This window comes from Isoptericola haloaureus (genome assembly GCF_036689775.1).
Classification (GTDB): Bacteria; Actinomycetota; Actinomycetes; order Actinomycetales; family Cellulomonadaceae; genus Isoptericola; species Isoptericola haloaureus.
In genome coordinates this window covers 56116-112500 of the sequence record NZ_JBAGLP010000117.1, presented here as the reverse complement: position 1 = coordinate 112500, position 56385 = coordinate 56116, and the positions used below count along the sequence as shown (strand labels likewise).

Below are 56385 nucleotides of genomic sequence, written 5' to 3'. Positions count from 1 at the left end.
CCAGGGCCGTCACGCCGTCGGGCAGCGGGGGCAGGCCACCCGCCGTCGACATCAGGTCCGCCCACACCTCCAGGTGGGCGCCCAGGTCGGTGTCCGTCGGCGTCCAGGAGGCCCGGATCTCCAGGTCCACCGCGTCCGGGGTGGAGGCCAGGGCCCCGTAGCTCTGCGACAGCACCCGCGTCACCGTGCCGCCGGTCGCGATCGCCCCCACCTGGGCCGACTCGAGGTTCTCGGTCACCCACGTCCACGCGACGTCGCCCAGCATCTCGTCGGCGGCCAGCTCGGCCTCGAGCTCGGCGCGCACCAGGGTCACGACACGGAAGTCGCCGTGCCACTGCTCCTGGCCCGCCGGGTCGTGCAGGACGACGAAACGCCCCGTGGCGATCTCGACACCCTCGCTGATGACCTCGCCCTCGAGCGCCAGGCTGAAGGGCGCGACCCGTCGCGGCCCCGGGATCTCGGACAGGCGGACCTCCGGCCGGGTGCGACGGCCGCGCAGCGACGCCAGCGCGGCGGCGAACCGCTCCGGCACGTCGGGCGGGGAAGCAGTCACCCTGTCACCGTACGCCGGGCGGAGGCCCGCGCCGCGGCGACGTGCCGGTCGTCCGCCGGTCCGTCCTGGTCCGTCACGCACCGGCCGGGACGTCGTCGGGGTCCTCGGCGTCCTCGGACACCCTGTCCGGATCCCGGCACGTCGGCGTGCCGGTCCGGCCGTCCGACTAGGCTGTTCTCGGCCTGGCGGGCGACCGACGTCGTGTGCGCCCGGGAACGACCTCCACGAGGAAGCAGGAAGCAATGACAGCACGTGCTCAGATCGGCGTCACCGGACTCGCGGTGATGGGCCGGAACCTGGCGCGGAACTTCGCGCGCCACGGATACACGGTGGCGGTGCACAACCGCAGCTACGGCAAGACCCAGTCCCTCATGGACGAGGCCGGCGACGAGGGCGACTTCGTCCCGTCGGAGTCCATGGCCGACTTCGTCGCCTCCCTCGAGCGCCCCCGCAAGGTCGTCATCATGGTCAAGGCCGGTGCCGCCACCGACGCCGTGATCGACGAGCTGCTGCCGCTGCTGGAGGAGGGCGACATCGTCGTCGACGCCGGCAACGCGCACTTCCCCGACACGATGCGCCGCGAGGAGGCCCTGCGGGCCCGCGGTCTGCACTTCGTCGGCACCGGCGTCTCCGGCGGCGAGGAGGGCGCGCTGCTCGGCCCGTCGATCATGCCGGGCGGGACGCGCGAGTCCTACGAGTCGCTCGGCCCGATCCTGGAGGCCATCTCGGCCAAGGTCGACGGCACGCCGTGCTGCACCTACGTGGGCCCGGGCGGCGCCGGACACTTCGTCAAGATGGTGCACAACGGCATCGAGTACGCCGACATGCAGCTCATCGCCGAGGCCTACGACCTCCTGCGGTCCGGGCTCGGGGCGTCCGCCGCCGAGATCGGCGAGATCTTCGCCGCCTGGAACGAGGGCGACCTCGAGTCGTTCCTCATCGAGATCACCGCGGACGTGCTCGGGCACGTCGACGCCGAGACCGGCCAGGCGTTCGTGGACATCGTCCTGGACCAGGCCGAGCAGAAGGGCACCGGCCGCTGGACCGTGCAGAACGGTCTCGACCTGGGCGTGCCGATCACGGGCATCGCCGAGGCCACCTTCGCGCGGGCCCTGTCCGGCGGCGTGCCGCAGCGCGAGGCCGGTCGCCGCGCCCTGCCGGCCCACGCCGAGACGCTGCAGGTCGCCGACCGGGAGGCGTTCATCGAGGACGTCCGCCAGGCCCTGTACGCCTCCAAGGTCGTGGCCTACTCCCAGGGCTTCGACCAGATCGCGGCGGCCTCGGCCGAGAACGGCTGGGACATCGACCGCGGTGCCATGGCGCGCATCTGGCGCGGCGGCTGCATCATCCGCGCGCGGTTCCTCAACCGCATCACCGAGGCCTACGAGCGCGACCCGCAGCTCCCGCTGCTGCTGTCCGACGAGTACTTCACCGACGCCGTCGGCAACGGTCTGGCCGCGTGGCGCCGCGTGGTGGCGCAGGCCGCCACCGCCGGTATCCCGGCGCCGGCGTTCTCCTCGTCGCTGGCCTACTACGACGGCGTGCGGGCCGAGCGGCTGCCCGCCGCGCTGATCCAGGCGCAGCGTGACTTCTTCGGTGCGCACACCTATCGTCGCACCGACCGCGAGGGCTCGTTCCACACCCTCTGGTCCGGTGACCGCAGCGAGCAGGAGGCCTGACGCACCCGTGACCACCCCCCAGTCGGGTCCCGGGGCCGCCACGAGCGGCCCCGGGTTCCACCCCGTGATCGTCGGTTCCGACATCGGCGTGTACGCGCTGACACGGTCCTTCCACGAGGCCTACGGGCTGCGCACCACGGTGGTCGCCTTCGCCGAGCCGGGGCCCATCGCGCACTCGCAGCTCATCGACACGGTGCTGTCCGGCACGGGCGCCGAGGAGATCGTCGCCACCCTGGAGCAGGTGGCCCGTGACCGCCGGGCCGCCGGGCACCGCGAGCCGCTGCTGCTGCAGTCGAACATGGACTGGGTGGTGCGCATCCTCGCGCGGCACCGGTCGGTGCTGCAGACGGCCGGGTACGTGCTGCCGTACGCCGACGAGGCGCTGATCGACCGCATCTGCGACAAGGCGGAGTTCTCCGCGGTCTGCGCCGAGCTGGGCATCCCCACGCCGGCCACGGTGATCCAGGACTTCGCCGGAGCGGACGCACCCGGGTGGAAGCCGGAGCCGGTCGGCTTCGACTACCCGGTGATCGCCAAGCCGGCCTCCAGCGCCGACTACCACGACGTGCACTTCGCCGGGAAGAAGAAGATCTACGAGATCGCCTCCCGCGCCGAGCTGGACAGCCTGTGGGGGAACCTGCGGCGCGCCGGGTTCCGCGGACGGTTCCTCGTCCAGGAGATGATCCCGGGCGACGACACCCAGATGCGGTCGGTGACGACCTACTCCGACACCTCGGGACGGGTGACGCTGCGCTGCTCGGCCCGGGTGCTCCTCGAGGAGCGCACGCCCGCGGCCCGGGGCAACCCCTCGGCGATGATCGTCGAGCCGATCGAGGAGATCCTCGACGCGGCCCAGCGGCTGTGCGAGCACGTCGGCTGGCAGGGTTTCGCGAACTTCGACGTCAAGCTCGACCCGCGCGACGGCGTCTACAAGTTCTTCGAGCAGAACCCTCGCATCGGTCGGAACAACTACTACCTGACCGCCGGCGGCCAGAACCCGACCGAGGTGCTCGTCGACGACGTGATCCACGGTGAGCAGCGCGAGCCGACGACCGCCCGGTGCGAGGTGCTCTACTGCGTCGTGCCGCACCGTCTGCTGCGCCGCTACGTGCTCGACGACGGGCTGCGCGCCCGGGTCGTGGGCCTGATGCGCACCGGCCGCACCGTGCACCCGCTGCGGTACTCCGCCGACGCCTCGCCGCGTCGCCGGCTGTACGTGCTCACCGCCCTGGTCAACCACGTGCGCAAGTACCGCCGCTTCTACCCGGCCAGCGCGCTGCGGGCCAACTTCGAGGCCGCCCGGGCGGCCTCCGCCTCGCGGCGCACCGCCGCAGGACAGGAGACCCGATGAGCCGCCGGCTGCAGCCCGTCGTCCTCGGCGGCGACATCGGCGCCTACTCCCTGGCCCGGACGTTCCACGAGGCCTACGGCGTGCGGCCCGTGGTGGTCTCGGGGATGTCGACCGGTCTCGTGCGGCACTCGCGCATCCTGCAGCACGTCGTCGAGCCCGGCATCGACGACCCCGACGCGGTCGTGGCCCGGCTGCGGGCGATCGCCGACGAGCACGCCGACGCCGACCTGATCGCGGTCGGGTCGGCCGACTGGCTGGTGCGGCTCCTCGTCGAGCAGCGGAGCCGGCTCGAGGACCGCTACGAGATCCCCTACGTCGACGAGAAGCTGCTGCACCGGCTCACCGACAAGGAAGGGTTCGGCGAGCTGTGCGCCGAGCTCGGGATCGCCCACCCGACCACGGTCGTGCACGACGTGGCCACCGGGGGAGAGCCGGACACCTCCGGGCTGACCTTCCCGGTCATCGCCAAGGCGGCCAGCACGGCCGCCTACCACGACGTCGAGTTCGCCGGGAAGAAGAAGGTCTTCCTCGTCGACACCCGGGACGAGCTGGTCGACCTGCTCGCGCGGGTCCGCGCCGCGGGCTACCAGGGCGCGTTCGTGATCCAGGACTACATCCCCGGCGACGACTCCGGCATGCGTATCCTCACGTGCTACTCCGACGCCTCGGGGAAGGTGCGTTTCTCCGCGTACGGCCACGTGCTGCTCGAGGAGCACACGCCGGGGGCCCTGGGGAACCCGGCCGGGATCATCACCCAGGTCAACCACGAGGTCGTCGAGCAGGCCACGCGGCTGCTCGAGCACGTCGGCTGGACCGGCTTCGCGAACTTCGACCTCAAGTACGACCCGCGGGACGGCCGGTACGTGTTCTTCGAGCTCAACCCCCGCCTGGGTCGCTCGAACTTCTACATCACGGCCGCCGGGGCCAACGCGGTCACGTTCTACGTGCACGAGCACCTGGCCGGTCTCGACCCCGACCCCCGGGACGTCCTCGGCCCGGACGTGCCGCTGAGCGCCTCCGGCGAGCTCGAGGCGGAGCACCTGTACACGGTGCTGCCCGGTCCGTTGCTGCGGCGGTACGTGCTCGACGACGACGTGCGGGCGCAGGCACGCCGGCTCGCTCGTCGCGGGCGGTCCACCAACCCGCTGTGGTACCGCGCCGAGACGAACCCGCGGCGGCTGGCCTACCTCGCCGTCGCCCAGCTCAACCAGTGGCGCAAGTACGCGCGCCACTACCCGGTGGCCGAGGCGCGGCGCCTGGCCTGGCGGGGGACGGCGTGACGACGCCCGGACCGGACGCCGAGGGTCCGACGCCGCCGGTCGGGGTGATCGGCGGCGTCGGACCCCTGGCCACGGCCTACTTCCTGCAGCGCGTCGTGCAGCTCACCCACGCCGAGCGGGACCAGGACCACGTCGACCTCGTCGTGCTCAACCACGCCACGATTCCCGACCGCACCGACTTCGTGCTCGGGCGCTCGGCGGACGACCCCGGCCCGGTGCTCGCGCGCGACGCGCAGCGCCTGGAGGCCTTCGGGGTGCGGTTCCTGGTCATGCCCTGCAACACGGCCCACTACTTCACCCAGCAGGTCCTCGACGTGGTGACGGTCCCGTTCGTCTCGATCGTGGACGTCACGGTGGCGGCCGCCCGTGCCCGGGTGCCGGGTCTGACGCGGGTCGGGCTGCTGGCCACCGCCGGCACCGTGGCCTCGGGCGTGTACGACGACGCCTTCGCGGCGCACGGCATCGACGTCGTGGTACCGGAGGCGGACGACCAGGACCGCGTCAACGCCGTGATCTACGACCAGGTCAAGGCGGGCCGGCCCGCCGACCCCGACGCGCTGCGTCAGGTCGCCGGACGGCTCGTCGAGCGCGGCGCCGGCGTCGTCGTGCTCGGGTGCACCGAGCTGTCGGTGGCGGCCGTCGACCACGGCCTGCTCGACGAACCGCCGTTCCTCGACTCGATGGACGAGCTGGTGCGCGCCACCATCACCCACGCCGGGCACCGGGTGCGCTGAGCCCGGTGCCGGCCGGTGCCGGTGCCGGGTCGGTGCCCGTCGGCGCCGCGACCCACCTGGCCGGCGTCGTGACCCCTTTCCGGTTGTGGGCATGATTTCTGCAGCTCCCGACCCCTACGGGGCTGCAGAAATCATGCCCACAACGGGGGCGGCGGCGGAGGGTCAGCCGAGCTCGCTGGTGCCGGCGTACAGGTGCAGCACGGGCACCTGGAGCACGTCGCGGGCCCGCGAGGCCCAGTCGGTGTGGAACGTGTCCTCGACGGCGTGCGGGTAGGTCACCACGACCACCTCGTTGCCGCCGTCGGCCACCGCGTGCTGCAGCGTGGGCAGCGGGTCGTCCTCGGTCACCTCGCCGGAGGCGGTCACCCCGCGGTCGCGGAGCAGCTCGACGGACTCGGTGACCTGCTCGGCGGCGGTCGCCGTCGCCTGCTCGGGGGTGGGCTCGCGGCCGACGATGTCGTCCCACGCCTCGCGCAGCTCGAGCATGCCGAGGTGGTCCAGGACGGAGGACACCACCTTGTGCTCGGTGTCGGCGGGGACCAGCACCCGGTAGGCGACGTCGACGTCCGGGTCGGTGTGCAGGGCGGTGATGTGGTCGACGTCGGCGGAGGTCAGCGCGTCCTCGGTGAGGACGACGACGGTCCAGGCATCTGCAGACATGGCAGCAACCTACGGCACCGTCGCCGCGGGTGCCCGGGCGGCGCCCCGCGCGTCGGTCACACCAGCTCCCACCGGGCCAGCAGCGTGCCCGCCGGGCCGGCGAGCAGGTGGCCCAGGCGCAGGTCGTGCCCGCTCCCGAGCTCGTGCCCGGCCAGGCCGGCGACGATCCGGCCCGCCCCGGGACCGGCCAGCCGAGGCGACGTCGTCACGCACAGCTCGTCGACCAGACCCGCGGCGAGCACGTCGCCGAGCAGCCCCGGACCGCCCTCGCACAGCACCTGGCCCAGGCCCCGGGCGGCGAGGGCGTCGCGCGCCGCGCGCAGGTCGACGCCGTCGGCGGTGCCGTCGGGGCAGACGAGCACGCGGTCGTCGCCGACGGCGGCACCGGCCTCGAGCGCGCCCGCGGACCCGGTCACCACGAGCGGCGGGTGGGGGCCGTCGAGCGTCGACCACGGCACGCGGCCGGACCGCGTGACGATCGCGAGCTCCAGCGGGGCCCCGGTCAGGTGCTCCAGGCCGTGCGGCCGCGTCAGGTGCGAGTAGCCCTCCTGGCGCGCGGTCCCGGCGCCCACCAGGACGACGTCGGCCAGCGCACGCAGGACGCGGAAGACACGCCAGTCCGCGGCGTCGTTGATCGAGGCCGACTGCCCGTCGGGGCCCCAGGCCGCCCCGTCGACGGTGGAGATCATGTTCACCCGGACCCACGGGTCCTCCGGCAGCGCGTAGAGCCCCGCGAGGGTGCGCTCGGCGGGGTCCGGGGGGATCTCGTCGGAGTGGGGGAGCAGCCGGGAGAGCGTCGGCGTGTCGGAACTCACAGCGTTCAGGGTACGGGCGCCGCATAGGCTGGTGGGTCGTGACAGCCGTGCAGTCCTCGGACGCGACCACCACCGGATCGCTGGTGGCGGTGCGTCCCGCCTTCTCCGTCGACCGCCTGCTCGCCGACCTGGTCCCGCCGCGGCACTTCGCCGACGCGCGGTTCGCCACCTACCGCGCGAACCCCGACCACCCCAGCCAGGCCACCACGCTCGCGCGCCTGCAGGAGGTGGCCGAGGAGATCGCCCGCCCGGCCCCCGGCGGCCTGCGCGCCTGGTTCGGCCGGCGTCGTCCCGCACCCGCGGTCTACATGGACGGCGGGTTCGGCGTCGGCAAGACCCACCTGCTGACGTCGTTGGCCCACGCGGTGCGGGAGGAGCTCGGTGCGGACGCGGTCGCCTACGGCACGTTCGTGGAGTACACGAACCTGGTCGGCGCGCTCGGGTTCCTGCCGACGGTGGACGCCCTGTCGACCAAGAAGCTCGTCTGCATCGACGAGTTCGAGCTCGACGACCCCGGTGACACGGTGCTGATGTCGCGCCTGCTGCGCGAGCTCGCCGACCGCGGCGTCGCCCTGGCCGCCACGTCCAACACGCTGCCGGACGCGCTCGGCGAGGGACGGTTCGCCGCGGAGGACTTCCTGCGCGAGATCCAGGCGCTGTCCGAACGGTTCGAGGTGCTGCGGGTCGACGGCGAGGACTACCGGCACCGCACCGTGCTCACCGACGCCCCGCCCCTGGCGCCCCGGGCCGTCCGCACCGCGGCCACGGAGCGGCCCGGTGCCGTGCTCGACGACTTCGAGGACCTGCTGGCCCACCTGGCGACCGTGCACCCGAGCCGGTACGGCGCGCTGCTCGACGGCGTCGAGCTCGTCGGGCTGACCGGCGTGCGACCGGTGACCCGTCAGGAGGTCGCGCTGCGGCTGGTCGTGCTGGTCGACCGGCTCTACGACCGCGACGTGCCGGTCCTGCTCGCCGGCGCGGACCCGCGGGCGCTGTTCGGCGACGAGATGCTGCGCGGCGGCTACCGCAAGAAGTACTACCGGGCGTTGTCCCGGCTGGGCGCGCTGGCCGAGGACGGCCGGGCGCTCCTGGACGCCTGACCGGGCCCCGGGGGGACCGTCAGCGGCCGGTGAGCAGCCGACGCTGGCGCTGCACGTCGAAGTCGGCCGCCGGCCAGCCGAGGTCGAGACCGCGCAGTTCGTGCCGCAGCAGCTCGCCCACCGCGAGTCGGGAGAACCACTTGCGGTCCGCGGGCACGACGTACCACGGGGCGACGTCGGTGCTCGTGCGGTCCAGCATGTCCTGGTAGGCCGCCTGGTACTCGTCCCACTGCTCGCGGGCGCGCAGGTCGGACGGGTCGTACTTCCAGTGCTTGTCCGGCCGGTCCAGGCGGGACACCAGCCGCTCGAGCTGTTCCTCGGGGGAGATGGCCAGGACCACCTTGACGATCGCCGTGCCGGCGTCGGCGATCTCCGCCTCGAAGTCGTTGATCTCGTCGTAGTGCGCCTGCCAGGTGGCGGGTGGCTCGAGCGCGTCGACGCGCACGACCAGCACCTGCTCGTAGTGCGACCGGTCGAAGACCCCGAGCAGCCCGGCGTCGGGCAGGGCGTTGCGGATCCGCCACAGGTACCCGCGGGCCTGCTCCTCGGGGGTGGGGCGTCCGAACCCGCGGCACCGCACGCCCTGCGGGTCGACCATGCCGACCACGTGGCGCACGATCCCGCCCTTGCCGGAGGTGTCCATCCCCTGCAGGACCAGCAGGACGTTGCGCACGCCGCCGGTCCGGCCGTGGGCGAAGAGGCGTTCCTGCAGGTCGGACAGCTCCGCGCCGTGCTCGGCGAGCAGCCTCTTCCCGGCGCGCTTGCCCCCGTGGTAGCCCGGCGTGGCGCGCGGGTCGACCGCGTCGAGGCGGTCGCCGGGACGCCAGCGCAGGGTCCGGGTCGGGTGCTCGGTCCAGGGGCTCTTCGTCATGAGGGCTCCGTGCTCGGGGTGCGCAGGTCGGCGGCGACCGGGCGTGCGTCGGCGCGGAGCACGACGACGGAGCGTCGGGGTGCCCGCAGCGCGCCGGCCACCAGGTGGGTGTCGTCCTCGTCCCAGGCGGCCGCCACGCGCCAGTCGCCGATCGGGGGCAGGAGCCGGCCGGACAGGTCGACGTGGTGCACGGCGGGGTCGGCGAGCAGGACGACGGCGGTGCCGCCGCGGCGTACCGTGAGCACGCCGTCGTAGGCGGTGACGTCCAGGGGCCGGGCGAAGTCGGCCAGGGCGGCCGGGCGCAGCTCGAGCAGCCGGCGGGTCCATCCGGTCAGGCGACGCGCCTCGGGGGTGTCCCGGTGGACCGGGACCCGTTCGGTGTCCAGCACCGCGGGGCTGCCGGCCAGGAGGACGAAGGCGAGCAGTGCGGCGTGGTCCCCGGCGGACATGGTCTGCGGTGTGCCGTCGGTCCGCGACCAGGGTGCCGCCCGGGTCGCGGCGGGCAGCCGTGCCAGGTCGCCGACGAACCCGCCGCTGCGCTGCGTGGCCCGCAGCGCCCGTCGCAGTCCGACCGGGAGCCGGGCGGGCGTCCCGGTCTCCTCGGCGAGGCGCTGCAGGTCACCGGCCCGTCCGTCGACGCCGTCGGTCAGGAGCCGGTGCACGATGGTGGTGAGCCGGTCGCTGAGCCCGGGACCGTCGGTGAGCAGGGTGCGCGGACGTCCGGTCCGGACGGCGACGTCCTGCACCGCCTCGCCCAGCTCGCCGAGGAACGGCACGCTGGACCGGTCCACCAGCACCTCGACGTCCAGCAGCAGCCCGTCGACGTGGAAGTCGCGCAGCCAGCGTCGGGCGTCGGCGATGAACAGGTCGCGGGGTCCACGGCTGCCGGAGCCGTCGAGGTTGATCCGCGGGGCGTCGGCACCACCGTCGGCGACGCCCCGCGCCCTGATGCGAGCCCCTGCCGAGTACGGGCCGAAGTGGTGCAGGCGCAGCGGGTCGGCCACGGCCCAGCGGTGGGGGAGCGTGAGCACGACGGCGAGGCCGGCGCGGTGGGCCGTGTCCACGAAGCGCTGCAGCGCGCGGGAGCCGCCGTACGGCTCGTGGACGGCGAAGAGGCGCACCCCGGCCTGGGGCCCCGCGGCCGGGTCGAAGGCCGCCACCGGGGACAGCTCGACCCCGTCGACACCGAGCGCGGCGACGGCGGGCAGCAGCCGGGCGGCCGCGTCGAGGGTCCCCTCGGCGGTCACGGTGGGGATCTCGAGGTGCAGCAGGGCGCCCTGGGCGAGGTCGGTGCCGGCCCAGTGGTCGTCGTGCCAGCCGAAGGTCTCGTCGAGGATCCGCCCCGGGCCGTGCACGCCCGCGGGCAGCGACGCGGCGGCCGGGTCGGTCAGCGCGGGGCCGCCGTCGACGGAGAAGGAGTACGCGGTCCCGTGGGGGAACCGGTCGTCGGCCCGCCAGTAGCCGGGCTCGTGCGCGCCGACGAGACGCATCGGGCGCCGAGCGGTCGCGCCGTCGTCGTCGGGCAGGACGACCTCGACCGTGTGGGCGCGGGGCGCCCAGACCAGCGGGCGGGGGCCTGGCCAGGGTTCGTGGAAGCGCTCGCTCGGCGCCGGTGTGGCGCGGGAGCGCTCGGCGTCGAGTCGATCTCCGGCGGTCACGTCCTCACCCTACGTGCGGGTCGCCCGGACGGCGGTCGCCCGGGGCACCGGGAGCCCTGGCGTGTCGCGGTGCGGCGCGGTGTCGTGCGGCGCGGTGTGACGTGGGGGTGTCGACCTCGTGTCGGGTCGGTTCCTGGTCAAGAAATAGTGTGCCACGCGCGGGCGAAGACACCGTCCGGCTGGTACATCTGGATTATGAGCAAGGACACACGGGAGGCCGACTCCGACCGAGTTCGGGTCCTCCTCGACGAGTCGATCGCCTCCCAGGCGCGGATCGCGCCCCGACAGCGGTCGGCCACGGACGAGCACGGAGATCCCCGCATCGGCGGTGACGCCACCAAGGCGCCGCTGTCGCTGTCGCAGAGCGAGCGGCGCCCGATGGAGGGCGCCTCGAGCGGTCACAGCTGGGACGACCCCGACGAGCTCTGAGCCCCGCCGCCGGCCGCGGGCCGGTCAGCGGGGGAGACGGTCGGTGCCCACGGCGATGAGGCGGGGCATGCCGGCCGGCGCGACCTCGCTCAGCGCGAGGTACCGGGCCTCGGCCCGGTGCAGACGGATGTGCTCGTCGAGCGACCACTGCGGGCCGTTGCGCAGCACCATGCCGCACGAGCAGTCGATCTCGACGGTGCCGTCGTCCCCCAGCCGCGCGCGCCCCACGGTGACGTGAGACGCCCGTGCCCGGGTCTTGGCCCGGTGCATCGTCGCGGAGACGGCGGGCGGGCTGTCGGCGCTGGGGTCGTTCACGGCAGCGAGCCTACCGGGCGCCGCCCGCGTGCCGGCAGGTCGGTCCCGACGGTGCGCCAGGACGTCGGCACGGGCAACATCGCGGTCCACCTCGAGGAGCAGGGGAGGCCGCGTGAGACGACGAACGGCCCCTGTGCTGCTGAGGCAGTACAGGGGCCGTTCGTGGTGGTGGGCGATACTGGGATCGAACCAGTGACCTCTTCCGTGTCAGGGAAGCGCGCTCCCGCTGCGCCAATCGCCCGTGGAGCGAACGACGAGACTCGAACTCGCGACATCCACCTTGGCAAGGTGGTGCTCTACCAACTGAGCTACGTTCGCACGGCCGGAGATCCAGGGGCGCTGCCCCCGTGTCCCGGTGCCTGAGGAACATTACTGGACCGCGGGTCCCAGGTCCAATTCGTCGGGTGTGACCTGGACCTCTGCCGGGGACGGCGGGTCCGGCGTCATCGGTACTCCGGGTTCGGGTGGTCGAACCGGGCGCCGGCGTCCCAGGCGCTGCGCTGGTTGCCGTACGCGGGGAACCCGCCGGCGGCCCGGAGCATCGCGGCCAGGTGCATCAGGTTCCACGTCATGAACGTGGTGTTGCGCTGCGTGAACTCGTTCTGGGGGCCACCCGATCCCTCGTCCAGGTAGGACGGGCCCGGCCCGGCCTCCCCGACCCACCCCGCGTCGGCCTGCGGCGGGATGGTGTAGCCGAGATGCTGCAGGGAGTACAGGACGTTCATCGCCACGTGCTTGGCGCCGTCCTCGTTCCCGGTGATCACGACGCCCGCGGTGCGGCCGTAGTACAGGTACTGTCCGGCGTCGTTCAGTCGTCCCGACAGCGAGTACAGCCGCTCGACGACGCGGGTGCAGACGCTGGACTTGTCGCCCAGCCAGATCGGCGTCCCCAGGACGAGGATGTCCGCGGCGAGGATCCGTCCGGCCAGCGCCGGCCAGTCGTCGCGGCGCCAGCCGTGCTCGGTCATGTCCGGTTGCACCCCGGGGGCGAGGTCGTGGTCGACGGCGCGGATCTCGTCCACCGTCACGCCGTGCTTGCGCATGATCGCGGCGCTGACGTCCAGGAGGCCCTGGGTGTTCGAGACCTCCGGGGACGGCTTGAGGGTGCAGTTGACGAAGACGGCACGCAGCGGAGAGAAGTCGTGCTCCGGCTCGTTCACGATCACTCCTGGATGTCGATCGCGCCGGACCCGGGCGTCATGCCGTGCGGGGCGTGCCGTCGCGGGCGGCGAGGCGCGCCTGCACCTCGGGCCGGCGCAAGGGGGGAACCGTGGCCGGCGGCTGTCGGCGGGCCGGCAGCTCGAGCAGCAGCCTGGTGACGATCGCCGCGATCTCGGCCGAGGCGGCCTCGCACGGTTCACGGGACGCGGGAGCGGCGTCGGCGGCGACGCCGGTCACCTTGCGGACGAACTGGGCGGCGGCGGCCTCGACCTCCTCGGCCGTGGCGGGCGGTTCGAGGCCACGCAGGGTGGTGATGTTGCGGCACATACCGGCGACGCTACGCCGCGGCCGCAGGACACGCAGCGCTCCGGGTGCCGGCGCCCGGACCGTTCAGGACTCCTCGGGCCGCGGGATGGTGTGCAGCGGAGCGGCGGCCGCGATCGCGACCTCCACCCCGTCCGGTGCGTGCCGCTCCCGGTATCCGCGCACCAGGTACACGAGCAGGATCCCGGTCGCGGAGACGATCGCCAGGGCGACGGCGGCACCCTGGAAGCCGGCGATCTGCGCCTCGGCCGCGGACGCGCCCGCGGCCTGTCGGTTCTCGGGGATGCCGGCGTACAGCGCGGCGACGACCGCGGTCATGATCGCCGGCCCCACGTACCGGGCCATGTTCGACAGCCCCGAGGCACCGCCGACCTCGGAGGGGTCGACCGACCCGGTGGCGACCGAGGAGCACGGGTTGTTCGACAGGCACAGGCCCAGGGCCACCACGACGATCGGGGCGAGGAATGCCAGATAGCCCCAGGAGGTGCTCGCCAGCGCGAGCACGGCGAACCCCGCGGTCATGACGACGAACCCGGCGCCCACGACGGCGAGCACGCCGAACCGGTGCGTGAGCCACGGTACCGCCGGGGTCAGGGCGACCATCCCGACCGTCGCCGGGAGCGTCGCCAGCCCCGCCTGGAGGGGGTCCATCCCGAGCAGGGTCGGGTCCTGGAAGAACAGGCTCAGCACGAACATCATGGAGTTGATCGCGGCGGCGCCGATGAGGATGCCGAGCGTCGCCCCGACCAGCCGTCGGTTGCGGAACAGGCGGAGGTCGAGCAGCGGGGCGGCCACCCGGTTCTCGACGGCGACGAAGCCGACGGTGGAGGCGACCGACACCGCGAAGCAGAGCAGCGTGGGGATCGCGAGCCATCCCCAGGTCGCACCCTGGGTGACGCCGAGGATGAGCGGGGCGAGCGCGAGCGCGATGAGCGCGGTCCCGGCCCAGTCGATCGACCGGCTGCGCGTCGGGTCGAAGGACTCGGCCACGGAGCGCACGGTGACGGGCACCAGCACGACGGCGATGGCCGCGTCGAGCCAGAACAGCCCCTGCCAGCCCACCGTGTTCACGAGCGCCCCGCCGAGCAGCGGGCCCGCTGCGGCGCCGACCGCCGAGGCGGAGCCCCAGTAGGACACGGCACGCAGCTGGGCGGTGCCCGGGGGAGAGGCGATGGAGAGGATGCTGAGCCCGCCGGCGACCAGCGTGGCACCGGCCGCGCCCTGGATGCAGCGCCCGACGATGACGGCCCACCCGCCGGGTGCGAGGGCGATGAGGACGCACGAGGCGATGAACAGCAGCAGACCGCCGACGAACACCTTGCGCCGGCCGAAGACGTCCCCGAGGCTGCCCGACGTGACGATGGTGGCCGCGCCGACCAGGAGATAGCCCGTCACGGCCCACTGCAGGGTCTCGGTGGACATGCCCACGTCGTCGCTGATCGCCGGGAGCAGGATCGCCACGGCCGAGGTGTTCGCGTTGACGATGAGCGTGGAGACGGTGGCGGCCGCCATGACGCCGCCCGGCGTCCGGGCGTCGCGGCGAGCGGGACGATCGGTCTCAGCCATGGGCCCTCCAGGTCGGTGCGCTGGCAACGTAGCACCGGGGCCGGGCACTCGCGTGGCGTCGTCGCGCGCAAGGGTCGGAGGGCGGCGCACGGGCGGGGGAGGGACGACGAACGGCCCCGGTCCTGTCGTCAGGACCGGGGCCGTTCGTGGTGGTGGGCGATACTGGGATCGAACCAGTGACCTCTTCCGTGTCAGGGAAGCGCGCTACCGCTGCGCCAATCGCCCGAGGTGGGTACGGGATTCGAACCCGTGTATACGGCTTTGCAGGCCGCTGCCTCGCCTCTCGGCCAACCCACCTTGAGACTTGTGCTCACCGGCTCGCTCGTCGCCGAGGTCGCAGGGAGTGGGCCTCCGAGCGGATGACGAGACTCGAACTCGCGACATCCACCTTGGCAAGGTGGTGCTCTACCAACTGAGCTACATCCGCACGACCGGACAGGGGCTGGCCCCCGCGTTCCGGCGCGAGGAAAACACTAGTGGACAGTGCACGAATGGTCCAATCGCCTCGCAGCGCGTCCCTGGCATACCGTGCAGCCGTGCGTGCACCCACCTCCTGGGCCTCCTTCGCAGGCCGCCTGGCGACCGACGTCGTCGAGTGCGTCGATCTCACCGAGGCGCCCGAGCGGCTCGCCGAGCCCGGGCCGTGGTTCGTCGTCGTCGACTTCGAGGCCTTCGGTCGCTCCGGGCGGGCGCGCGCCTGGCGGTTCGCCCACGTGACCGACGGCAAGCCCCCGGCGTGCGACGACGGCGCGGCGGACGGCTGGCGAGGCCCGGCGGCCGGGGACTGGACGACGTCGATGTCCCAGGAGCGGTACGAGGCTGCGGTGGATGCGGTCCGGCAGCACATCCGCGACGGCAGTGTCTACCAGGTCAACGTGTGCCGGGTGCTGAGCGCGCCCCTGCCCGCGGACGACCCGCGCACGCCCGCCGGGGAGCCGGACGCGACTGCGCTGTCCGCACGGCTGGCCGCCGGCAACCCCGCGCCGTACGCGGCCGCCGTCCACGTCCCCGGCGGTCTCGGCGTCGACCCCGTGTGGGTCGTGTCGGCCTCACCCGAGCTCTACCTCTCCCTGCAGAACGACGGGCTCGCCTCCGGACCGATCAAGGGCACCGCGCCCACCGCCGCGGGCCTGACCGGCAAGGACCGCGCCGAGAACGTCATGATCACCGACCTCGTGCGCAACGACCTGCAACGGGTGTGCCGACCCGGCACAGTCGCGGTCACCGAGCTGCTCGGCGTCGAGGAGCACCCCGGCCTCGTGCACCTGGTCTCCCGCGTCGAGGGTGCCCTGGCCCCGGGCGTCGCGTCCGCCGCGGACCGGTGGGCCCGGGTGCTGCGCGCCACCTTCCCGCCCGGCTCGGTCTCCGGGGCTCCCAAGTCGTCGGCCCTGTCGGTCATCGACGACCTCGAGCCCACGCCGCGCGGACCCTACTGCGGCGCCGTCGGCTGGGTCGACGGGGACCGGGCCGAGCTCGCCGTGGGGATCCGCACCTTCTGGTGGGAGCGCCACGGGGCCGACGACGGCGTGCTGCGGTTCGGCACCGGCGCCGGCATCACGTGGGGTTCGGACCCGCGCGCCGAGTGGCGCGAGACCGAGCTGAAGGCCTCCCGGCTGGTCGGCCTCGCCTCGCACGGGGGAGGGGACGACCCCGCCGCCGACCGATGAGTCCGTGGCGCCGCCGTCGTCGGTACCGGCATGACGACCGTGACCTGCGACCTGTCCGTGTCCCTGGACGGCTTCGCCGCCGGCCCGCACCAGACGCGCGAGCGCCCCTTCGGTGACGTGATCGGCACCGGCGAGGTGCTGCACTCGTGGCTGCTCGATCACGCCGAGGACCACCCGCGGGAGGTCGCCGGCATCCTGGAGGCCGACGCCTACGTCATGGGCCGCGGCATGTTCTCCCCGGACACCGGGCCCTGGGACCTCGCGTGGCGCGGCTGGTGGGGTGACGAGCCGCCGTACCGGGCACCGGTGTTCGTGCTCACCCACCATCCGCGCGAGCGGTTGGAGATGGCCGGCGGCACCACCTTCCACTTCGTGACGACCGGTGCGCAGGACGCGCTGCGCCGGGCCGTCGCGGCGGCCGGCGACGGCGACGTCTCGATCGCCGGGGGAGTCTCGACGGTCAACACCTACCTCGCTGCCGGGGCGATCGACGAGCTGCGCCTGCACGTCGCGCCCGTCGTGCTGGACATCGCCGGTGCGACACGGCTGTTCGACGGTGTCGGCCGGCTGGACCTCGACGCTGTCTCGGTACGGCACGCAGGGGAGGTGACGCATCTGGTGTACCGGCGTCGGGCAGACTGAGCACCATGAGTCTCGTGATCTGGGCCGAAGGTCGGTTGGTCGGAGCTGGGGAGGCCGTGCTGAGCGCGGTCGACCACGGCATCACGGTGGGTGACGGCGTCTTCGAGACGTGCACCGTGTTCGACGGGCAGGTGTTCGCGCTGACGCGGCACCTGGAGCGGCTGCGCCGCTCGGCGACCGGCCTCGGGCTGGAGGCGCCCGACGAGCAGAAGGTGCGCGAGGGCGTGGCTGCGGTGCTCGCCGAGGCGGTGCGCCTCGACGGTCCGTTTGACGGCCGGCTGCGTATCACCGTCACGGCCGGGATCGGCCCGCTCGGCTCCATGCGGGTCCCCGGCGCGCAGAGCGTCGTCGTCGCCGTCCAGGACTCGGTGATGATGCCGGAGTCGCGCTCGGCCCGGTCGCCGTGGCCGCGTAACGAGCGGTCGCCCATCGCCGGGCTGAAGACGACGTCGTACGCCGAGAACGTCGTGGCGCTCGCGGACGCGAAGGCCAAGGGCGGCGACGAGTCGATCCTGCCCAACACGGTGGGCGAGCTCTGCGAGGGCACGGGATCGAACATCTTCGTCGAGCGTGGCGGCGAGCTCCTCACGCCGACCCTGTCCACGGGGTGCCTGGCCGGGATCACCCGGGCGCTCGTGCTCGAGTGGGGCACCGAAGCCGGGCTGCCGGTGCGGGAGGCGGAGGAGGGCGAGCTGCCGTTCGCCGTGCTGGACGAGGTGACGACCGGGCAGGTCGGGCTCGCACTGACCTCCTCGGGGCGCAACGTCCAGCCCATCACCTGGCTCGACGGCGTCGACGTCGCCCCGGGTGAGATCACGCTCGCCGTGCGGGAGGTCTTCGAGAAGAACTGCCGGGAGCGCCTCGACCCGTGACCTGGGGCGTCGTTGCGTGGGTGTGGGCCACGCCGCACCGATCCGGTTTGGAGCAACCCCGGATCTGTGGCTAGTATCGACCACGCACTCGGGCGATTGGCGCAGTGGTAGCGCGCTTCGTTCACACCGAAGAGGTCACTGGTTCGAACCCAGTATCGCCCACCGAGAAAGGCCCTCTGAGCAGCGGAAACGCGGAGTCGGAGGGCCTTTCGCGTTGCTTGGGAAGTCCCGTGGAGCGGCGCTGGGCATCTACGGCCTGCGACGGTGGACTCCGACTGGTGCGTCGTGTCGACACCCGAAGCTGCTGCGCCGACTCGCCTCGGGGGTGGGGTCAGGCGCGGGGCGAGTCCTTCCACTAGTGCCTCAAGGCACCACATGGTGTCACCTCTCCGTGCAGCAGTCCCAATATGGTGCCTGGCCGTGCTTGGAGCCGGGCGTTGCCTGAGGAGATGAGCACTGCACCGCTGCCCGTGTCCAGCAGCGGGTCTCGCCGTAGGACGCCCACCACCCACACCCCATGACCCGCCGCGCGGCCGGCCGGGATCCGCGCATGCTGCGTGGGGGCCGTGTCAGTCGTTCGGCAGCACGAGGTCGATCTTGTTCGGCTCGAACGTGTCGAGCAGATGGAGGAACTCCGCCACCGCAGCCTCGGACCCCGCCACCGTGTGCTCCGGCGCCTTCCCGGTGGCGAACATCTGCAGCATCGCGGCCTTGGTCGCTCTGACGGTGGCGTCCGGTGCGTCCGGGGCGGTGTCGTGGAAGACCGCCACCTGGTTGCGGACGTGGTACGTCGCCTTCTCACCGGTGTCGGTCACGTCGAGGCCGATCACGATCTCCTTGCCGGTGGCGCGCTCGGCATTCAGGCGGACCCGGAAGGTATCGAGGATCTTGGTGGTCGGCAGGGCCGCGACGATGACGGGGTCGGCGAAGTTCCACGGAGCCGACCGGTCCAGGGTCCCGTCGAGCTCGCCGGCAGCCGACAGGGCGAGGGTGCGCCAGTAGATGTTGGTCTGCAGGTAGCCCCACTGGCGCAGAGCCTCGGCCTTGACGTCCCTGGCCTCCTTGTCGTCCGGGTTCTCGCGGGTCACGTGGGTGAGGAGCTCCGCGGACCATCCGAACTCCTCGTCCGCCACGGCTTGACGAGCCAGGGCGAGCACCTGGTCGCGTCCGCCCATCGCGGCGACGTACTTGCGGGAGAGCTCGAAGAAACCCGGTCGGGCCAGCTCGGTGGCGTCGCCCTGGAACCAGCCGATCAGACCGGCGTAGATGTTGCGCACCGAGTGCGCGACCGAACCGTAGAACTCCATGAGCCACGGGTCCTGGGCGAACTGGTGGGGTAGGACGACGGCCTCGGCCAGCTGGTCGAGCTTGTACCCGCGGTTGATGTGGTGGACGGTCTGGTCGTGGACGTACTGGATGGCGTCACGGTAGTTGGTGACCCGTTCCACGATGAAGTCGTTGCCGACCCAGGCGCGCATGTGCGAGCCCGAGTAGCTGTCGGCCTTGCGAGCGTACGGCAGGAGCCGATCGATGCCCTTGTACCACAGCGTGGGGTTGCGGTAGCCGGTTCCTCGCAGCGTGTACAGGTTGGGGAAGGTCTCACCCTGGATCGTCTCGGAGCCGTGCACGTGGCGGTGCTCGGGGAGGTAGAGGCAGATCTCGTCGGTGCCGGCATCGCCGTAGGCGCCGAAGACCACCATCGACTCACCGGCCACGGTGACCTCGAGAGGCTCGAACTCGTCGACGAGCACGTTCGGCATGAACAGCGACAGAGGGCCGGTCCGGAAGTCAGGACCGAGCCCGATGGTGATCCATCCGTCCTCGCCAGGGCCGAGGTAGGGGCCGCTGTAGGCGGTGCGCTGGGTCAGGATGGGGCCGACGACACCGGTGTCCTCGACGAGATTGGGCACGAAGTTCTCCGAGGCGATGATCTTGACCTCGCCCGAGTCGACCTGCTCCTGGGTCACCCCCCAGCCTGCCGCTCCGAAGGCGTGGTCCGGGTGCCGATGGGTGTAGACGACGCCCTTGACCGGCAGGTCCGAGAACTGCGCGAAGACCTCGCGGGTCGCCGCAGCGCGGTCGTCGTTCTCTCCTGGGTCCACGATGGTCAGACCGTCGTCACCGACGACGATCAGTGTTGAGCACAGCTGGAAACCGGACGCGTGGTAGAGCCTGCCCTCGACGAGCTCGAAGATCGTCGGCGGCATCTGGCGAGCCCATGCCGTCTGCGCGGCCGCCACCTTCGGGGACTCGGTCGTGAACGCTAGGTTGCCGTCCACGTCCTGCCACACCACCTTGGCCAGGTGGCTCAGTACGTCGGGGTTGGTGAAGACGGTGGGATCGTCGCTGCGAACCGTGACGGTCGACCCCGACGCCAGCTTGTCGGCCATGGCATGTGACCCTTTCTTCCCGACGGCCGGCCTCCGTTCAGCGGTTCGGGGCCGGGAGCTGTGACCGCCTCACACGGAGGCTACTCCGATGCGCCGACGCACGCCGCGCCGACGGCTCGGTGGCTCAGGTGAGCTCGGAGATCTCGAACAGATGGCCGTCGGGATCGCGGAAGAACGCGCGGGTCTCGCCGTCACGGACGTCGGGTGCGGCTAGGAACTCCGCGCCACGGGCCGACAGGAGCTCGTAGAGCCCCAGGCAGTCGTCGACGCGGAAGACGAGCTGGGCGCACGGGCGGTCGGGATCGGCGGGCGGGGCCAGGGTCACGGTCGGCTTGCCCGCGTCGGGACCCCCGCCGGTCACGAGCAGGATCCAGCTCCCCAGCAGCTCGAGCACGACCGACGTTCCGCCGTACTCGCCGGCCACGTGGGCATCGAGCACGCGGACATACCAGTCGCGACTGCGTTCGACGTCGGCCACGACGAGCATGTGGGTCAGCGCCGACGCCTCGAACCGTTCCACGCCTCCCACGCTAGGCGAACGGGTCCGCCACGCCGCCTCAGGCGGTGGAGGGCACCGGGCTCTCGTCGCGCAGGCCGCCCCCGGGGCGGTCCGCATGTCCAGCCGGATGCGGTCGCCCACTGCGTGAACGCTGTTCGTTCGACGCTCCCCGAGTCAGGTCGGCGGGTTGGTGCGGGGTCGCGGTCGGGTCGCTGAGGTGGCCACGGGCACGGCGGGGATCGGCGGCGTCCCGAAGAGGTCACTCGGCCGTCTTGCCGCTTCGCGTTCCGGCCAGGTCCGTGGCCACGCTGGGGACGGCCATCCACGTCGTCAGCCAACGTCAGGTGTCGCCTGCTCATGCATCAGTCTCAGGCCCCGACCGGCGTCACCGCCGGTCGGGGCCTTCGTCGTTCCCGGTGTGCCGTCACCCGGGACCTCGGACGCTCAGGCGGTCGTGCGCCGCGCCATGTCGCGCGCGGCCCGCAGCCCGAACACCGAGGCCGGGCCGATCGTGGAGCCGGGGCCCGGGTAGGTCCGGCCCATGACGGATGCCGAGGCGTTGCCCGCCGCGTAGAGACCTGCGATGACGGAGCCGTCCGCGCGCAGCGCGCGGCCCTCGGTGTCGGTGACGACGCCGCCCTTGGTCCCGAGGTCGCCGATGACGACCTGGTAGGCGACGAACGGACCCTTCTCCAGCGGGCCGAGGCAGGGGTTGGGCCGGACCGTCGGGTCGCCGTAGTACCGGTCGTAGGCCGAGTCCCCGCGACCGAAGTCCTGGTCCCGGCCGCTGCGGGCGAACCCGTTGAAGCGCTGCACGGTGGCGCGGAACACGTCGTGGTCGAAGCCCAGGGTGTCGGCCAGCTCGGCGAGGGTGTCCGCCTCGACGATGATCCCCTGCTCCTTCATGGCGCGCGTCGCGCGGGGGTCCATGGCGAAGGCCCGCAGGTAGCGGCGCACGAACCGCCGGTCGAGGACGAACCAGTAGGTGCCGTCGGTGTCGTGCTCGAGCATCCTGTGTCCGAGGTCGACGTAGGACTCCGCCTCGTTGGTGAACCGCCGGCCCTCGCTGTCGACGATGATCGAGTACGGCAGCGAGCGTTCGCCGACCAGGAAGGAGGCGGGGTGCCCCTCCGGCGGGCGGACCGACGCTCCCCACCAGGCGTCGTCCATGAGCTCGAACGCGGCGTCGACCTCCTCGGCCATCTCGTGCCCCTGCCCGAGGTTGCCGGGGTTGCCCGACGGGTGGCTCTCGACGCCGTGGTACTTGCGCCGCCACGGGGCGTTGTGGTCGAAGCCGCCGGTGGCGAGCACGACGCCTCGGCGGGCCCCGACCCGTACCGGGGAACCGTCGCGGAGCACTTCCACGCCCACGACGGCGCCGCCGTCGGTGAGCAGTCGCTGGGCGGGGGAGGACATCCACAGCGGGACGCCGTGCTCGACGAAGACCGCGTGCCCGAGCGCGCCGGTGAGCGCACCGCCGATGCCCATCTTCCGCTGCCCGGTCAGCAGGGCGCCGAGGGTGCGGAAGGTGAACCGCGCCCCCCGGAGGAACCCGTCGAACGTGGACCAGGCGCGCTGCAGCTGCCAGACGTCGTCGGTCATGGCCGGCAGGGGGAGCAGCGCGCGCTGGGTCCGGGCGAGGTCGCCGAGCCGGCGGGCGTTGAAGGGCTTGACCTCCACGGCGCGGCCGATCTTCCCGCCGGGGGTCTCGGGGTAGTAGTCCGGGTAGTTGCGTGCGCGGACGAACTCCACGCCGTACTTCTCCGCGGTCTCGATGTAGTCCTCGACGCCGTCGACGAAGGCCTCCTTGCGGGCGCGCGACGTGCTGGTGCCCTCGTCGCCCACGGTCCGCTCGAGGTAGTCCAGCGCCTCCGCCCGGGAGTCGCCGACCTCCTGGCGCCGCATCACCGGGTTGTCGGGCAGCCAGAGCCCGCCGCCGGACATCGCCGTGCTGCCGCCCCATTTCTCGGTGCTCTCCACGACCAGCACGGTGAGCCCCTCGTCCACCGCGCCCAGCGCAGCCGTGAGACCTGCGGCGCCCGACCCGACCACGACGACGTCGTAGGTGTCGTCGAAGCTGTTGACCATCGACCTCTCCTCTCCACTCACCGGACATCCGTGTCCGGTTGTGATGAGGTCGACTCTACGCCCCGCACGCGGTGAACAGAAGAGGCCGGCGACGGCCACGGCGGTGGCGGCGTCGGACGGGGCCGGCGCCGCCACCGCCAGTCGGCTCAGAGCCGGACGACGGCGCGACCTCGCAGGGTCCCGTCCCAGAGCTTGTCGTAGGCGGCCGGTGCGTCGTCGATCGCGAACTCCTCGGTGTGGACGGTCAACCGTCCCTGCCGGGCCAGGCGCAGGACCTCGAACAGCTCGTCCCGGTAGCCCCAGTAGGGCACCACGAACTCCGACTCGAACGGCACCTGGAAGAACCCGACCTTGGCGGCGGGCCCGCCGCCGGCGATGCCGACGAGCGTGAACCGCCCGCCGACGCCGAGCATCTGCTGGCCGAGGTCGATGGTCGCCTGGGCGCCGGCGAAGTCCACGACGAGGTCGGCCCCGCGCCCTCCGGTGAGCTCCGAGACCTTCTGCACCGCATCGTCGTCGGACATGATCGCGTGGTCGGCGCCGACGTCGCGGGCGAGCTGCAGCTTGTCCTCGGTGACGTCGAGAGCGACGACCTGGGCGCCGGAGAGCTCCTTGATCATCTGGATGCCGAGGTGGCCGAGACCGCCGACGCCGAGGACGACGGCGGTGGAACCCGGCACCAGACGCGGCAGCGCGGGCTTGATGGCGTGGTACGGGGTCAGCCCGGCGTCGGTCAGCGCCGCGGCCTGCACCGGGTCGAGGTCGCCGATCGGCACCAGGTGCCGCGGGGAGTCGACGATCATGTACTCGGCCATCGAGCCGGGGGAGCCGAGCCCGGGCGGGGCGATCCCCAGCTCGGTGGCGCGCTCGCAGTAGTTCTCCTCGCCCGCCGCGCAGCGGTAGCAGGTGCCGCAGCCCCACGGGCCGTAGACCGCGACGCTGGTGCCGACCAGGTCGGGGTCGACGCCCTCGCCCACGGCCTCGACCACGCCGGCGCCCTCGTGCCCGAGCGTGAGCGGTAGCCCATAGGTGTAGGCCTCCTCGGGCATCTCCATGACGAACACGTCGGAGTGGCACAGGCCGGATGCGGTCACCTTGAGCAGGACCTCGCCCGGAGCAGGGTCCGGGCGGTCGATCTCGACGACCTCCGGTCGAGATCCGATGGCGCGGTACTGGACAGCCTTCATGACGAGCCTCCGTTCTCGACGGGGAGGACCGTCGTCGTCCTCCCTGTTCTTCGAACGTAGCCCCGTGCTCGAGGGCGCAGCGCGCCGAGGAGTTGTGACAGTGCTCACGGTGCGGGCCACGACGTCGTCGTGGCCCGCACCGGTGGCTCAGGCCTGCGTCAGGCCGCCCCGCACGATGGAGTCGCCCGAGTGCGTCGGGTCGCCGTCGAACGGCTCCTCCGAGACGTCCACCAGGGAGTAGCGCTCCAGGTCGAGGCCCTCGGGGACCGGGAACGTGCCGGAGTCGCCCTCGAGGACGCCGAGGCTGACCATGCCGCTCAGGTCGTCGGCGATGAGCCACACCTCGCGGTAGGCGTCCGCGGTGGACCCGTCGGCCCCCGCGACAGAGACGACGATCTCCCGCTCGCCGCCGGCGGCCTGTGCGACCGTGGCGCTGCCCGTGGAGCCGGGCCAGTCGGGCAGCGCCTCGAGCTCGGCCTCGGCGACCGCGACGGGCGTGGGTGCCGGGGTCTCTTGCGGACCACGTGCGCGTTCCCAGGCGACACCGCCGCCGACGCCGACGACCAGGGCCGCGCTCGCCGCGGCCGCCGCCCAGAGAGCCGCCGGGCGCCGGCGCGAGGCCAGGTCGACGACCTCGGCCTCGGCGGCTTCGACGTCCTGGGTCGTGGGGCCGGCGTCAGCGGTCTCCGGCTCCGCGATCTCGGCGCGGATCCGGTCCCACACGGCCGGCGGCGGCGCCACCAGCTCGTCGGGGCCGAGGTCGCGCGCGGTCGTCGCCACCTGGGCGAGGCCGTCGTGGTCCGCCCGGCAGGTCGGGCACGCCTCGAGGTGGGCGCGCTCGTCGTCGGAGACCGCGTCCTGCTCCCCGAGCGCGAGGAGCGCGAGGAGCTCAGGGTCAACGTGCTGCACCATCCACCTCCAATCGTGTCCGCAGCCGGGTCAGACTTCGTCTGACATGGCTCTTGACGGTGCCGAGGGGCAGGGAGAGCTCCTCGGCGATCTGCGTGTGCGTCATGTCCCGGTAGAACGCGAGCCGCAGGATCGTACCGGCCGGGTCGCCGAGACGGTCCAGCTCGTCGGTGACGATCGCGCGGTCCACCACGGGAGAACCGACGGGGTCGTTCTCACCCACGGGGTTCGGCGTGAACGCCTCGGCGGCTTGGCGCTGCCGCCGGAGCCTCTCGCGCGAGGCGTGCACGTCGGCGATCTTGTGCCGCGCGATGCCGAGCAGCCACGTCGACAGCTTGGCCCGGCCGGGGTCGAACGAACCCCGGGCCTGCCAGGCGGCGACGAACACCTGCTGCGTGACGTCCTCGGCGTCCGACGGCTCGCCCAGTGACCGCAGCGCGACCGTGTGCACCAGGGCCGACCAGCGACGGTAGGCCGCCGCGAGGCCGTCCTCGGTCCCGGCCGCGAACGCGGCCTGGACGTCTGCGTCGGGGTCGGCGGCCGCCGGTGCGGCGCCTTCGGCCCCAGTGGTCACAGAACCTCCGTGTTCCCGCTCGTCCCGCTCCTCGGCGGCTGTGCATCGAACCTAGCGCCTCCGCCGTCGTGCGTCACGTCGCCACGGCCGTGACCACCAGGTTGTCCTCGTAGTGCCCGGCCTCGGCGTCCCAGCGGCCGCCGCAGGTGACCAGCACCAGTCGTCGCTCGCCCGAGCGGTCGAAGAACTGGTCCAGGGGCACCGCCTCCTTCGAGTAGCGCGTGACGTCCGTGACGGTGTACCGGTGCCGGGTCCCGTCGGCGTCGGTCACCGTGATGTCGTCGCCCGCCGAGGCCTCGGTGAGCCGGGCGAACTGCCCGACGCCGTCCTGGGTGTCGACGTGGGACGCGAGGACCGTCGCGCCCTGCGGGTCTCCCGGTGCGGGGCCGAAGCGGTACCAGCCCGCCACGTCGCCCGATTCCGGGAGCTCCATCGTGCCGTCGGGGTCCACGCCCACCGGGCGGACGGGTGTCTCCAGCAGTCCGTGGACCACCAGCCGGTCGGGTGGCGGCGCGGGAGCCGCCTCGGTCAGCGCGGCCGACGCGACGGGGACCTCCGGCAGGTCGAGCCCGCTGCGGTCCTGCGCCCTGTCCGCCCCGTCCTGCTGCGCGGGTTTGGGTGTGGCGGACGGCGTGTCCGGGGCCGACGACGCCGGGGGAGTCGTGACCGTCGTCGCGTCGGCCCGCGGCACGTCGGCCCCGACCGTCGCCGTGTCGTCGCCGGTGACCAGCAGGACCCCGGCGAGCGTCGAGACGACGAGGGCGACCACCGATGCGACCGCGACGCGGCGGACCGGGCGCACGGCCCGGCCCGCCGCGGTGCGGTGCGTGCGTGTCACCGGCGTGCCCGGTGCGCCCGGACGCCCTCCCGGAGAGCGACCACGATGACGAAGCCGGCCAGCAGGCTCATGATCGCGCCGATGGTGAACGGCGTGAAGAACCCGTGGTGGTCGGTCGCGGCCGCGCCGGTGGTGCCGGCGTCCACGCCGTCCGGAGCGGAGTGCATGCCCTCGACCGTCTGCGTCGCGAGGGCCAGCGAGTCGTCCTCGAGCGAACCCCAGGCGTACACGATCGTGTTGACGCCCTCGGCGACGTCGACGTCGGCCGGCCCGAGCACCGGGTCGGTGGTCCCGGCGGCGGCCACCGCGGCGGGCACCGTGCCGGCCGGCAGGTCCAGCACGGCCTCGTCCGGGTTCTCCAGGCCCTCGATGACCGGGTCCTCGCCGGCCAGGACGTCCACGGCCGGGGCCGCAGCCACGTGCCGGACGGTCAGGCGTCCCTCGCCGGCGGCGATCTCCGAGGTGTCGTTCGTGAACAGCGTCGCCGTCGGCGATCCCTCGGCGTCGAGGTGCGCGGCGGCCGTGTAGCTCATGCCGCCCTCGAGCGGGAGGTCGACCGGCCCGATGACCGGGTCGGAGTCGTCCTCGGCGTCCGCGGCGGTGATGGCCACCGTGTAGGTGTCCGGGTCGAGCTCGAGGGGGCCGGCCAGGTCGCCGGGCTCGAAGTCGTCCAGGGTGAGGTCACCGTTGACGTACACGTCCACGGTCGTGTCCGGCACGCCGTGCAGGACGGACAGCATCGCGGCATGTCCGTCGGCGGAGGCGGGCAGGGCGAATGCGGTGCCGGCGACGGCGGCCAGCGCGGTGGCCCCGATCGCGGCCGTGGTTCGGGTCGTACGCATGTGTCCTCCTGGTGTCGGCCCCGCCGCCATCGGCGGGGCGCTCGTCCTGTTGACACCCGGTGTTCGCGTCCCCGGACCGGTTTGGATGCACACCGATGAAAAAAGATCGAACCCCGGCAGATCCCGCTCAGTCGCGGGCGTCGCCGCGGCGGTTCCGGCGCGACCGACGGGGCAGGCGGTCCGCGTCCTCGGAGGTGAACCGCACCTCGGTGGCCCGCGTCCGCGCCAAGGGGTCGCCGAGGGGGTCGCCGCCGAGCGCGCGCGCCACGTGCAGCAGCGGGCGCCCGGTCTCGAACTCGCGGGCGAGGGCGTCGTAGATGGGGGTGTCGTCGCGAGGCACCCCACCATGGTCCGTTGCCCGAGGCGGCGTGTCGGGACGACACGACGGCGTTCACAGCCGTCTCACCAAACGCGCCCGAACCGTCCCCGGGCGGCCGCCCTCACGCGGCCGGTGCTCGTGTTGCGCCGGGCCGACGGGCGCACCATGATCGTCGCGGGTGACCAGCGCGTTCGCCCCCGGCGAGCGACTCTCGCCCGGGACGGCCGGTCGCCGCCCAGGACCGACGGAAAGGCAGGTCATGAAAGTCACCGCACCCGTGGAGCTCCTTCTGGTCGAGTTCCCGCACACCGAGTTCACCGGCGAGATCCTCGCCGAGCTGACCCGCCTGCAGGACGCCGGGACGATCAACGTCCTGGACGCCCTGGCGATCCGTCGGGACCTCGACGGCGACGTGGAGTGGCTCGAGGCCGTCGACGCCGGCTCCGAGCTCGGCGACCTCGTCGGCGAGCCCGCCGGCCTGCTCGCCGAGGACGACGTCGACGCCATCGCCGAGGACCTGGCACCAGGCAGCGCCGTCGGCATGCTGGTGTTCGAGCACACCTGGGCGACCGGGCTGGCCGGCGCCGTCCGCGACGCCGGCGGACGCCTGATCGACATGACGACCGTGCCCGCGGCCGCGATCGAGGAGCTCGCGGCCGCTCTGAGCGAGGAGGACTGAGATGGTCAGGAGAGTCGGCCGTCCGGGGCTGATCGGCACGATGGCGCGCACCGCCGTGATCGCCGGTACCGCGAACGCCGTGAGCCGGGGCATGAACAACCGTGCCGATGCCCGGGCCACCCAGCAGGCCTCGGCGGAGGCGTACAACGCCCAGCAGGCCCAGCTGGCCCAGCAGCAGCAGATGCAGCAGCTGCTCGCCCAGCAGGCCCAGCAGATGCAGCAGGCCCAGCCCGCGGCCCCGTCGCCGTCGGGCACCGGCAGCGACACGATGTCCCAGCTGCAGCAGCTCGGCGACATGCGCTCGGCGGGGTTGCTGACCGACGCCGAGTTCGCCGCCGCCAAGGCCAAGATCCTCGGCTGACGCGACGGTGACGACCGAGGACCAGGGAGCGCCGGCACCGCCGTCCGAGGAGACGCTGTCCGACGAGCAGCAGGCGGCCCGCACGCGCGGGTACGTCGGCGTGCTCCTGCTCGCCGCCGGGGTCGGCATCCCGGTGTCGCTCGTGGCCTTCGGCTTCCTGGCCCTGCTGCACGCCCTGGAGCACACCGTCTGGGTCACCCTGCCCGAGGACCTGGGGTACGCCGACGTGCCGTGGTGGTGGGCCGTGCCGTGGCTCCTCCTCGGTGGCGTGCTGGTCGGCGTGGCGATCAAGTGGCTCCCGGGCCACGGCGGCCACGTCCCCATCGACGGTCTGGGTATCGACCCGGTCGCCGCGCGCGCCGTGCCGGGGATCCTCCTGGCCGCCCTCGGCGGCCTGCCGCTGGGTGTGGTCCTGGGCCCCGAGGCGCCGCTGCTCGCCCTCGGCTCCGCCTTCGCCCTCATCGTCGTGCGACCCCTGGCCGCGCTCGAGGAGCCGGCCGCCCGGGCGCTGATCACCCTCGCCGGTGCCGCGGCCGCGCTGGCCGCGATCTTCGGCAGCCCGCTGGTGGCCGCGATCTTCGTGCTGGAGGCGGCGGGGCTCGGCGGTCCCCGGCTGGCGCGGGTCGTGCTGCCCGCCCTGCTGTCCTCCGGCGTCGGCTTCCTCGTCTTCACCGGGATGGGGTCCTGGACGGGTCTGGAGATCGCCTCGCTGTCGCTCCCGCCGCTCGACGGACCCGCCCGCCCGGACCTGGGTGACGTGCTGTGGACCGTGCCGTTCGCCGTCGCGACGGCCTTCGCCGTCCGGCAGGTGCACCACCTGGGGCGGTGGACCCGCACGCTCGCGTCGTCCCGCCCGATGGCGGCCGCGGTCGGCGCCGCGCTGGTCGTCGGTCTGAGCGCCGCCGCCTACTCCCTGCTCACCGGGCGCTCGCCCGAGGAGGTCACGCTCAGCGGTCAGGGCATGCTCGCCCCGCTGGCCTCCGACCCGGCGGCCTGGTCCGTCCCGGTGCTGATCGCGCTGATCGCGTTCAAGTCGCTCGGCTACGGGGTGTCGCTCGGGGCGCTGCGCGGCGGGGCGATCTTCCCCGCCGTTCTCCTCGGCGCGGCCGCGGGTGTGCTGGTCTCGGGCCTGCCCGGCTACGGGGCGATCCCCGCCATGGCGGCCGGGATGGGCGCCGCGACCGCCGCCGTGCTGCCGTACCCCGTGGCCTCCGCGGTGCTGGTGGTCATCCTGCTGGGTTCGAACGCCGCCGCGATGACGCCGGTGGTCCTGATCGCCGTCGTGGTGGCCTTCGTCTCCGAGCAGATCATCGCCACCCAGCGCGGCCGGCGCCCCGCTTGAGGCGTCTACTCCCCGGTCTGGCCGTCCAGCGCCTCGCGCAGCAGGTCGGCGTGACCGTTGTGCCGGGCGTACTCCTCGACCAGGTGCACCAGGATCCAGCGCAGGCTGAACGAGCCGCCGCCGTGCCGGTCCTCCCGCACGGAGAGCTGCTCGAGCCCGTCGCCGGCCAGGGCGGCGTCGAGCAGCTCGTCGACCGCGGCGACCGTGCGGTCGTACAGCGCGCGCAGCGCGTCGCCGGTGTCGTCGGCCGCGGAGTGCCAGTCCCAGTCGGGGTCGTCCGACCAGTCGACGGTGTCGAACGGGGGCAGGTGGTCACCGCCGTGCAGACGCACCGAGACCCAGACGCTCTCGACGTAGGCCAGGTGCTTGAGCAGTCCGCCGAGGGTCATCGTCGAGGGCGCCAGCGGGGTGCGCAGCTGGACGTCGGTGAGGCGGGACGTCTTCCGGCGCAGCGTGTCCCGGTGGTAGTCGAGGAACGCGCGCAGCGTCGTCGCCTCGTCGGCGCGGAGCGGGGGTTCGGCGCGATCGGGTGCGTGGGTCACGGCCCGACCCTAGCCGTGCGGCGTACGATCGGGGGCAGCGGAAGGAGCGCCGACGTGCGGACCACCATGCCCTTCTCCGGCGAGCGTCCGGGCCGGTGCTGCGCCGGCGCGACACGGGCGGCCGCGACCACGGGGCGCCTGTCGTGAGCACGCCGGCCGGCGGGTCGGGTGCCGCACCGCTCGTGTACCGGGTCTCGGCACGATCCGTCGCCCGGGGCGAGGCGGAGGTCGTCGCGGGAGGGACAGCCGTGCCGCTGGACGCGGCCTGGGCGTCGGCGCCGACCGGGGCGCCGGGTCCGGCGGACCTGCTCGGCGGGGCGTTCGCCGCCTGCCTGCTCAAGAACCTGGCGCGGTCCGGGGCGCTGCTGGACTTCGCCTACGACGCGGCCGCCGTCGACGTCGAGCTCCGGCGTCAGGACTCTCCGCCGCGGTTCGTGGCGATCCGCTACGACCTGCGGGTGGTCACCGAGGAGCCTGCCCGCCGGGTGGAGCTGGTGCACGCCAACCTGCGCAAGTTCGGCACGGTCTACAACACCCTGGCGGCGGTGTGCGAGGTCAGCGGCACCGTCACCGCGGTGGCTGCCGCACCGTCGGCGGGGCAGCCGGTGGAGCCGGGCGACGTTCCCGGCCGGTGAGCGCCGCCGCCCGGTCCAGCACGGCGTCGAGCATGGCGGGGGTCAGCCGACCCGTCGAGGTGTTGTGCGGGGACACGTGGTAGCTGCCGAGCACCGTGAGGCGTCCCGGTCCGCCGTCGACCGGTGCGAGATCGATCGCGGCCCCGTGCCCGAACCGCGGTCGTGGCCGCGGCACCGCCCAGCCCTGGCCGGCCAGGGCGGCGAGCAGCGCGTTCCATCCGAGGGCGCCGAGCGCGACCGCGACCTGCAGCGTCGGCGCCAGCAGCTCCAGCTCGCGCGCCAGGAAGGGCGCGCACCGGCGGCGCTCGTCAGGGGTGGGCCGGTTGTCGGGCGGGACGCACCGCACCGGGGCCACCAGGCGCACGCCGTCGAGGACCATGCCGTCGTCGCGCCCGGTCGAGGTGGACTGGTTCGCGAACCCGCACCGGTGCAGGGCGGCGAACAGGAAGTCCCCGCTGCGGTCGCCGGTGAACATGCGGCCCGTGCGGTTCGCGCCGTGGGCGGCGGGGGCGAGTCCCACGACGACGACGGCGGCGCGGGTGTCGCCGAAGCCCGGGACCGGGCGGGCCCAGTAGGTCTGGTCGCGGAACGCCGCGCGCTTCTCCCGGCCCACCTGCTCGCGCCAGGCGACGAGGCGGGGGCAGGCGCGGCACGAGACGACGAGCTCGTCGAGCTCGTCGAGGGTAGGTGCCGTGCGGGCCGCCGCGGGCGGGCCGCCGGGTCCGTCGGAGGTCTCCACGGGGCCATCCTGCCGGGTCGGTCCGGGCACGGCGAGGGCCCGCCCCCCGTGGGGGAGCGGGCCCTGCGCGAGGCCGGTCAGGCCGTGGTGGTCAGGCGGTGGCGGCGGGCTTCGCGGCCGGCTCGGCGGCCAGCGAGCGCAGCGACCAGCCGAAGACCCCGACCACGACGCCGAGACCGATGACCAGCGCGCTCACGCCGTAGGCGACGACCGAGGTGAACAGCGACGCCCGCAGGAAGGAGGCGTTCATCGCGGTGTCGCGCAGCGGGTCCTCGCGGTCGAGCTCGGCGTAGGTGAGCCCGTCCGTCGCGGCCAGCGCGTGCTCGTCGATGATCTGCGCCTGGGCGTAGGCGGAGAACGGGCCGTCGACGACGTCCCCGCCGAGGAACGCGGCGTCCTCGGAGACGGTGATGTTCTGGGCGCTGAGCTGCGAGCTGACCGTGGCCCAGGTGACGGCGCCGGCGACGATCATCACCAGCCCGGCGACGAGGCCGAGGATGCCGACGATGCGCACCGCGCGGTTGCCGGTGGTGCTGGTGGTCGTGGTGCGGTCGATGGTGGTCATGTTCCCCTCCGAGGTTCCGGGTCGCGTCCCTCGCGGCCGGTTTCTCGACGCCGATCCGGCGCCTGTCACTATGGTAAGACCACAATTGCTGACCTGGGAAGACGGGAGCATGTGAATCCCTTCACATGAATGCTCGGGGCGTCGGACCACCGCGACGTCCCTCCGAGGGAGCCCGTGCGGGGCCGTGCACGTCGCTCCCGCGGGCGCCGGGTCGGTACGATCGAGGGGGCGTCGCCACCGGGCGGCGCCCCTCGGCGGTCCGCAGGGCCGCCGCCCCCGACCACCAGCACAAGGAGCACCACCGTGTCCGACGTCGTCGCGAACCCCACCCGGCCCTCTGATGCGGTGACGGTGGAGACCACGACCACGGGCACCGAGCTCTTCGCCGACCGACGCGAGGTCGTGGTGATGCGCGTCGACGGCGAGCTGCTGGACCTGTCCCGCGAGCTCGCGGCCGGCACCGTCGTCGAGCCCGTGACCGTCGACTCGCCGGACGGCCTGGCGGTGCTGCGCCACAGCGCGGCGCACGTGCTGGCCCAGGCGGTGCAGCAGGTGAACCCCGACGCGCGGCTCGGTATCGGCCCGCCGGTGACCGACGGCTTCTACTACGACTTCGACGTCGTCGAGCCGTTCACCCCCGAGGACCTCAAGAAGCTCGACAAGGCGATGGCCCGCATCGTCAAGGAGGGCCAGACCTTCCGTCGTCGCGTGGTGACCGAGGACGAGGCCCGCGCCGAGCTGGCCGCCGAGCCGTACAAGCTCGAGCTCATCGGGCTCAAGGGAGGCTCCTCCGACGAGGACGGATCGTCGGTCGAGGTCGGCGGCGGCGAGTTGACCATCTACGACAACGTGCGCGGCGCCGGTCGCGACAGCGAGCAGGTCGTCTGGTCCGACCTGTGCCGGGGACCGCACCTGCCCTCGACGAAGCTCATCGGCAACGGCGTGCAGCTCATGCGCTCGGCGGCGGCCTACTGGCGCGGCAGCGAGAAGAACCCGCAGCTGCAGCGGGTCTACGGCACCGCCTGGCCGAGCAAGGACGAGCTCAAGGCCTACCTCGAGCGCCTCGCGGAGGCCGAGCGCCGCGACCACCGCCGCCTGGGCAGCGAGATGGACCTGTTCAGCTTCCCCGACGAGATCGGCTCCGGGCTGGCGGTGTTCCACCCCAAGGGCGGCATCGTGCGCACCGAGATGGAGGACTACTCCCGGCGCAAGCACGTCGAGGGCGGCTACTCGTTCGTGGCGAGCCCGCACATCACCAAGGGACGGCTGTTCGAGACCTCCGGGCACCTGGACTGGTACGCGGACGGGATGTACCCGCCGATGCACCTGGACGCCGAGCTCGACGACGACGGCACCGTGCGCAAGCCCGGCCAGGACTACTACCTCAAGCCGATGAACTGCCCGATGCACAACCTGATCTTCGACTCGCGCGGTCGCTCTTACCGCGAGCTGCCGCTGCGCCTGTTCGAGTTCGGGACCGTCTACCGGTACGAGAAGTCCGGCGTCGTGCACGGGCTGACCCGCGCCCGCGGCTTCACCCAGGACGACGCGCACATCTACTGCACGCGCGACCAGATGCGCGACGAGCTCGCCACCACGCTGACCTTCGTCCTGGACCTGCTCAAGGACTACGGCCTGGACGACTTCTACCTCGAGCTGTCCACCCGCGACCCGGAGAAGTCGGTCGGCCACGACGAGGCCTGGGAGGAGGCGACCCGCACCCTGGAGGAGGTCGCCACCGCCTCCGGCCTGGACCTCGTGCCGGACCCGGGCGGGGCCGCCTTCTACGGCCCGAAGATCTCGGTGCAGGCCAAGGACGCCATCGGCCGCACCTGGCAGATGTCGACGATCCAGCTCGACTTCAACCTGCCGGAGAAGTTCGACCTGGAGTACACCGCCGCGGACGGCACCCGGCAGCGCCCGGTGATGATCCACCGCGCGCTCTTCGGCTCCATCGAACGGTTCTTCGCCGTCCTGCTCGAGCACTACGCCGGGGCCTTCCCGGCCTGGCTCGCCCCCGTGCAGGTACTGGCCGTGCCCGTGGCCGAGGCCTTCGACGACTACCTGGGCGACGTGGTGGCCCGGCTGCGGGCCCAGGGCATCCGGGCCGAGCTCGACGTCTCCGACGACCGGTTCGGCAAGAAGATCCGCAACGCCGCCAAGCAGAAGGTGCCGTTCGTCCTCATCGCCGGCGGCGAGGACGCCGAGGCCGGCGCGGTCTCGTTCCGGTTCCGCGACGGGACCCAGGAGAACGGCGTGCCGGTGGACCAGGCCGTCGAGCGCATCGTCACCGCCGTCCGCGAGCGCGAGCAGGTCTGACGTGACGGACCCGGAGACCGGACCCGAGCTGGTGCCGGCGGACCGGTTCGGCCCGCCGGAGGACGACATGGCGCGGCTGTGGACGCCGCACCGCATGGTCTACATCGGTGGGCAGGACAAGCCGGCCGACTCCTCGGTGGCGCAGTGCCCGTTCTGCCGCATCCCGGCGGGCGACGACGCCGACGGACTCCTCGTCGCCCGGGGGACGACGTGCTACGTGGTGCTCAACCTGTACCCGTACAACAGCGCCCACCTGATGGTGCTGCCCTACCGGCACGTCTCGGACTACCCGGACCTGACGCCGGAGGAGACGCTCGAGCTGGCCGAGCTGACGCAGACGGCGATGCAGGTCGTGCGACAGGTCTACGCCCCGGCCGGGTTCAACCTCGGGATGAACCAGGGCGAGGTCGCCGGGGCCGGCATCGCCGCGCACCTGCACCAGCACGTGGTGCCCCGCTGGCTCGGCGACGCGAACTTCCTGCCCGTGGTCGGGCGGACGAAGTCGCTGCCGGAGCTCCTCGCGGACACCCGCGAGCGCCTCGCCGCGGCGTGGCCCGCCGCCTGAGCCGACCGGACCGCTACCCTGGCGGCGCCGGTCGGCGCCGGCGTGACGAGAGACCGAGGAGCACCCATGTTCGGCCGCCTGCGGGCCACCATGCAGCGACTGTTCACCCCGCTGGCGCACCTGCTGCTCCGCCGGGGAGTGTCCCCGGACGCGGTGACCGTCGCCGGGACCGTCGTCGTGACCGTGCTCGCCCTGACCCTGCTGCCGACCGGTCACCTGCTGCTCGGCGGGATCCTCGTCGGGCTGTTCGCCCTGACCGACTCGCTCGACGGCGTGATGGCGCGCCTCAGCGGGCGGACCGGTCCCTGGGGCGCGTTCCTGGACTCGACCCTGGACCGGATCTCCGACGGCGCCGTCTTCGCGGGCATCACCCTGTGGTTCGTGCTGCACCCCGAGGTGCCGTACGCCACCTGGGGCACGACGGCCGCCCTGGCCTGCCTCGTGCTGGGCTCGGTGGTGCCGTACGCGCGGGCGCGCGCCGAGTCGGTGGGGGCGACGGCGGACGTCGGCATCGCCGCGCGCACCGACCGCCTGGTGATCGCCCTGGCGCCGATCGCGTTCGTGCAGGTCGGGCTGCCCGTCCTGGTGGCCGTGGTGGCGCTGACCCTGCTGGCGGCGGCGAGCCTGGTCACCGTGGTGCAGCGCATCGCGACGGTCCGCCGCCAGATCCACCTGGGCGGTCGCCCGGACCTCGAGGAGGCCTGATGGACGTCGCCGCGCTGTACACGTTCGCCTGGCGGCACGCCCACCGGGTGCCCGAACCGGTGCTGCGGGCGGCCGCCACCCTGGCCGCGGACCTGACCTGGCTGCGCCACGGCGCCGGGGTGCGCCGGCTGGAGGCGAACTACGCCCGTATCCGGCCCGACCTGGACGCCCGGGCCGTACGCCGGCTGTCCCGCGAGGGGATGCGCCGCTACCTGCGCTACTTCCGCGAGGCGTTCACCCTCCAGGGCGCCGACGCCGACCAGCTCGCCGCCCGCGTGCGCGCCGAGGGCGAGGAGAACGTCCGGCCGGTGCTCGACGACGGCGGCTCGGTGGTGCTGGCGCTGACGCACGCGGGCAACTGGGACCTCGCCGGCGCGTGGGCGACCCCGCACCTGGCGCCCGTGCTGACGGTGGCCGAACGGCTCGAGCCCGCCGCGCTGTTCACCGAGTTCGTCGCGTTCCGCCGCTCGATCGGCATCGACGTGCTGGCCCTGGGCGACGACGGGGTCTTCCGCGACCTCGTGCGCGGCGCCGAGGACGGCCCCCGGCTCGTCCCGCTGCTGGCCGACCGGGACCTGACGGCCCGGGGCGTCGAGGTCGACCTGCGCGGTCACCGCGCGCGCGTCGCGGCGGGCCCCGCCGCTCTCGCCCTGGCCGCCGACGCCCCGCTGGTCCCCGTGGGCATCTTCCACGAACGGCTGCACGGCGAGCGCCGCCGGCGGGCCGGGTCGGCCTGGGGGATCGTCATCCGGTTCCTGCCGCCGGTCCCGGTGCCCGACGCGGCCGACCACCGCACCCAGATCGCCCGGCTCACCCAGGGCTGGGTGGACGCCGTGGGGGAGTTCCTCGTCGAGCGCACGGCCGACTGGCACATGCTGCAGAAGGTCTTCGTCGACGACCTCGACCCCGAGCGCTACGCCCGGACCAGGGCGCGGGCGGGGGAGATCTGATGCGGCCCCTGCGCGTGGGCATCGTGTGCCCCTACTCCTTCGACGCCCCCGGCGGCGTGCAGTTCCACGTGCGCGACCTCGCCGAGGCGCTGCGCGACGGCGGCCACGAGGTCTCTGTCCTGGCCCCGGCCGACGAGGACACCGAGGTGCCCGACGTCGTCACCCCGGCCGGCCGCGCGGTCCCGGTGCGCTACAACGGCTCGGTCGCGCGCCTGGCCTTCGGGCCCCGCGCCGCCGCTCGCGTGCGGCGCTGGATCGACGCGGGGCGGTTCGACGTGCTGCACCTGCACGAACCCATGACCCCGTCGCTGTCCATGCTGGCCCTGTGGGTCGCCGACGGCCCCGTGGTGGCGACCTTCCACACCTCCCAGGTGCGGTCGCGCGCCCTGCAGATCGCGCACCCGCTGCTGCGCCAGTCGCTGGAGAAGATCTCGGCGCGCATCGCGGTGTCCGAGGACGCGCGCCGCACGCTGGTCGAGCACCTCGGCGGGGACGCCGTCGTGGTGCCCAACGGGGTGTACGTCGACGACTTCGACGTGCCGGCCGCGCCCCGCTGGCAGGGCACGCCCGAGGCGCCCACCGTGGCGTTCCTCGGCCGGCTCGACGAGCCGCGCAAGGGGCTGCAGGTCCTGGCCGCCGCCGCCCCGCGGATCCTGGCCGAGGTGCCGGGCGCGCGCTTCCTCGTCGCCGGGCGCGGCGACGAGGGTCGTGCCGACGCCGAGGCCGCCCTGGGCGCGCACGCCGGCGCGTTCGAGTGGCTCGGCGGCGTCAGCGACGCCGACAAGGCCACGCTGCTGGCGTCCGCAGACCTCTATGTCGCCCCGCAGACGGGCGGCGAGAGCTTCGGCATCGTCCTGGTCGAGGCGATGAGCGCCGGCGCCGGCGTCGTCGCCAGCGACCTGGGCGCGTTCCGCCGCGTGCTCGACGACGGTGCGGCCGGACGCCTGTTCCGCACCGGCGACCCGCAGGACCTGGCCGCCACGGTCCTGGCGGCGCTCGCGGACCCGGACGGGACCGAGGAGCGTCGACGGCGGGCCCACCGGTTCGTGCGCGGCTTCGACTGGTCGCAGGTCACCGCCCGGGTGCTGGCCGTGTACGAGATGGCCGTCGCCGCCTCCGAGGCGCTCGGCGACGGCGCGGTGCGCCAGGACCTGCTCGCCGGGCGGGCCACGTGGCTCCTGGGCCGCGGTCCGCGCCTGCGCGGAGGGGAGGACCGATGACCTGGAGCTGGTCCGAGACGGCGCTGCTCGTCGTCGTCCTCCTCGGGCTCGTGCTGTGGCTGGTCTGGCTCACGGCCTCGCGCCTGGACCGGCTGCACCGCAAGGTCGTCGCCTCCCGGCACGCGCTGCAGGCACAGCTCGACCGCCGCGGGCGGGTGTGCGTGGACCTGGCCGCCTCGGGGCTGCTGGACCCGGCCAGCGCGGTGCTGCTCGCCGACGCCGCCCTGGCCGCGCTCGACACCCCGGACCGCCCCGCCGAGCCGCGACCGAGCGAGGCGTTCGCCCTGACGGGCCTCCCGGCGGAGCGCGAGCGCGCGGAGTCGGCCCTGTCGATGACGCTGCGCTCCGTGCTCGAGGACCCCGACGACGTCGCCGAGCTGCGGAGCACGGGCACCGGGGACGACCTGGTCGGCGACCTGTACTCGTCCTGGTACCGGGCCCAGCTCGCCCGGAGGTTCCACAACGAGGCGGTCGCCCAGGCGCGGCGTGCCCGCCGTCCGCGCGCCGTGCGCTGGCTGCGCCTCGCGGGCCGGGCGCCGCTGCCGCGCACGGTGGAGCTCGACGACCAGATGCCGGCCGGGCTCGAGGGGGCCTGAACCCCCGTAGGATGGGACCTACGGCGTGGGACCACGCCGGCACGGGCGCGGCCGAGGTCGCCGCGCCGTGCTCGAAGAACTCTGTGAGGTTGCGTTGAGCGAGACCACCGGGACACCTGCCCCCTCCACGGGCGTCGGCGAGGTGGGCACGGCCCGCGTCAAGCGGGGGATGGCCGAGATGCTCACCGGGGGCGTCATCATGGACGTCGTCACCCCCGAGCAGGCGAAGATCGCCGAGGACGCCGGCGCCGTCGCGGTCATGGCGCTCGAGCGGGTCCCCGCGGACATCCGTGCCCAGGGCGGTCTGGCGCGGATGAGCGACCCGGACATGATCGAGGGCATCATCGACGCGGTGTCGGTGCCGGTCATGGCGAAGGCCCGCATCGGCCACTTCGTCGAGGCGCAGGTGCTGCAGTCGCTCGGCGTCGACTACGTCGACGAGTCCGAGGTGCTGTCGCCGGCCGACTACACCAACCACATCGACAAGTGGCAGTTCACCGTGCCGTTCGTGTGCGGGGCGACCAACCTGGGCGAGGCGCTGCGCCGCATCACCGAGGGTGCGGCGATGATCCGCTCCAAGGGCGAGGCCGGTACCGGAGACGTGTCCAACGCCACGACCCACATGCGGCAGATCCGCCAGGAGATCCGGCGGCTGACGTCGCTGCCCACCGACGAGCTGTTCGTCGCCGCCAAGGAGCTGCAGGCGCCCTACGAGCTGGTCGCCGAGGTGGCGCGGACGGGCAAGCTCCCCGTGGTGCTCTTCACCGCCGGCGGGATCGCCACCCCGGCCGACGCCGCGATGATGATGCAGCTCGGTGCCGAGGGTGTCTTCGTCGGGTCCGGGATCTTCAAGTCGGGCGACCCTGCCTCGCGTGCCAAGGCCATCGTGCAGGCCACCACCTTCCACGACGACCCGGACGTCATCGCCAAGGTCTCGCGAGGGCTGGGGGAGGCCATGGTCGGCATCAACGTCGAGGAGGACCCCGAGCCGGTGCGGCTCGCCGAGCGCGGCTGGTGATGCTGTCCTGACCCGGCGCAAGCCGGTCGGCGTCGCGGTGGTCGGCGACCGTCGGGGCGCGCTCCTGCCGGACGTGTCCGTGCCCGGTGCGGACCTGCCCGTCCGGGCGGTGCTTCCTGCCACGACCGAGGCGGTGCGCTCGCACGGCGCCGCCGTGCTGGTCGCACCCCCCGGATCGGGCAAGACCTCGCTGCTGCCGCTCGCGCTGGCCGACGCGCTCGAGGGGACGGTCGTCGTCGCCGAGCCGCGACGGATGGCGACCCGCGCGGCCGCGACGCGGTTGGCGGCACTGACGGGCGAACCTCTCGGGACGCGGGTCGGCTACGCGATGCGCGGTGAGCGCCGCGGCGGGAAGGACCTGCGCGTCGAGGTCGTGACCACCGGGCTCCTCGTGCGCCGTCTGCAGCAGGACCCGGAGCTGCCGGGCGTCGCGGCGATCGTGATCGACGAGTGCCACGAGAGACATCTCGACGCCGACCTGCTCCTCGCGTTCTGCGCCGACGTCCGGGAGAACCTGCGGGACGACCTGGTGATCGTCGCGACGTCGGCCACCGCGGACACGGTCCGGCTGAGCCGGGTCCTGGGCACGGACGCCCCGGCGCCCGTGATCACCGCGACCGCCACGGCGTTCGACGTCGAGGTCGAGTGGGCGCCCCCGCCGGTCGCGGCCCCGCTGCTCCCCGGCGGGCGGGTCGACCCGCGCCTGCTGGACCACGTGGCGGCCGTCGTCGAGCGTGCCCTGACCGAGGACGACGGCGACGTCCTCGTGTTCGTCCCGGGGGAGGCGGAGATCGGTGGTGTGACCCGCCGGTTGGCGGGTCACAACGTCCTGCCCCTGTTCGGGCGCCAGTCACGGTCCGAGCAGGACCGCGCGCTGGCGCCGTCCGACGAGCGACGGGTCGTGGTCACGACGTCGGTCGCGGAGAGCTCGCTCACCGTGCCCGGCGTCAGGGTCGTCGTGGACTCCGGGCTCTCCCGGGAGCCGCGGACCGACCAGTCCCGCGGTCTCGGCGCGCTGGTCACCTGCCGGGTCTCGAGATCCTCGGCCGAGCAACGGGCGGGTCGCGCGGGGCGGGAGGCGCCCGGCCGGGTCTACCGGTGCTGGTCGAGGACCGACCACGCGCGCCTCGAGGACCATGCCGCGCCCGAGATCGCGATCGCGGACCTGGCCGCCTTCGCCCTCGACCTGGCGGCCTGGGGCGCGCCCGGCGGTGACGGTCTGGCCCTGCTCGACGCGCCACCGACGCCGGCGATGTCCGCGGCCACCACGCTGCTGCGCAGCTTCGGTGCGCTGGACGACGGCGGCCGGATCACCGAGCGGGGACGGCGGATGGCCCGGTTCGGGGTGCATCCACGCCTGGCGCGCGCGCTGCTCGACGGTACGCCGCGGGTCGGCGCCGCCCGGGCGCGCGAGGTCGTCGCCCTGCTGTCGGACGACGCCGGCGGCGGGGCCGGGGACGACCTGCCGGCGCGCTGGCGCGCCCTGCGCCGCGGCGAGGACCGCGGGGCCACCGACCGCTGGCGCCGCGAGGTCGAGCGCCTGGGCCGGGGAGCGCCCGACGACGTGGCGCGCGGCGGGCGAGCTCTGCACCGTGGGGACGAGGTGCCGGACGACCTCGCGGCGGGGATCGTCGTGGGACTGGCGTACCCGGACCGGATCGCGCGGGCCCGGGGGACCGGGTCGGTGTCCTACCAGATGTCCGGGGGGACGGGCGCCGCGCTGGACGCGCGGTCGCCGTTGCGGCCGGCGACCTGGCTGGCCGTCGCCGTCGCCGACCGGGCACCTGGTCGCGCGGACGCCAGGATCCGTTCCGCGGCACCGATCGACGAGGCGACCGCGCGCGAGGTCGCCGCCGACCTCGTGGAGACCTCCGACCGGATCCGCTGGGACGACGACCGGATCGTGACCCGGCGGGTCGAGTCGCTCGGTGCGATCGTGCTGAACGACGTCCCGCTGGCACGGCCGGACCCGCTGCTCGTCCAGGCCGCCGCCCGCGACGGTCTGCGGCGCAGCGGCCTGTCCGTGCTGCGCTGGTCGCAGGGCGCGCTCGCTCTGCGGGAGCGCCTCGCGTTCTGCCACGCCCACCTCGGCGCCCCGTGGCCCGCGGTGGACGACGACGCGCTGATGGCCGGGCTCGACGACTGGCTCGGTCCCGAGCTCGCCGCGGTGCGCGACGGGCGGGACCTGGCCCGCATCGACGTGCTGTCGGGGCTGCGGCGACTGCTGCCGTGGCCCGCGGCGACCCGGCTCGACGAGCTCGCGCCCGAGCGGCTCCGCGTCCCGTCGGGCTCTCAGGTGCGGCTGACCTACGACGGCGCCGAGCCGCCGGTCCTGGCGGTGAAGCTCCAGGAGGTGTTCGGCTGGACCGCCACGCCCGCCGTCGCGGACGGGAGGGTCCCCGTCGTGCTGCACCTGTTGTCGCCCGCGCGGCGTCCGGTCGCGATCACGAGCGACCTCACCTCCTTCTGGCAGCAGGGCTACTCCCAGGTCCGGGCCGACCTGCGGGGCCGCTACCCGCGCCATCCGTGGCCGGAGGACCCCCTCGCCGCCGCCCCGACCGCACGTCCGACGCGCCGTCGGTGAGTCCCCGGAGGGATACGCTGACCGGCATGCACGAACGTGTCACGACGAGCGGTTCCGCGGTGCCCTCGGCGTCCGCGTCGCTGGGCCCCGACTGGGTCCCCGGCCCCGACGGCCTGCGACACCGGCGGGCGGCCCGCGTCATCCTCCTGGACGACGGGGGCCGGGTGCTGCTGGTGCGCGGGCACGACGCCGACGACCCGGACCGGTCCTGGTGGTTCACCGTCGGCGGCGGCATCGACGACGGTGAGACCGAGGTCGAGGCCGCGCTGCGCGAGCTGCACGAGGAGGCGGGGCTGACACTGGCGGCCGAGGACCTGGTGGGCCCGGTGATGACCCGTGCCGGGATCTTCCGCTTCCTGGCCGAGACCTGCCGGCAGGACGAGGTGTTCTTCCTGGCGTGCGTGGACGGTGGTCACGAACCCAGCGACCACGGCTGGACCGACGGCGAACGCGACGTCCTCGACGAGATGCGTTGGCTCACCCCCGACGAGCTGCGCGCCGAGACGCGCGAGGTGTTCCCCCGCGTCCTGCCCGACCTCGTCGACCACCTGGTCCGAGGCTGGGACGGCGTGGTCCGGCACCTCGGTGAGGAGAACGACGACGAGCTGCTCGCCTCCGCCGACTGACGGTGGCCCGGCCGGTCCGCCCCGCAGGGCCTGGCGAACGGTTCCGCGCCGGTCGCGCCCCGGTGCGTACACTGCCGCGGTGACCACGACGATCGGAGTACTCGCCCTGCAGGGTGACGTGCGCGAGCACACCCGGGCCCTCGAGGGCGCCGGTGCGCGCGTCGTCCGCGTCCGTCGCCGCTCCGAGCTGGAGGCGGTCGACGGGCTGGTCCTGCCCGGCGGGGAGTCGACCACGATGGACAAGCTGCTGCGGGTGTTCGAGCTGCGGGACCCGTTGCGGACCGCGATCGCCGAGGGGCTGCCCGTGTACGGCTCGTGCGCCGGCATGATCCTGCTCGCCGACCGGATCACCGGCGGCATCGAGGGCCAGCAGACCCTCGGCGGCATGGACGTCACCGTGCAGCGCAACGCGTTCGGTCGTCAGGTCGACTCGTTCGAGGCGGACCTGGCGATGCAGGGGATCGAGGGCGGTCCGGTGCGCGCGGTGTTCATCCGCGCCCCCTGGATCTCCACGGCGGGGCCCGACGTCGAGGTCCTCGCCCGCATCCCCGAGCGGTCGACCGACGGGACCGGCCTCGGCGAGGCCGCCGGTAAGATCGTGGCAGCCCGTTCGGGGCGACTGCTCGCGACCGCGTTCCATCCGGAGGTCACCGGGGACTGGCGGGTGCACGCGCAGTTCGTCCGTGAAGTCAACGCCACGCGAAGGAGTTAGTCAGGTCATGTCCGGTCACTCGAAGTGGGCCACGACCAAGCACAAGAAGGCGGCGATCGATGCCAAGCGCGGCAAGCTCTTCGCGAAGCTGATCAAGAACATCGAGGTCGCGGCACGCACCGGCGGCGGCGACCCGACGGGCAACCCGACGCTGTTCGACGCCATCCAGAAGGCCAAGAAGTCCTCGGTGCCGAACGACAACATCGACCGCGCGGTCAAGCGCGGCTCCGGTGAGGGCGCCGACGCCGTCGACTACCAGGTCATCATGTACGAGGGCTACGGCAACAACGGCATCGCCGTGCTCGTGGAGTGCCTCACCGACAACAAGAACCGTGCCGCGGCCGAGGTGCGCACCGCGTTCACCCGCAACGGCGGGTCGCTGGCCGACCCGGGCTCGGTGTCCTACCTGTTCTCCCGCAAGGGCCAGGTCGTGGTCCCCAAGGCCGAGGGCGTCACCGAGGACGACGTGATGCTGGCGGCACTGGACGCCGGGGCCGAGGAGGTCACCGACCAGGGCGACTACATCGAGGTGCTGTCCGAGGCGACCGACCTGGTCGACGTGCGCAGCGCGATCGTCGACGCCGGCATGGAGTACGACTCGGCGGACTCGATCTGGCACCCGTCGATGCAGGTGGAGGTCGACGTCGAGGGTGCGCGCAAGATCATGCGGCTCATCGACGCGCTCGAGGACAGCGACGACGTGCAGAACGTCTACGCGAACTTCGACGCGACCGACGAGGTCATGGCCGCCCTCGACTCCGACGACTGACGCGGAGGGCCGACGCGGAGCGCACCGCAGGGTGCGGGTCGAGGGACGAGGCACGTGCCCGCAGGGGAGTGCAGCGACGGTCCGACCCGGTGGTGCGTGGGCCGACGCGGAGCGCACCGCAGGGTGCGGGCGTCGTCCCGTCCAGGCGCGCCTCGGCAGGCCTGTCACCGGTGCGTGAGACAGTGACGGCGTGCGAGTGCTGGGAGTGGATCCGGGGCTGACCCGGTGCGGTGTCGGGGTCGTGGACTCCCGGCGCGGGCGCCGGGCGGCCCTCGTGGGTGTGGGTGTGCTGACGTCGGCGCCGGGGACGAGCACGGACCTGCGCCTGCTCGAGATCGCCGACGGCCTCGAGGGCTGGCTGGAGGAGCACACCCCGGACGTGGTGGCGGTCGAGCGGGTCTTCGCCCAGAACAACCGTGGCACCGTCATGGGCACGGCCCAGGTCGCCGGGCTGGCGATGGTCGCCGCCGCGCGCCGCGGCGTGCCCGTGGCCATGCACACCCCGAGCGAGGTCAAGGCGGCCGTGACGGGGTCGGGCCGGGCGGAGAAGGCCCAGGTCCAGCGCATGGTGGCCTCCATCCTGCGGCTGGACACCGCGCCCAGCCCCGCCGACGCCGCCGACGCCCTCGCCCTGGCCATCACGCACCTGTGGCGCCCGGCGGGCGCCCTGCAGGGCGGCGACCGCCACGAGCTCACCCCGGCGCAGCGCGCCTGGGCCGCCGCCGAGCACCGTGCGCGGGGCGCCCAGCGCGGTCCGCGCACCCCACGGAAGGAGACCGTCCGATGATCGCCTCGCTGTCCGGCACCGTGGCCCAGGTCGCCCTGGACCGCGCCGTCGTCGACGTCGGTGGGGTGGGCTACCTGGTCCACGCGACCCCGGCGACCCTGGCCGGGCTGCGCGTCGGCGAGCAAGCGCTCCTGCACACCACCCTCGTGGTGCGGGAGGACTCGATGACGGTCTACGGCTTCGCGGACACCGAGGAGCGCGAGGTGTTCGAGACCGCGCAGTCCGTGTCCGGCGTCGGGCCCCGGATCGCGCTGGCGATGCTGGCCGTGCTCACCCCGTCCGCCCTGCGCCGCGCCGTCGACCAGGAGGACACCGCGGCGCTCCGTCGCGTCCCGGGCATCGGTGCCAAGAGCGCGCAGCGCATCGTGCTGGAGCTGTCGGGCCGTCTGGGAGCGCCCGGGCCCGACGACGGCGCCGCGTCCGGCGCGGCGACCTCCGCGGCCGGCGACGAGCGCGACCAGGTCGTCGAGGCGCTCGTCGGTCTGGGCTGGGCCGCCAAGGTGGCCGAGGGCGCGGTGGACAAGGCGCTGGCGGAGGCGGGCACCGACCGTGTGGGCCCCACCGAGGTGCCGTCGACCCTGCGTGCCGCGCTGCGACAGCTGGGGCCGCGTCATGGCTGACGGCGCGATCGACCCCCAGGACCTCGGCGAGCGCCTCGTCGGCGCCGGCGCCGACGAGGTCGAGCGGGCCGCGGAGGCGGCGCTGCGGCCCAAGAAGCTCGACGACTTCGTCGGGCAGCGGGTCGTGCGCGACCAGCTCTCGCTGGTGCTGCAGGCCTCCATCGGCCGGGACACCGCCCCGGACCACGTGCTGCTGTCCGGTCCTCCGGGGCTGGGCAAGACGACGCTGGCGATGATCATCGCCGCCGAGCTCGGCACCTCCCTGCGGGTCACCAGCGGCCCCGCGATCCAGCACGCCGGCGACCTCGCCGCCGTGCTGTCCTCCCTGGAGGAGGGCGAGGTGCTGTTCATCGACGAGATCCACCGCCTCGCCCGCCCCGCCGAGGAGCTGCTCTACGTCGCCATGGAGGACTTCCGCGTCGACGTCGTCGTCGGCAAGGGGGCGGGCGCCAGCGCCATCCCCCTGACCCTGCCGCCGTTCACCGTGGTGGGCGCCACCACCCGCTCGGGGCTGCTGCCGGCACCGCTGCGCGACCGCTTCGGGTTCACCGGGCACCTCGACTTCTACGAGGCGGACGAGCTCGAACGCGTGATCCTGCGCTCGGCGGGGCTCCTCGGTGTCGACATCCGCCACGAGGCCGCGCACGAGATCGCCGGGCGTTCGCGCGGCACGCCCCGGATCGCCAACCGGCTGCTGCGCCGCGTGCGGGACTGGGCGCAGGTGCGCGGCGACGGGGTGCTCGACCTGCGCGCGGCCCGTGCCGCCCTGGAGGTCTACGAGGTCGACCCCATCGGCCTGGACCGGCTGGACCGCGCCGTGCTGACGGCGCTGTGCCGCCGGTTCGGCGGGGGGCCGGTCGGCCTGACGACCCTGGCCATGACGGTCGGGGAGGAGTCGGACACGGTCGAGACGGTGGCCGAGCCCTACCTGGTGCGCGAGGGGCTCGTGGCGCGCACGCCCCGGGGCCGGGTCGCGACCGCGGCCGCGTGGGAGCACCTCGGCATCGAGCCGCCGGCCGGGACGTGGGCCGCGCCGGCCCCGACGACCGGTGGGGGAACCGGGGCGACGTCGCGGACGTTGTTCGACGAGGCCTAGGGTGCCCGCGCGGCGCCCTAGACTGAGACGAACACTCGATCTTCCGATTGAAGGACTGAATCCCCGTGGATTTCTCGATCATCATCCTCTTCGCCGTGCTCGCGGCCCTCATGCTCTTCATGAGCTCGCGCACGCGCAAGCAGCAGAAGAAGCAGTCCGAGTTCCGGTCCTCGCTCGCCCCCGGCCAGGAGGTCATGACCGGCTCCGGCCTCGTCGGGACCGTCATCGAGGTCGACGAGGAGTCGGACATCGTCACCCTCGAGTCCACCCCGGGCTCGCGCACCCGCTGGCTCCGCGCCGCCGTCGTGAAGCGGATGGACGAGCCGGTCGAGGAGGCCGAGGAGACCGAGGTGACCGAGGACACGTCGGAAACCGGTAGCATCGCCCCGGCAGACGGTCCCGTCGAGGTCCCGGACGACCTGTCGGAGCTGGACACCGCGGAGCGGAAGGTCCAGGAGGACAAGCGCCGGGAGCACGGCGAGACCGACGACAAGTGACCTCTGCGCCGGTCGGGTCTGAACCCGGCCGGCGCCATCACGCTCCGCTCCGGCGGCGCGCACACGGGAAGAGAACCAAGTGGCCAACTCCAGCACGCGGCGTTCGCGTCCGGTACGCACGCTCGTGGTCTTCGCGCTCCTGTCGATGGTGGTGCCGTTCGTGGCACTCCTCGTCGGGACGTACCTGGACCCCAAGAGCGACGAGAACCCCGGCGGCGCCAGCCTGGCACCCGGACTCGCTCTCGACCTGCAGGGCGGGACCCAGATCATCCTGACGCCGACGTCCACGGATGGTTCGGAGCTGACCCCGGAGGCGATCGACGAGTCGATCAACGTCATCCGGCAGCGCATCGACTCCTCCGGCGTCGTCGAGGCCGAGATCGTCAACCAGGGCGGGGAGAACATCGTCGTCTCCATCCCCGGTGAGGTGGACCAGGCGACGATCGACCTCGTCTCCCAGCCCGCGCAGATGCGCTTCCGGCCTGTCCTGACCTACGAGCTCGGCCTCCCGGCCCAGGAGCCGACGGCCGAGGCCTCGGCCGACGCCGAAGGATCCGCCGACGGCGACGCCGAGGGCGAGGCGACCGAGGACGAGGCTCCGCAGGGCGCCACGCAGGAGGAGCTCGCCGCGTTCGACGAGCAGATCGCCGCCGAGGCCCAGGACGTCGACCCCACCGACGCCTCCGACCTCGCGCAGATCACGCCCGCCGTGGAGGAGAAGTTCGCCGCGCTCGACTGCACCGACCCGGCAAACCTGGTCGGCGGTGGCGGCGCGAACCCGGACCAGGTGCTCGTGACCTGCTCCAACGACGGCAGCCTGCTCAAGTACGTCCTCGGCCCGGTCGAGGTCGACGGCACGAGCCTGTCGAACGCCAGCTCCGGCCTGGTGCCGGGCCCGAACGGCTCGGTCACCAACGAGTGGGGCGTCTTCATCGAGTTCGACGACCAGGGCACCACGGAGTTCCGCACGGTCACCGAGCGCCTGCAGGGCCTGGAGCCGCCGCGCAACCAGTTCGCGATGGTGCTCGACGGTCTCGTGATCTCGGCACCCTCGCTGGACCCCGGCGTCATCATCACCGACGGCCAGGCCACGATCTCGGGCAACTTCACGCGCGACTCCGCGGCCACGCTGGCCAACCAGCTCAGCTTCGGCTCGCTGCCGATCGCCTACGAGGTGCAGAGCCAGGAGACGATCTCGGCGACGCTCGGCTCGGAGCAGCTGCGCAACGGTCTGATCGCCGGTCTGATCGGTATGGCCCTGGTCGTGGTGTACTCGCTGTTCCAGTACCGCACGCTGGGCCTGGTGACCGTGGGCTCGCTGCTCATCGCCGCGGCGATCACCTACGTGTCCATCGCGCTGCTGTCCTGGACGATCGACTACCGCCTGTCCCTGGCGGGTGTCGCCGGTCTGATCGTGGCCATCGGGTTCACGGCGGACTCGTTCATCGTGTACTTCGAACGCATCCGCGACGAGATGCGCGACGGGCGCTCGATGGCGATGGCGGTCGAGCGCGGCTGGCGCCGGGCCAAGCGCACGGTGCTGGCGGCGAAGTCCGTCACCCTCATCTCCGCGATCGTGCTGTACTTCCTCGCCGTCGGCGGGGTGCAGGGCTTCGCGTTCACCCTGGGTCTGACGACGATCATCGACATCGCCGTGGTGTTCTGGTTCACCCACCCGACGCTGCAGCTGCTGACCAAGGTGCCGTTCTTCCGCGACGGCCACTCGCTGTCGGGGCTGTCGCCCGAGCGGCTGCGCAGCACCGGCGGTCCGCGGTACGTGGGCGCCGGCCGGGTGGCCCGCCCGACGCCCGAGCCCGAGACCACCGCCGAGGAGCCGGTCCCGGCCATGGCGGGCGCGGCGTCGTCCCCGGCACCGACGACGGACGACTCCGGTCGCCGGCTGACGATCGCCGAGCGTCGTGCGGCGCAGCGGCGTGCGGCCGCGGCCGACGGACCGCCGGACGACCCCGGGACCGACGACCGCAGCCACGACGCCGTCCCCGGCGAGAACGAGGAGAACCGCTGATGGCCGGCAGCATGACCTTCGCCCAGTGGGGCAACGACCTCTACACGGGCCGTCGCTCCTACCCGATCGTCGCCAAGCGGCGCGTCTGGTTCTCGATCGTCGGCGTCCTCGGGATCGCCTCGATCATCATCCTGCTCACCAAGGGCCTGACCCTGGGCATCGACTTCCGCGGTGGCTCGGAGTTCACGGTCACCAGCACGACCACCACGGAGCAGTCCGTGGCCGTCGACGCCGTGCAGGAGGTCCTGCCCGAGGACGAGCCGCGCGTGGCGGTCGTGGGCGGCGAGGCCGTCCGCGTGCAGACCACGCAGGTCTCCGGCGCGGAGCAGACCGCCGTCATCGAGGCCCTCGCCGAGGGCTACGGGGTCGACCCGGCGGACGTCGACGCCTCGTTCGTGGGGCCGACGTGGGGCTCGGCGGTGTCCGAGCGCGCCCTGTGGGGCGTGGTCGTCTTCGTCCTGCTCGCCGCCGCCTTCATGGCCGTCTACTTCCGGGCCTGGCGCATGTCGGTCGCCGGCATCCTCGCGATGCTCAGCGACCTGCTGATCTCCGCCGGTGTGTACGCGCTCATCGGCTGGGAGGTCACGCCCTCGACGATCATCGGCTTCCTGACGATCCTCGGCTTCTCGCTGTACGACAAGATGGTCGTGTTCGACAAGGTGCGGGAGAACACCACCGGCGTGCTGGACCAGTCGCGCAACACCTACGGCGAGCGGGCCAACCTGGCCGTCAACCAGACCCTGGTGCGGTCCATCAACACCTCCGTGGTGGCGCTGCTGCCGGTGGCGGGCATCCTCTTCCTCGGCGCGTTCGTGCTCGGTGCGGGCACGCTGCGGGACCTGTCCCTGTCGCTGTTCGTGGGGATCGCCGTCGGCGCGGCCTCGTCGATCTTCCTGGCCACCCCGCTGGACGTGTCCCTGCGCGAGCGGGAGCCGAAGATCCGTCAGCACACCGCCGAGGTCCTGGCCGAGCGCGAGCGCCTGGCCACGGAGGGCGGTCACGACGCCGAGCTCGCCGCGGTCGCGGCCGGCCGGTCCCAGCTCATCCCCGGTCACCACCAGGGTCACGGGTCCCAGCCCCGGCGCAAGCGCGGCCGGTGACGCGGCGCGTGACCGACGACATCTCGCTGGTCGCCCTGGCCGGGCTCGGCCCGGCCAGGGCGACCGAGATCCGGGACCTGATCCACGACGTCCCGGACTACCCGCACCCCCCGATCGTCTTCCGCGACATCACGCCGCTGCTGGCGGACGGTGCGGCGCTGGCCGACGTGACCGACGCCTTCGCGGCGCTGGTCGAGGCCGACGGCGGGGTCGACGTGGTCGCCGGGATGGAGGCGCGCGGGTTCCTGCTCGGTGCACCGCTGGCCACCCGGCTCGGCGTGGGCTTCGTGCCGCTGCGCAAGGCTGGCAAGCTGCCCCCGCCGGTCGAGCGCGAGGACTACGAGCTCGAGTACGGCCACGCGTCCATCGAGCTGCGCCGGGGAACATTGGCACCCGGTGCGCGTGTTCTGGTGGTCGACGACGTGCTGGCCACGGGCGGGACCGCACAGGCCGCGGCGCGGCTCGTCGAACGCAGCGGCGCCACCGTGGTGGCGCTGGCGTTCCTGCTCGAGCTGGCCGGTCTGGGTGGTCGTGAACGGCTCGCCGACCACACGGTCGAGACCCTGCTGCGGGTGGAGACGTAGACTTGCCGTCCCGGAGGTCAGCCCGGCGACGATGGGCGAAGGAGGTGCTCGTGAGCGACGACACGCAGGTCCGGTCCGCGGACGAGGCGCCCCGGCCCGCGTCCAACGGCGCCGGCAGGGGCGTGCGCAACCGGCTCGTCCGCCTCGGCGTGCGCGGCGCGACGCCGTCGACGCCCGCCCTCGAACCGCTGCTGCAGGCGGTGCGCACCAACCACCCCAAGAGCGACCTGAGCGTCCTGGAGCGTGCCTACGGCATCGCGGAGAAGGCGCACCGCGGTCAGCAGCGCAAGTCGGGCGACCCGTACATCACCCACCCCGTCGCGGTCGCCACGATCCTGGCCGAGCTCGGGTTCGACGGCGCGACGCTGGCTGCCGCGCTGCTGCACGACACGGTCGAGGACACCGAGTACTCGCTCGACGACCTGACGCGCGACTTCGGCGGCGAGATCGCGATGCTCGTCGACGGCGTGACGAAGCTGGACAAGGTCACCTACGGCGACGCGGCCCAGGCCGAGACCGTGCGCAAGATGGTCGTGGCCATGGCCAAGGACATCCGCGTGCTGGTCATCAAGCTCGCCGACCGGCTGCACAATGCGCGCACCTGGAAGTACGTCTCGGGGTCGTCGGCGTCCCGCAAGGCGCGCGAGACGCTGGAGATCTATGCCCCGCTGGCGCACCGCCTGGGCATGAACACGATCAAGTGGGAGCTGGAGGACCTGTCCTTCCAGACCCTGTACCCCAAGGTGTACGACGAGATCGTGCACCTGGTCGCCGAGCGCGCGCCGGCCCGCGAGGAGTATCTCGGCGTGGTGCGCGAGCAGATCGCTGCGGACCTGCGCGGGGCGAAGATCCGGGCCACGGTGACCGGACGTCCGAAGCACTACTACTCGATCTACCAGAAGATGATCGTGCGCGGCCACGACTTCACGGAGATCTACGACCTGGTCGGTACCCGCGTCCTGGTGGACTCGGTACGCGACTGCTACGCGGCGCTCGGTGCGCTGCACGCGCGGTGGAACCCGGTGCCCGGCCGGTTCAAGGACTACATCGCGATGCCGAAGTTCAACATGTACCAGTCGTTGCACACGACGGTCGTGGGCCCCGGCGGCAAGCCGGTCGAGATCCAGATCCGCACGCACGACATGCACCGCCGTGCCGAGTACGGCGTCGCCGCGCACTGGAAGTACAAGGAGACGGCGCGCGCCGGCAAGGCCGGGTCGGACGACCCGCGGGCCAACGACATGACCTGGCTGCGCCAGCTCGTGGACTGGCAGCGCGAGACCGCCGACCCGGGAGAGTTCCTCGACTCGCTGCGCTACGAGATCGGCGCGGCCGAGGTCTACGTGTTCACGCCCAAGGGCGAGGTCATGGCGCTGCCGGCCGGGGCCACCCCGGTCGACTTCGCCTACTCGGTGCACACCGAGGTCGGACACCGCACCATGGGCGCGCGCGTCAACGGCCGGCTCGTGCCGCTCGACTCGCCGCTGCAGAACGGTGACGTCGTCGAGGTGCTCACCTCCAAGGCCGAGACCGCCGGCCCGTCGCACGACTGGCTGAACTTCGTGAAGTCCGGCCGGGCGCGCAACAAGATCCGGCAGTGGTTCACCAAGGAGCGCCGCGACGAGGCGATCGAGCGCGGCAAGGACGCGATCACGCGGGCGATGCGCAAGCAGAACCTGCCGATCCAGCGGCTGCTGAGCCACGAGGCGCTCGTGGGGCTGGCCAACGAGCTGCGCTACGACGACGTCTCCGCGCTGTACGCCGCGGTGGGGGAGAACAACGTCTCCGCCCAGCACGTCGTCGAGACGCTCGTGAAGTCCCTCGGCGGCGAGGACGGCACTGCCGAGGACACCGCCGAGGTCGCCCGGCCCGGCCAGGCCGTGCGGCGGTCGCGCTCCACCGGGGACCCCGGGGTGGCCGTCAAGGGCATGGACGACATCTGGGTCAAGCTCGCCAAGTGCTGCACGCCCGTGCCCGGCGACGACATCGTCGGGTTCGTCACCCGCGGGGCCGGTGTGAGCGTGCACCGGTCCGACTGCGCGAACCTCGCCCAGCTGCGCGAGCAGCCCGAGCGCATCGTGGACGTCTCCTGGACCACCGGGGCGAACACGATGTTCCTGGTCCAGATCCAGGTCGAGGCGCTGGACCGGTCGCGGCTGCTGTCGGACGTCACGCGGGTGCTGTCCGACCACCACGTCAACATCCTGTCGGCGACCGTGTCGACCTCGACCGACCGCATCGCCATCTCGCGGTTCGTCTTCGAGATGGCCGAGCCCGCGCACCTGCAGCAGGTGCTGGCCGCCGCCCGCAAGATCGACGGCGTCTTCGACGTGTACCGCATCACGGGCACGAAGGCCGACGAGGTCGGGTCCACCGCACCGGAGGCCCCGGTCGACGCCTGACCGGTCGTCGTCCGACCGGTCGACGCGCGACCCGGCAGGACTGACCGGGCACGAGGGCCCGAGGCGGCGTAGGTTCGCCAGCATGGATCTGCCGCTCAGCCCGCCGGTCCGGCCCATGCTGGCCCGGTCGGTCGCCTCGGTGCCCGACCAGCCCGACGACGGTACCGGCTGGGTCTACGAACCCAAGTGGGACGGCTTCCGTGCGATCGTCTACCGCGACGGCACCGAGGTCCGGATCGACTCGCGCAACGCCCGCCCGATGCAGCGCTACTTCCCCGAGCTCGTCGAGGCGGTGCTGGACGTCCTGCCGACCCGGTGCGTGGTCGACGCGGAGATCGTCGTGGCCCGTCCCCCGGGCGGCGACCGCGACGCCGCGCACCTCGACTTCGACACGCTGAGCCAGCGCATCCACCCGGCGGCCTCGCGGGTCGAGATGCTCGCCGGCGAGGTGCCGGCCAGCCTCGTCGTCTTCGACCTGCTGGCGCTCGACGACGAGGACCTGACCTCCCGACCGCTGACCGAGCGGCTGGGCCGGCTGGACGGGCTCAGCCTGTCCGGGCCCCAGGTGCACGCCACGCCGCGCACGGCCGACGCGGCGACCGCGCGCGAGTGGTTCGCCGCCTTCGAGGGCGCCGGACTGGACGGTGTGGTGGCCAAGTCCGCCGACGGGGTCTACGAGCCGAACAAGCGCGGCTGGCTCAAGATCAAGCACGCCCGCACGGCCGACGTCGTCCTCGCCGGGCTGCGCGAGCACAAGACCTCGACCCCGGACCGCCCCCTGGTGGGGTCGCTGCTGCTCGGGCTGTACCGCGCGGCCGACGATGACGACGTCGGCCCGTCACTGCAGTTCGTCGGGGTCGCCGCCTCCTTCCCGGCGGCCCGGCGCGCCACGCTGTACGACGAGCTCGCCCCGCTGCAGGTCGCCCCCGGCAGCCCGGAGGCCGCGGCCCACCCCTGGGCCGACTGGCAGGACCCCGCGGTGGCGGACGGCAGCGCGGGGGAGCGCCGGCCCGGTGCGCAGTCGCGGTGGAGCGCGGGCAAGGACCTGTCCTTCACCCCGCTGCGCGTCGAGCGGGTCCTCGAGGTCGGCTACGACCACATGGAGGGCGCGCGGTTCCGTCACACGGCCCAGTTCAAGCGGTGGCGCCCCGACCGCGAGCCGGCGTCGTGCACGTACGACCAGCTCGTCGAACCGGTCGGCTACGACCTGGCGGAGATCCTGCCGGGAGCTCCCGGCGTCGTGGACCGATGAGTCCTGGCTCCCGGGAGGGTCGGTCCGGTCATGGGAACTCTTCTGTACTCGACGACCTGTTCGATCGACGGGTTCGTGGCCGACGCCGACGGCAGCATCGACTGGACGGCCCCGAGCGACGAGCTGCACGCCTTCTTCAACGACCGGCTGCGTGACGTGGGCACCTACGTCATGGGCCGCCGCATGTTCGGCACGATGCGGGTGTGGGACACCTGGCCCGCCGGGCAGAGCGCGGTCGAGGACGACTACGCCGCGATCTGGGCCGCGGCGGACAAGATCGTCTGCTCCGACCGGCTGGCGGCCACGGGCGTCGACGCCCCTCGGACCACGGTGGAGCCCCGCCTGACGACCCGGCGGCTGGCGCAGATCGTCGCCGACGCCGACGGGACGGTGGAGGTGTCCGGGCCGACGACGGCCGCCGACGCGTTGCGCTCCGGCATGGTCGACGTGCTGCAGCTGTTCGTGGCGCCGCGCGCCCTGGGCGGCGGTCTGCGCGCCCTGCCCGCGGGCATGGACCTGGCCCTGGAGCTCGCCGAGACGCGCCGTTTCGACAACGGGACCGTGCTGCTGCGGTACGAGCGGGCCTGAGCGGCACCGGGCGCCCGGCGCGAGGGCTCAGCCGTCCGCCGCCCGGGGACGGTCGGTGTCCCGCGAGGGTTGGACCCGCTTGGGCTCACCGGGCTGCTTCGGGTACTCCGGCGGGTACGGCAGGTCGCCCAGCCCGTGCTCCTCCTCGTCGCGCCGGGCCAGGTCCAGCGCGGCCTGGAGCGAGCAGTCGAGCGCCGGGTCGCGGTCGGCGCGCAGCGCCGCGTGGAGGTCGCCGCGCTCGGCGAACCGGTCCGGCACCGTGCGCAGCGTGAAGTCGTCCGGGTGCACCTCGGTCACCTCGTCCCAGTCCAGCGGCGTCGAGACCGTCGCACGCGGGTTGGGCCGCAGGGAGTAGGCCGAGGCCATCGTGCGGTCGCGTGCCATCTGGTTGTAGTCGACGAAGATCCGCTCGCCGCGCTCCTCCTTCCACCAGCGGGTGGTGACCGTCCCGGGCAGCCGACGCTCCAGCTCGCGGCCGATCGCGATGGTCGCCCGCCGCGCCTGGACGAAGCTCCACCGTGGTGCGACCGGGACGAACACGTGCAGGCCCCGTCCGCCGGAGGTCTTCGGGTACCCGACCAGGTCGAGCTCGCCGAGGACCTCGCGCAGCGTCAGCGACACCCGGGCCGCGTCGGCGTAGTCGGTGCCCGGCTGCGGGTCGAGGTCGATGCGCAGCTGGTCCACCTGCTCGACGTCGTCGCGGCGCACGGGCCAGGGATGGAAGGTCAGCGTGCCCAGCTGGGCGGCCCAGGCGACCACGGCGAGCTCGCTCGGGGCGACCTCGTCCGCGGTGCGCCCCGACGGGAACGCGATCCGCGCCGTGCGCACGTAGTCGGGTGCTCCCTTCGGGACCCGCTTCTGGTAGAAGGCGTCGCCGTGGGAGTCCGTGCGGGTGGCCATCACGGCGTCGGGGGAGTAGCCCTTGGGCCAGCGTTCGAGCGTCGTGGGGCGGTCCAACAGGGCGCCGAGGATGCCGTCGCCGACGGCGAGGAAGTACTCGACCACCTCCAGCTTCGTGACCCCCAGGTCGGCGAACACGACCCGGTCCGGGCTGGACACCCGCACGGAGCGTCCGGCGGCGTCGACCTCGACTGCTCGCGCGGAAGGCATGGGGTCAACCTACGCCGGGCAGTCCGCCGGTGCGCGGGCGCCGTCGGGGTCCAGGACCGCGGCGGCCGCGTCG

The 56385-nt window shown here is 73.3% G+C and carries 57 protein-coding genes and 6 tRNA genes (2 of these 63 cut by a window edge); 35 read left to right on the top strand and 28 right to left on the bottom strand.

From position 1 onward, the window contains the following. Positions 1-553, bottom strand: the 5' portion of a protein-coding gene (locus tag V5O49_RS08720; protein WP_278234581.1) for a DUF3000 domain-containing protein. It extends 29 nt beyond the left edge of the window; only the first 553 of its 582 coding nucleotides appear in the window; it begins with the start codon at positions 551-553; its stop codon lies off the left edge, out of view. Positions 554-795: 242 nt separating this feature from the next. Here V5O49_RS08720 and gndA point away from each other — a divergent pair, with 242 nt between their 5' ends. The 4 genes from gndA to cuyB are packed head-to-tail and all read left to right on the top strand — an operon-like array spanning position 796 to position 5597. After that, entirely contained in the window at positions 796-2232 is a 1437-nt protein-coding gene (gndA, locus tag V5O49_RS08715) for an NADP-dependent phosphogluconate dehydrogenase (protein WP_332901876.1), read from the top strand. Positions 2233-2239: 7 nt separating this feature from the next. Then, positions 2240-3583: a carboxylate--amine ligase gene (locus V5O49_RS08710; protein ID WP_332901875.1), complete on the top strand. Its 1344-nt coding sequence runs from the start codon at positions 2240-2242 to the stop codon at positions 3581-3583. Continuing rightward, entirely contained in the window at positions 3580-4863 is a 1284-nt protein-coding gene (locus V5O49_RS08705; protein WP_332901874.1) for a carboxylate--amine ligase, read from the top strand. Before V5O49_RS08710 ends, V5O49_RS08705 begins: the two co-directional genes overlap by 4 nt. Then, complete coding sequence (gene cuyB / locus V5O49_RS08700) at positions 4860-5597, top strand: cysteate racemase (protein WP_332901873.1); 738 nt, start codon at positions 4860-4862, stop codon at positions 5595-5597. The genes V5O49_RS08705 and cuyB overlap by 4 nt, the downstream gene beginning before the upstream one ends. Before the next feature lie 162 nt (positions 5598-5759). On the opposite strand, the gene V5O49_RS08695 is transcribed toward cuyB, so the two are convergent. Both V5O49_RS08695 and V5O49_RS08690 read right to left on the bottom strand, forming a co-directional pair. Beyond that, positions 5760-6257 (bottom strand): hypothetical protein, encoded by a 498-nt coding sequence (locus V5O49_RS08695; RefSeq protein WP_332901872.1) that lies wholly within the window; start codon positions 6255-6257, stop codon positions 5760-5762. Positions 6258-6313: 56 nt separating this feature from the next. After that, a complete protein-coding gene (locus V5O49_RS08690; RefSeq protein ID WP_332901871.1) occupies positions 6314-7072 on the bottom strand; it encodes a dihydrofolate reductase family protein in 759 nt (252 codons plus the stop codon). Between the two features lie 38 nt (positions 7073-7110). On the opposite strand from V5O49_RS08690, the gene zapE reads away from it, so the two are divergent. Continuing rightward, positions 7111-8172, top strand: a complete 1062-nt coding sequence (gene zapE / locus V5O49_RS08685) for a cell division protein ZapE (RefSeq protein ID WP_332901870.1) — start codon at positions 7111-7113, stop codon at positions 8170-8172. A 19-nt stretch (positions 8173-8191) separates the two neighbouring features. On the opposite strand, the gene V5O49_RS08680 is transcribed toward zapE, so the two are convergent. Both V5O49_RS08680 and V5O49_RS08675 read right to left on the bottom strand, forming a co-directional pair. Further along, on the bottom strand, positions 8192-9043 hold the full coding sequence (locus V5O49_RS08680) for a PPK2 family polyphosphate kinase (protein WP_332901869.1): 852 nt from the start codon (positions 9041-9043) through the stop codon (positions 8192-8194). Continuing rightward, positions 9040-10701 carry an alpha-amylase family protein gene (locus tag V5O49_RS08675; protein ID WP_332901868.1) on the bottom strand — a complete coding sequence of 554 codons (1662 nt, stop codon included), beginning with the start codon at positions 10699-10701 and terminating at the stop codon, positions 9040-9042. Before V5O49_RS08675 ends, V5O49_RS08680 begins: the two co-directional genes overlap by 4 nt. 195 nt (positions 10702-10896) lie before the next feature. Between V5O49_RS08675 and V5O49_RS08670 the strand changes: the two genes are divergently transcribed. Further along, positions 10897-11130, top strand: coding sequence for a hypothetical protein (locus V5O49_RS08670; protein WP_332901867.1), 234 nt, complete (start codon positions 10897-10899; stop codon positions 11128-11130). A 24-nt stretch (positions 11131-11154) separates the two neighbouring features. Here V5O49_RS08670 and V5O49_RS08665 read toward each other — a convergent pair whose 3' ends face one another. The 9 genes from V5O49_RS08665 to V5O49_RS08625 form a co-directional block, all read right to left on the bottom strand. Beyond that, positions 11155-11445: a hypothetical protein gene (locus tag V5O49_RS08665; protein WP_278234570.1), complete on the bottom strand. Its 291-nt coding sequence runs from the start codon at positions 11443-11445 to the stop codon at positions 11155-11157. 166 nt (positions 11446-11611) lie between these two features. Next, positions 11612-11686, bottom strand: a tRNA-Val gene (locus V5O49_RS08660). Between the two features lies 1 nt (position 11687). Further along, positions 11688-11763 (bottom strand) — tRNA-Gly (locus tag V5O49_RS08655). A 125-nt stretch (positions 11764-11888) separates the two neighbouring features. Next, entirely contained in the window at positions 11889-12608 is a 720-nt protein-coding gene (locus V5O49_RS08650; protein WP_405001162.1) for a flavodoxin family protein, read from the bottom strand. Positions 12609-12642: 34 nt separating this feature from the next. Beyond that, positions 12643-12933, bottom strand: coding sequence for a DUF2277 family protein (locus V5O49_RS08645; RefSeq protein ID WP_332901865.1), 291 nt, complete (start codon positions 12931-12933; stop codon positions 12643-12645). A gap of 63 nt (positions 12934-12996) precedes the next feature. Continuing rightward, a complete protein-coding gene (locus V5O49_RS08640; protein WP_332901864.1) occupies positions 12997-14496 on the bottom strand; it encodes an MFS transporter in 1500 nt (499 codons plus the stop codon). 150 nt (positions 14497-14646) lie between these two features. Continuing rightward, positions 14647-14721, bottom strand: a tRNA-Val gene (locus V5O49_RS08635). 1 nt (position 14722) lies between these two features. Continuing rightward, a tRNA-Cys gene (locus V5O49_RS08630) sits at positions 14723-14793 on the bottom strand. 57 nt (positions 14794-14850) lie between these two features. After that, positions 14851-14923: transfer RNA gene (locus tag V5O49_RS08625), tRNA-Gly, on the bottom strand. 64 nt (positions 14924-14987) lie between these two features. Between V5O49_RS08625 and V5O49_RS08620 the strand changes: the two genes are divergently transcribed. From V5O49_RS08620 to V5O49_RS08605, 4 genes are all read left to right on the top strand, one after another. Continuing rightward, on the top strand, positions 14988-16163 hold the full coding sequence (locus V5O49_RS08620; RefSeq protein WP_405001158.1) for a chorismate-binding protein: 1176 nt from the start codon (positions 14988-14990) through the stop codon (positions 16161-16163). Between the two features lie 30 nt (positions 16164-16193). Next, positions 16194-16805 carry a dihydrofolate reductase family protein gene (locus V5O49_RS08615; protein ID WP_332901862.1) on the top strand — a complete coding sequence of 204 codons (612 nt, stop codon included), beginning with the start codon at positions 16194-16196 and terminating at the stop codon, positions 16803-16805. Between the two features lie 5 nt (positions 16806-16810). Further along, the gene (locus tag V5O49_RS08610) at positions 16811-17677 is read left to right on the top strand and encodes an aminotransferase class IV (protein ID WP_332901861.1); all 867 of its coding nucleotides are present in this window, start codon (positions 16811-16813) and stop codon (positions 17675-17677) included. 90 nt (positions 17678-17767) lie between these two features. Then, positions 17768-17839: transfer RNA gene (locus tag V5O49_RS08605), tRNA-Val, on the top strand. Between the two features lie 407 nt (positions 17840-18246). Here the strand turns inward: V5O49_RS08605 and V5O49_RS08600 are convergent. From V5O49_RS08600 to V5O49_RS08560, 9 genes are all read right to left on the bottom strand, one after another. Then, the gene (locus tag V5O49_RS08600) at positions 18247-20067 is read right to left on the bottom strand and encodes an alkyl sulfatase dimerization domain-containing protein (RefSeq protein WP_332901860.1); all 1821 of its coding nucleotides are present in this window, start codon (positions 20065-20067) and stop codon (positions 18247-18249) included. A 124-nt stretch (positions 20068-20191) separates the two neighbouring features. After that, on the bottom strand, positions 20192-20587 hold the full coding sequence (locus tag V5O49_RS08595; protein WP_332901859.1) for a VOC family protein: 396 nt from the start codon (positions 20585-20587) through the stop codon (positions 20192-20194). A gap of 423 nt (positions 20588-21010) precedes the next feature. Beyond that, complete coding sequence (locus tag V5O49_RS08590) at positions 21011-22654, bottom strand: FAD-binding protein (RefSeq protein ID WP_332901858.1); 1644 nt, start codon at positions 22652-22654, stop codon at positions 21011-21013. 146 nt (positions 22655-22800) lie between these two features. Beyond that, positions 22801-23841 (bottom strand): NAD(P)-dependent alcohol dehydrogenase, encoded by a 1041-nt coding sequence (locus V5O49_RS08585; RefSeq protein ID WP_332901857.1) that lies wholly within the window; start codon positions 23839-23841, stop codon positions 22801-22803. Positions 23842-23988: 147 nt separating this feature from the next. After that, positions 23989-24753 (bottom strand): anti-sigma factor, encoded by a 765-nt coding sequence (locus V5O49_RS08580; RefSeq protein ID WP_332901856.1) that lies wholly within the window; start codon positions 24751-24753, stop codon positions 23989-23991. After that, complete coding sequence (locus tag V5O49_RS08575; RefSeq protein ID WP_332901855.1) at positions 24737-25324, bottom strand: RNA polymerase sigma factor; 588 nt, start codon at positions 25322-25324, stop codon at positions 24737-24739. The genes V5O49_RS08580 and V5O49_RS08575 overlap by 17 nt, the downstream gene beginning before the upstream one ends. Positions 25325-25397: 73 nt before the next feature. Further along, entirely contained in the window at positions 25398-26162 is a 765-nt protein-coding gene (locus V5O49_RS08570) for a class F sortase (protein ID WP_332901854.1), read from the bottom strand. Continuing rightward, a complete protein-coding gene (locus tag V5O49_RS08565; RefSeq protein WP_278234555.1) occupies positions 26159-27004 on the bottom strand; it encodes a DUF4397 domain-containing protein in 846 nt (281 codons plus the stop codon). Before V5O49_RS08565 ends, V5O49_RS08570 begins: the two co-directional genes overlap by 4 nt. Before the next feature lie 127 nt (positions 27005-27131). Next, on the bottom strand, positions 27132-27344 hold the full coding sequence (locus V5O49_RS08560; RefSeq protein WP_332901853.1) for a hypothetical protein: 213 nt from the start codon (positions 27342-27344) through the stop codon (positions 27132-27134). Between the two features lie 256 nt (positions 27345-27600). Here V5O49_RS08560 and V5O49_RS08555 point away from each other — a divergent pair, with 256 nt between their 5' ends. Genes V5O49_RS08555 through V5O49_RS08545 form a run of 3 tightly spaced genes read left to right on the top strand, consistent with a single transcriptional unit; the run spans position 27601 to position 29705 of the window. Then, on the top strand, positions 27601-28002 hold the full coding sequence (locus V5O49_RS08555) for a DUF6325 family protein (RefSeq protein WP_332901852.1): 402 nt from the start codon (positions 27601-27603) through the stop codon (positions 28000-28002). Between the two features lies 1 nt (position 28003). Next, on the top strand, positions 28004-28363 hold the full coding sequence (locus V5O49_RS08550; protein WP_332901851.1) for an SHOCT domain-containing protein: 360 nt from the start codon (positions 28004-28006) through the stop codon (positions 28361-28363). A 7-nt stretch (positions 28364-28370) separates the two neighbouring features. Beyond that, a complete protein-coding gene (locus V5O49_RS08545; RefSeq protein ID WP_332901850.1) occupies positions 28371-29705 on the top strand; it encodes a chloride channel protein in 1335 nt (444 codons plus the stop codon). Positions 29706-29710: 5 nt separating this feature from the next. On the opposite strand, the gene V5O49_RS08540 is transcribed toward V5O49_RS08545, so the two are convergent. Continuing rightward, the gene (locus tag V5O49_RS08540) at positions 29711-30247 is read right to left on the bottom strand and encodes a DinB family protein (RefSeq protein ID WP_332901849.1); all 537 of its coding nucleotides are present in this window, start codon (positions 30245-30247) and stop codon (positions 29711-29713) included. A 143-nt stretch (positions 30248-30390) separates the two neighbouring features. On the opposite strand from V5O49_RS08540, the gene V5O49_RS08535 reads away from it, so the two are divergent. After that, positions 30391-30882 (top strand): OsmC family protein, encoded by a 492-nt coding sequence (locus V5O49_RS08535; protein ID WP_332901848.1) that lies wholly within the window; start codon positions 30391-30393, stop codon positions 30880-30882. Here the strand turns inward: V5O49_RS08535 and V5O49_RS08530 are convergent. Both V5O49_RS08530 and V5O49_RS08525 read right to left on the bottom strand, forming a co-directional pair. Continuing rightward, positions 30815-31621 carry a uracil-DNA glycosylase gene (locus V5O49_RS08530; protein WP_332901847.1) on the bottom strand — a complete coding sequence of 269 codons (807 nt, stop codon included), beginning with the start codon at positions 31619-31621 and terminating at the stop codon, positions 30815-30817. The two genes, V5O49_RS08535 and V5O49_RS08530, sit on opposite strands and share 68 nt — an antisense overlap. 91 nt (positions 31622-31712) lie before the next feature. Then, positions 31713-32186 carry an aromatic ring-opening dioxygenase LigA gene (locus V5O49_RS08525; protein ID WP_332901846.1) on the bottom strand — a complete coding sequence of 158 codons (474 nt, stop codon included), beginning with the start codon at positions 32184-32186 and terminating at the stop codon, positions 31713-31715. Positions 32187-32489: 303 nt separating this feature from the next. Here V5O49_RS08525 and thrS point away from each other — a divergent pair, with 303 nt between their 5' ends. From thrS to V5O49_RS08420, 21 genes are all read left to right on the top strand, one after another. Continuing rightward, entirely contained in the window at positions 32490-34505 is a 2016-nt protein-coding gene (thrS, locus tag V5O49_RS08520; protein ID WP_332901845.1) for a threonine--tRNA ligase, read from the top strand. Position 34506: 1 nt separating this feature from the next. Continuing rightward, positions 34507-35070: an HIT family protein gene (locus tag V5O49_RS08515; protein WP_405001157.1), complete on the top strand. Its 564-nt coding sequence runs from the start codon at positions 34507-34509 to the stop codon at positions 35068-35070. Between the two features lie 66 nt (positions 35071-35136). After that, complete coding sequence (gene pgsA, locus V5O49_RS08510) at positions 35137-35775, top strand: phosphatidylinositol phosphate synthase (protein WP_332901844.1); 639 nt, start codon at positions 35137-35139, stop codon at positions 35773-35775. After that, positions 35775-36725 carry a phosphatidylinositol mannoside acyltransferase gene (locus V5O49_RS08505; RefSeq protein WP_332901843.1) on the top strand — a complete coding sequence of 317 codons (951 nt, stop codon included), beginning with the start codon at positions 35775-35777 and terminating at the stop codon, positions 36723-36725. The genes pgsA and V5O49_RS08505 overlap by 1 nt, the downstream gene beginning before the upstream one ends. Further along, positions 36725-37945, top strand: coding sequence for a glycosyltransferase family 4 protein (locus V5O49_RS08500; RefSeq protein ID WP_405001156.1), 1221 nt, complete (start codon positions 36725-36727; stop codon positions 37943-37945). Before V5O49_RS08505 ends, V5O49_RS08500 begins: the two co-directional genes overlap by 1 nt. Further along, positions 37942-38541: a hypothetical protein gene (locus V5O49_RS08495; protein WP_332901842.1), complete on the top strand. Its 600-nt coding sequence runs from the start codon at positions 37942-37944 to the stop codon at positions 38539-38541. Before V5O49_RS08500 ends, V5O49_RS08495 begins: the two co-directional genes overlap by 4 nt. A gap of 94 nt (positions 38542-38635) precedes the next feature. Further along, positions 38636-39559 (top strand): pyridoxal 5'-phosphate synthase lyase subunit PdxS, encoded by a 924-nt coding sequence (gene pdxS / locus V5O49_RS08490; protein ID WP_332901841.1) that lies wholly within the window; start codon positions 38636-38638, stop codon positions 39557-39559. A 37-nt stretch (positions 39560-39596) separates the two neighbouring features. Then, a complete protein-coding gene (hrpB, locus tag V5O49_RS08485; RefSeq protein WP_332901840.1) occupies positions 39597-42143 on the top strand; it encodes an ATP-dependent helicase HrpB in 2547 nt (848 codons plus the stop codon). A 26-nt stretch (positions 42144-42169) separates the two neighbouring features. Further along, entirely contained in the window at positions 42170-42769 is a 600-nt protein-coding gene (locus tag V5O49_RS08480; protein ID WP_332901839.1) for an NUDIX hydrolase, read from the top strand. A 79-nt stretch (positions 42770-42848) separates the two neighbouring features. Continuing rightward, positions 42849-43481, top strand: coding sequence for a pyridoxal 5'-phosphate synthase glutaminase subunit PdxT (gene pdxT / locus V5O49_RS08475; RefSeq protein WP_332901838.1), 633 nt, complete (start codon positions 42849-42851; stop codon positions 43479-43481). Positions 43482-43488: 7 nt separating this feature from the next. Next, positions 43489-44250 (top strand): YebC/PmpR family DNA-binding transcriptional regulator, encoded by a 762-nt coding sequence (locus tag V5O49_RS08470; RefSeq protein WP_278234538.1) that lies wholly within the window; start codon positions 43489-43491, stop codon positions 44248-44250. Positions 44251-44440: 190 nt separating this feature from the next. Then, complete coding sequence (ruvC, locus tag V5O49_RS08465) at positions 44441-45037, top strand: crossover junction endodeoxyribonuclease RuvC (protein ID WP_332901837.1); 597 nt, start codon at positions 44441-44443, stop codon at positions 45035-45037. Then, positions 45034-45657, top strand: coding sequence for a Holliday junction branch migration protein RuvA (gene ruvA, locus V5O49_RS08460; RefSeq protein ID WP_332901836.1), 624 nt, complete (start codon positions 45034-45036; stop codon positions 45655-45657). The genes ruvC and ruvA overlap by 4 nt, the downstream gene beginning before the upstream one ends. After that, entirely contained in the window at positions 45650-46753 is a 1104-nt protein-coding gene (gene ruvB, locus V5O49_RS08455) for a Holliday junction branch migration DNA helicase RuvB (RefSeq protein WP_332901835.1), read from the top strand. Before ruvA ends, ruvB begins: the two co-directional genes overlap by 8 nt. A gap of 65 nt (positions 46754-46818) precedes the next feature. Continuing rightward, positions 46819-47250: a preprotein translocase subunit YajC gene (yajC, locus tag V5O49_RS08450; protein ID WP_278234534.1), complete on the top strand. Its 432-nt coding sequence runs from the start codon at positions 46819-46821 to the stop codon at positions 47248-47250. Between the two features lie 79 nt (positions 47251-47329). Beyond that, positions 47330-49276: a protein translocase subunit SecD gene (secD, locus tag V5O49_RS08445; protein ID WP_332901834.1), complete on the top strand. Its 1947-nt coding sequence runs from the start codon at positions 47330-47332 to the stop codon at positions 49274-49276. Beyond that, complete coding sequence (gene secF, locus V5O49_RS08440; RefSeq protein ID WP_278234533.1) at positions 49276-50376, top strand: protein translocase subunit SecF; 1101 nt, start codon at positions 49276-49278, stop codon at positions 50374-50376. The genes secD and secF overlap by 1 nt, the downstream gene beginning before the upstream one ends. 8 nt (positions 50377-50384) lie before the next feature. Next, a complete protein-coding gene (locus V5O49_RS08435) occupies positions 50385-50960 on the top strand; it encodes an adenine phosphoribosyltransferase (protein WP_278234532.1) in 576 nt (191 codons plus the stop codon). 50 nt (positions 50961-51010) lie between these two features. Beyond that, positions 51011-53362 carry a RelA/SpoT family protein gene (locus tag V5O49_RS08430; protein ID WP_332901833.1) on the top strand — a complete coding sequence of 784 codons (2352 nt, stop codon included), beginning with the start codon at positions 51011-51013 and terminating at the stop codon, positions 53360-53362. An 82-nt stretch (positions 53363-53444) separates the two neighbouring features. Next, positions 53445-54614 carry an ATP-dependent DNA ligase gene (locus V5O49_RS08425; RefSeq protein ID WP_332901832.1) on the top strand — a complete coding sequence of 390 codons (1170 nt, stop codon included), beginning with the start codon at positions 53445-53447 and terminating at the stop codon, positions 54612-54614. Positions 54615-54644: 30 nt separating this feature from the next. Then, positions 54645-55202, top strand: coding sequence for a dihydrofolate reductase family protein (locus V5O49_RS08420; protein WP_332901831.1), 558 nt, complete (start codon positions 54645-54647; stop codon positions 55200-55202). A gap of 27 nt (positions 55203-55229) precedes the next feature. Here the strand turns inward: V5O49_RS08420 and V5O49_RS08415 are convergent, their stop codons facing one another. Then, positions 55230-56312 (bottom strand): DNA polymerase domain-containing protein, encoded by a 1083-nt coding sequence (locus tag V5O49_RS08415; RefSeq protein ID WP_332901830.1) that lies wholly within the window; start codon positions 56310-56312, stop codon positions 55230-55232. 9 nt (positions 56313-56321) lie between these two features. After that, positions 56322-56385, bottom strand: the 3' portion of a protein-coding gene (locus V5O49_RS08410; protein ID WP_332901829.1) for a hypothetical protein. 575 nt of this gene lie beyond the right edge of the window; the window shows 64 of its 639 coding nt (coding positions 576-639); its start codon lies off the right edge, out of view — the gene reads right to left on this strand; it ends in the stop codon at positions 56322-56324.

Coding starts and splice junctions, on each gene's coding strand:
- V5O49_RS08425 (WP_332901832.1), top strand. CDS start 53,445: ATGGATCTGCCGCTCAGCCCGCCGGTCCGGCCCATGCTGGCCCGGTCG.
- gndA (WP_332901876.1), top strand. CDS start 796: ATGACAGCACGTGCTCAGATCGGCGTCACCGGACTCGCGGTGATGGGC.
- V5O49_RS08620 (WP_405001158.1), top strand. CDS start 14,988: ATGGTCCAATCGCCTCGCAGCGCGTCCCTGGCATACCGTGCAGCCGTG.
- ruvA (WP_332901836.1), top strand. CDS start 45,034: ATGATCGCCTCGCTGTCCGGCACCGTGGCCCAGGTCGCCCTGGACCGC.
- secF (WP_278234533.1), top strand. CDS start 49,276: ATGGCCGGCAGCATGACCTTCGCCCAGTGGGGCAACGACCTCTACACG.
- ruvB (WP_332901835.1), top strand. CDS start 45,650: ATGGCTGACGGCGCGATCGACCCCCAGGACCTCGGCGAGCGCCTCGTC.
- V5O49_RS08580 (WP_332901856.1), bottom strand. CDS start 24,753: ATGGTGCAGCACGTTGACCCTGAGCTCCTCGCGCTCCTCGCGCTCGGG.
- V5O49_RS08705 (WP_332901874.1), top strand. CDS start 3,580: ATGAGCCGCCGGCTGCAGCCCGTCGTCCTCGGCGGCGACATCGGCGCC.
- V5O49_RS08565 (WP_278234555.1), bottom strand. CDS start 27,004: ATGCGTACGACCCGAACCACGGCCGCGATCGGGGCCACCGCGCTGGCC.
- V5O49_RS08415 (WP_332901830.1), bottom strand. CDS start 56,312: ATGCCTTCCGCGCGAGCAGTCGAGGTCGACGCCGCCGGACGCTCCGTG.
- V5O49_RS08590 (WP_332901858.1), bottom strand. CDS start 22,654: ATGGTCAACAGCTTCGACGACACCTACGACGTCGTCGTGGTCGGGTCG.
- V5O49_RS08420 (WP_332901831.1), top strand. CDS start 54,645: ATGGGAACTCTTCTGTACTCGACGACCTGTTCGATCGACGGGTTCGTG.
- V5O49_RS08495 (WP_332901842.1), top strand. CDS start 37,942: ATGACCTGGAGCTGGTCCGAGACGGCGCTGCTCGTCGTCGTCCTCCTC.
- V5O49_RS08550 (WP_332901851.1), top strand. CDS start 28,004: ATGGTCAGGAGAGTCGGCCGTCCGGGGCTGATCGGCACGATGGCGCGC.
- V5O49_RS08505 (WP_332901843.1), top strand. CDS start 35,775: ATGGACGTCGCCGCGCTGTACACGTTCGCCTGGCGGCACGCCCACCGG.
- V5O49_RS08680 (WP_332901869.1), bottom strand. CDS start 9,043: ATGACGAAGAGCCCCTGGACCGAGCACCCGACCCGGACCCTGCGCTGG.
- V5O49_RS08480 (WP_332901839.1), top strand. CDS start 42,170: ATGCACGAACGTGTCACGACGAGCGGTTCCGCGGTGCCCTCGGCGTCC.
- V5O49_RS08670 (WP_332901867.1), top strand. CDS start 10,897: ATGAGCAAGGACACACGGGAGGCCGACTCCGACCGAGTTCGGGTCCTC.
- V5O49_RS08585 (WP_332901857.1), bottom strand. CDS start 23,841: ATGAAGGCTGTCCAGTACCGCGCCATCGGATCTCGACCGGAGGTCGTC.
- V5O49_RS08525 (WP_332901846.1), bottom strand. CDS start 32,186: ATGACCACCATCGACCGCACCACGACCACCAGCACCACCGGCAACCGC.
- V5O49_RS08615 (WP_332901862.1), top strand. CDS start 16,194: ATGACGACCGTGACCTGCGACCTGTCCGTGTCCCTGGACGGCTTCGCC.
- V5O49_RS08600 (WP_332901860.1), bottom strand. CDS start 20,067: ATGGCCGACAAGCTGGCGTCGGGGTCGACCGTCACGGTTCGCAGCGAC.
- V5O49_RS08645 (WP_332901865.1), bottom strand. CDS start 12,933: ATGTGCCGCAACATCACCACCCTGCGTGGCCTCGAACCGCCCGCCACG.
- V5O49_RS08500 (WP_405001156.1), top strand. CDS start 36,725: ATGCGGCCCCTGCGCGTGGGCATCGTGTGCCCCTACTCCTTCGACGCC.
- V5O49_RS08610 (WP_332901861.1), top strand. CDS start 16,811: ATGAGTCTCGTGATCTGGGCCGAAGGTCGGTTGGTCGGAGCTGGGGAG.
- V5O49_RS08640 (WP_332901864.1), bottom strand. CDS start 14,496: ATGGCTGAGACCGATCGTCCCGCTCGCCGCGACGCCCGGACGCCGGGC.
- V5O49_RS08695 (WP_332901872.1), bottom strand. CDS start 6,257: ATGTCTGCAGATGCCTGGACCGTCGTCGTCCTCACCGAGGACGCGCTG.
- pgsA (WP_332901844.1), top strand. CDS start 35,137: ATGTTCGGCCGCCTGCGGGCCACCATGCAGCGACTGTTCACCCCGCTG.
- V5O49_RS08470 (WP_278234538.1), top strand. CDS start 43,489: ATGTCCGGTCACTCGAAGTGGGCCACGACCAAGCACAAGAAGGCGGCG.